The sequence below is a fragment of the Chryseobacterium sp. MIQD13 genome (assembly GCF_050496705.1).
Lineage (GTDB): Bacteria > Bacteroidota > Bacteroidia > Flavobacteriales > Weeksellaceae > Chryseobacterium.
This window is the reverse complement of record NZ_JBNWAF010000002.1, coordinates 1,094,053-1,151,723: the sequence shown is the minus strand read 5'-3', so window position 1 is coordinate 1,151,723 and position 57,671 is coordinate 1,094,053. Positions and strand designations below refer to the sequence as shown.

General features: G+C 37.3%; 49 protein-coding genes (2 of these 49 only partly in view). 22 read left to right on the top strand and 27 right to left on the bottom strand.

Translation table 11 applies throughout. The features are described from left to right. The 17 genes from ACQWU4_RS12220 to ACQWU4_RS12140 all read right to left on the bottom strand — a co-directional run. A protein-coding gene (locus ACQWU4_RS12220) for a hypothetical protein (RefSeq protein WP_429936035.1) crosses the window boundary here: on the bottom strand, positions 1-503 show its 5' portion. 181 nt of this gene lie to the left of the window's left edge; only the first 503 of its 684 coding nucleotides appear in the window; its start codon is at positions 501-503; its stop codon lies off the left edge, out of view. Position 504: 1 nt separating this feature from the next. Then, positions 505-1,380: a dTDP-4-dehydrorhamnose reductase gene (gene rfbD / locus ACQWU4_RS12215; protein ID WP_429936050.1), complete on the bottom strand. Its 876-nt coding sequence runs from the start codon at positions 1,378-1,380 to the stop codon at positions 505-507. 47 nt (positions 1,381-1,427) lie between these two features. Next, positions 1,428-1,913, bottom strand: coding sequence for an acyl-CoA thioesterase (locus ACQWU4_RS12210; protein WP_429936034.1), 486 nt, complete (start codon positions 1,911-1,913; stop codon positions 1,428-1,430). 64 nt (positions 1,914-1,977) lie between these two features. Next, positions 1,978-2,481 (bottom strand): OmpH family outer membrane protein, encoded by a 504-nt coding sequence (locus ACQWU4_RS12205; RefSeq protein WP_429936033.1) that lies wholly within the window; start codon positions 2,479-2,481, stop codon positions 1,978-1,980. Positions 2,482-2,547: 66 nt separating this feature from the next. Continuing rightward, a complete protein-coding gene (locus ACQWU4_RS12200; protein ID WP_429936032.1) occupies positions 2,548-3,108 on the bottom strand; it encodes an OmpH family outer membrane protein in 561 nt (186 codons plus the stop codon). 9 nt (positions 3,109-3,117) lie between these two features. Further along, complete coding sequence (gene bamA, locus ACQWU4_RS12195) at positions 3,118-5,655, bottom strand: outer membrane protein assembly factor BamA (protein WP_429936031.1); 2,538 nt, start codon at positions 5,653-5,655, stop codon at positions 3,118-3,120. Positions 5,656-5,681: 26 nt separating this feature from the next. After that, on the bottom strand, positions 5,682-6,431 hold the full coding sequence (locus ACQWU4_RS12190) for an isoprenyl transferase (RefSeq protein ID WP_429936030.1): 750 nt from the start codon (positions 6,429-6,431) through the stop codon (positions 5,682-5,684). Between the two features lie 5 nt (positions 6,432-6,436). Continuing rightward, positions 6,437-7,327 carry a DUF6089 family protein gene (locus ACQWU4_RS12185; protein ID WP_429936029.1) on the bottom strand — a complete coding sequence of 297 codons (891 nt, stop codon included), beginning with the start codon at positions 7,325-7,327 and terminating at the stop codon, positions 6,437-6,439. Positions 7,328-7,540: 213 nt separating this feature from the next. Continuing rightward, the gene (locus ACQWU4_RS12180; protein WP_429936028.1) at positions 7,541-10,036 is read right to left on the bottom strand and encodes a polysaccharide biosynthesis tyrosine autokinase; all 2,496 of its coding nucleotides are present in this window, start codon (positions 10,034-10,036) and stop codon (positions 7,541-7,543) included. Positions 10,037-10,038: 2 nt separating this feature from the next. Beyond that, positions 10,039-10,887, bottom strand: a complete 849-nt coding sequence (locus ACQWU4_RS12175) for a polysaccharide biosynthesis/export family protein (protein WP_429936027.1) — start codon at positions 10,885-10,887, stop codon at positions 10,039-10,041. Between the two features lie 29 nt (positions 10,888-10,916). Beyond that, positions 10,917-12,044 carry a glycosyltransferase family 4 protein gene (locus ACQWU4_RS12170; protein ID WP_429936026.1) on the bottom strand — a complete coding sequence of 376 codons (1,128 nt, stop codon included), beginning with the start codon at positions 12,042-12,044 and terminating at the stop codon, positions 10,917-10,919. Positions 12,045-12,159: 115 nt separating this feature from the next. After that, on the bottom strand, positions 12,160-13,146 hold the full coding sequence (locus ACQWU4_RS12165) for a glycosyltransferase family 2 protein (protein ID WP_429936025.1): 987 nt from the start codon (positions 13,144-13,146) through the stop codon (positions 12,160-12,162). Further along, entirely contained in the window at positions 13,143-13,919 is a 777-nt protein-coding gene (locus ACQWU4_RS12160) for an SGNH/GDSL hydrolase family protein (RefSeq protein ID WP_429936024.1), read from the bottom strand. Before ACQWU4_RS12160 ends, ACQWU4_RS12165 begins: the two co-directional genes overlap by 4 nt. A gap of 14 nt (positions 13,920-13,933) precedes the next feature. Beyond that, a complete protein-coding gene (locus tag ACQWU4_RS12155) occupies positions 13,934-15,001 on the bottom strand; it encodes a formimidoylglutamase (protein ID WP_429936023.1) in 1,068 nt (355 codons plus the stop codon). Between the two features lie 156 nt (positions 15,002-15,157). Next, positions 15,158-17,716: a type I DNA topoisomerase gene (gene topA / locus ACQWU4_RS12150; protein WP_429936022.1), complete on the bottom strand. Its 2,559-nt coding sequence runs from the start codon at positions 17,714-17,716 to the stop codon at positions 15,158-15,160. Positions 17,717-17,991: 275 nt separating this feature from the next. Next, complete coding sequence (locus ACQWU4_RS12145; protein ID WP_429936021.1) at positions 17,992-21,420, bottom strand: T9SS type A sorting domain-containing protein; 3,429 nt, start codon at positions 21,418-21,420, stop codon at positions 17,992-17,994. A 298-nt stretch (positions 21,421-21,718) separates the two neighbouring features. Next, positions 21,719-22,858 carry an EpsG family protein gene (locus ACQWU4_RS12140; protein WP_429936020.1) on the bottom strand — a complete coding sequence of 380 codons (1,140 nt, stop codon included), beginning with the start codon at positions 22,856-22,858 and terminating at the stop codon, positions 21,719-21,721. 328 nt (positions 22,859-23,186) lie between these two features. Between ACQWU4_RS12140 and ACQWU4_RS12135 the strand changes: the two genes are divergently transcribed. The 5 genes from ACQWU4_RS12135 to ACQWU4_RS12115 are packed head-to-tail and all read left to right on the top strand — an operon-like array spanning position 23,187 to position 29,821. Further along, positions 23,187-26,840 (top strand): MMPL family transporter, encoded by a 3,654-nt coding sequence (locus tag ACQWU4_RS12135; RefSeq protein WP_429936019.1) that lies wholly within the window; start codon positions 23,187-23,189, stop codon positions 26,838-26,840. 43 nt (positions 26,841-26,883) lie between these two features. Continuing rightward, on the top strand, positions 26,884-27,798 hold the full coding sequence (locus ACQWU4_RS12130) for a dialkylrecorsinol condensing enzyme DarA (RefSeq protein ID WP_429936018.1): 915 nt from the start codon (positions 26,884-26,886) through the stop codon (positions 27,796-27,798). Position 27,799: 1 nt separating this feature from the next. Next, positions 27,800-28,939 (top strand): beta-ketoacyl-ACP synthase III, encoded by a 1,140-nt coding sequence (locus tag ACQWU4_RS12125; protein ID WP_429936017.1) that lies wholly within the window; start codon positions 27,800-27,802, stop codon positions 28,937-28,939. After that, positions 28,939-29,370, top strand: a complete 432-nt coding sequence (locus ACQWU4_RS12120) for a hypothetical protein (protein ID WP_429936016.1) — start codon at positions 28,939-28,941, stop codon at positions 29,368-29,370. The genes ACQWU4_RS12125 and ACQWU4_RS12120 overlap by 1 nt, the downstream gene beginning before the upstream one ends. A 7-nt stretch (positions 29,371-29,377) precedes the next feature. Further along, entirely contained in the window at positions 29,378-29,821 is a 444-nt protein-coding gene (locus tag ACQWU4_RS12115) for an ABC transporter permease (protein ID WP_429936015.1), read from the top strand. A gap of 254 nt (positions 29,822-30,075) precedes the next feature. Here the strand turns inward: ACQWU4_RS12115 and ACQWU4_RS12110 are convergent, their stop codons facing one another. Beyond that, positions 30,076-32,988, bottom strand: a complete 2,913-nt coding sequence (locus tag ACQWU4_RS12110) for a M16 family metallopeptidase (protein ID WP_429936014.1) — start codon at positions 32,986-32,988, stop codon at positions 30,076-30,078. 247 nt (positions 32,989-33,235) lie between these two features. On the opposite strand from ACQWU4_RS12110, the gene ACQWU4_RS12105 reads away from it, so the two are divergent. The 17 genes from ACQWU4_RS12105 (at position 33,236) to ACQWU4_RS12025 (ending at position 46,297) form a co-directional block, all read left to right on the top strand. Continuing rightward, a complete protein-coding gene (locus ACQWU4_RS12105) occupies positions 33,236-33,640 on the top strand; it encodes a hypothetical protein (RefSeq protein ID WP_429936013.1) in 405 nt (134 codons plus the stop codon). 63 nt (positions 33,641-33,703) lie between these two features. After that, the gene (locus ACQWU4_RS12100) at positions 33,704-34,699 is read left to right on the top strand and encodes a BtrH N-terminal domain-containing protein (protein WP_429936012.1); all 996 of its coding nucleotides are present in this window, start codon (positions 33,704-33,706) and stop codon (positions 34,697-34,699) included. A gap of 1 nt (position 34,700) precedes the next feature. Further along, positions 34,701-35,459: an ABC transporter ATP-binding protein gene (locus ACQWU4_RS12095; protein WP_429936011.1), complete on the top strand. Its 759-nt coding sequence runs from the start codon at positions 34,701-34,703 to the stop codon at positions 35,457-35,459. Further along, a complete protein-coding gene (locus ACQWU4_RS12090) occupies positions 35,446-36,714 on the top strand; it encodes an ABC transporter permease (RefSeq protein WP_429936010.1) in 1,269 nt (422 codons plus the stop codon). The genes ACQWU4_RS12095 and ACQWU4_RS12090 overlap by 14 nt, the downstream gene beginning before the upstream one ends. Further along, positions 36,704-37,129: an acyl-CoA thioesterase gene (locus ACQWU4_RS12085; RefSeq protein WP_429936009.1), complete on the top strand. Its 426-nt coding sequence runs from the start codon at positions 36,704-36,706 to the stop codon at positions 37,127-37,129. Before ACQWU4_RS12090 ends, ACQWU4_RS12085 begins: the two co-directional genes overlap by 11 nt. After that, positions 37,129-38,262 carry a beta-ketoacyl synthase N-terminal-like domain-containing protein gene (locus tag ACQWU4_RS12080; protein ID WP_429936008.1) on the top strand — a complete coding sequence of 378 codons (1,134 nt, stop codon included), beginning with the start codon at positions 37,129-37,131 and terminating at the stop codon, positions 38,260-38,262. The genes ACQWU4_RS12085 and ACQWU4_RS12080 overlap by 1 nt, the downstream gene beginning before the upstream one ends. Positions 38,263-38,270: 8 nt before the next feature. Further along, positions 38,271-38,813 (top strand): 3-oxoacyl-ACP synthase, encoded by a 543-nt coding sequence (locus tag ACQWU4_RS12075; protein ID WP_429936007.1) that lies wholly within the window; start codon positions 38,271-38,273, stop codon positions 38,811-38,813. Positions 38,814-38,896: 83 nt separating this feature from the next. Further along, positions 38,897-39,154: a phosphopantetheine-binding protein gene (locus tag ACQWU4_RS12070; protein ID WP_429936006.1), complete on the top strand. Its 258-nt coding sequence runs from the start codon at positions 38,897-38,899 to the stop codon at positions 39,152-39,154. Positions 39,155-39,241: 87 nt separating this feature from the next. After that, entirely contained in the window at positions 39,242-40,441 is a 1,200-nt protein-coding gene (locus ACQWU4_RS12065; protein ID WP_429936005.1) for a beta-ketoacyl-[acyl-carrier-protein] synthase family protein, read from the top strand. After that, complete coding sequence (locus tag ACQWU4_RS12060) at positions 40,438-41,499, top strand: beta-ketoacyl synthase N-terminal-like domain-containing protein (protein WP_429936004.1); 1,062 nt, start codon at positions 40,438-40,440, stop codon at positions 41,497-41,499. The genes ACQWU4_RS12065 and ACQWU4_RS12060 overlap by 4 nt, the downstream gene beginning before the upstream one ends. A 177-nt stretch (positions 41,500-41,676) precedes the next feature. Further along, a complete protein-coding gene (locus ACQWU4_RS12055; protein ID WP_429936003.1) occupies positions 41,677-42,429 on the top strand; it encodes a polysaccharide deacetylase family protein in 753 nt (250 codons plus the stop codon). After that, on the top strand, positions 42,426-43,052 hold the full coding sequence (locus ACQWU4_RS12050) for an outer membrane lipoprotein carrier protein LolA (RefSeq protein WP_429936002.1): 627 nt from the start codon (positions 42,426-42,428) through the stop codon (positions 43,050-43,052). Before ACQWU4_RS12055 ends, ACQWU4_RS12050 begins: the two co-directional genes overlap by 4 nt. Next, positions 43,018-43,659 (top strand): hypothetical protein, encoded by a 642-nt coding sequence (locus tag ACQWU4_RS12045; RefSeq protein WP_429936001.1) that lies wholly within the window; start codon positions 43,018-43,020, stop codon positions 43,657-43,659. The genes ACQWU4_RS12050 and ACQWU4_RS12045 overlap by 35 nt, the downstream gene beginning before the upstream one ends. A 1-nt stretch (position 43,660) precedes the next feature. After that, positions 43,661-44,263 (top strand): outer membrane beta-barrel protein, encoded by a 603-nt coding sequence (locus tag ACQWU4_RS12040; protein WP_429936000.1) that lies wholly within the window; start codon positions 43,661-43,663, stop codon positions 44,261-44,263. A gap of 4 nt (positions 44,264-44,267) precedes the next feature. Then, on the top strand, positions 44,268-44,639 hold the full coding sequence (locus ACQWU4_RS12035) for a 3-hydroxyacyl-ACP dehydratase (RefSeq protein WP_081780241.1): 372 nt from the start codon (positions 44,268-44,270) through the stop codon (positions 44,637-44,639). 4 nt (positions 44,640-44,643) lie between these two features. Further along, positions 44,644-45,120, top strand: a complete 477-nt coding sequence (locus ACQWU4_RS12030) for a hypothetical protein (protein WP_429935999.1) — start codon at positions 44,644-44,646, stop codon at positions 45,118-45,120. Positions 45,121-45,124: 4 nt separating this feature from the next. Next, entirely contained in the window at positions 45,125-46,297 is a 1,173-nt protein-coding gene (locus ACQWU4_RS12025) for a DUF2062 domain-containing protein (RefSeq protein ID WP_429935998.1), read from the top strand. A 79-nt stretch (positions 46,298-46,376) separates the two neighbouring features. Here the strand turns inward: ACQWU4_RS12025 and ACQWU4_RS12020 are convergent, their stop codons facing one another. The 9 genes from ACQWU4_RS12020 to ACQWU4_RS11980 form a co-directional block, all read right to left on the bottom strand. Beyond that, the gene (locus ACQWU4_RS12020; RefSeq protein ID WP_429935997.1) at positions 46,377-49,022 is read right to left on the bottom strand and encodes a T9SS-dependent M36 family metallopeptidase; all 2,646 of its coding nucleotides are present in this window, start codon (positions 49,020-49,022) and stop codon (positions 46,377-46,379) included. Between the two features lie 265 nt (positions 49,023-49,287). Further along, positions 49,288-49,653: a hypothetical protein gene (locus ACQWU4_RS12015; RefSeq protein ID WP_429935996.1), complete on the bottom strand. Its 366-nt coding sequence runs from the start codon at positions 49,651-49,653 to the stop codon at positions 49,288-49,290. Then, on the bottom strand, positions 49,650-51,335 hold the full coding sequence (locus ACQWU4_RS12010; RefSeq protein ID WP_429935995.1) for a C45 family autoproteolytic acyltransferase/hydolase: 1,686 nt from the start codon (positions 51,333-51,335) through the stop codon (positions 49,650-49,652). Before ACQWU4_RS12010 ends, ACQWU4_RS12015 begins: the two co-directional genes overlap by 4 nt. Further along, positions 51,322-52,857, bottom strand: coding sequence for a phytoene desaturase family protein (locus tag ACQWU4_RS12005; protein WP_429935994.1), 1,536 nt, complete (start codon positions 52,855-52,857; stop codon positions 51,322-51,324). Before ACQWU4_RS12005 ends, ACQWU4_RS12010 begins: the two co-directional genes overlap by 14 nt. Positions 52,858-52,975: 118 nt before the next feature. Beyond that, positions 52,976-53,860, bottom strand: coding sequence for a lipid A biosynthesis acyltransferase (locus ACQWU4_RS12000; RefSeq protein ID WP_429935993.1), 885 nt, complete (start codon positions 53,858-53,860; stop codon positions 52,976-52,978). Between the two features lie 112 nt (positions 53,861-53,972). Further along, positions 53,973-54,227 carry an acyl carrier protein gene (locus ACQWU4_RS11995; RefSeq protein WP_034727052.1) on the bottom strand — a complete coding sequence of 85 codons (255 nt, stop codon included), beginning with the start codon at positions 54,225-54,227 and terminating at the stop codon, positions 53,973-53,975. Between the two features lie 4 nt (positions 54,228-54,231). Next, positions 54,232-55,452, bottom strand: coding sequence for a beta-ketoacyl-[acyl-carrier-protein] synthase family protein (locus ACQWU4_RS11990; protein WP_429935992.1), 1,221 nt, complete (start codon positions 55,450-55,452; stop codon positions 54,232-54,234). A gap of 95 nt (positions 55,453-55,547) precedes the next feature. Further along, entirely contained in the window at positions 55,548-56,279 is a 732-nt protein-coding gene (gene fabG / locus ACQWU4_RS11985) for a 3-oxoacyl-ACP reductase FabG (protein ID WP_429935991.1), read from the bottom strand. Positions 56,280-56,359: 80 nt separating this feature from the next. Next, a protein-coding gene (locus ACQWU4_RS11980; RefSeq protein ID WP_429935990.1) for an HAL/PAL/TAL family ammonia-lyase crosses the window boundary here: on the bottom strand, positions 56,360-57,671 show its 3' portion. The gene runs 209 nt beyond the window's last position; 1,312 of the gene's 1,521 nt are visible here — the last part of the coding sequence; its start codon lies off the right edge, out of view — the gene reads right to left on this strand; the stop codon is at positions 56,360-56,362.

Below are 57,671 nucleotides of genomic sequence, written 5' to 3'. Positions count from 1 at the left end.
GAGCCTAAGAGCTTCTTTGTTGATATAGTATATACTTCTCCCGGAATAATATCCAGCGTAATATAAGATCTGGGTACCAGTAAGTAGTCTTTCTTATTAACATTTATTTTCTGATCTTTATCCGAGGAAGCAAAGATGTACAGTTTTCCATTCTGATCTGTTAATTTTTCTTTGGGAGTATAATACAAGGCAATCTTGTAGTTAGCCGGATTGATAGGCTGAGGGGTACCATCTATATTTTCAAAAGGTTTAAATGAAAAAGTGTTTGCTCCTATTCCTTTTGCTTTTTTATATATTAAAGAAAAAATGGCTGCATCATCATTTGAGAATCCCTGAACTTCAATTTCTCCTAAATATTCGGCACCGGTTGTATTTTCAGCTTTTTTATACAGGAATTTATCTGTATTGTCGTTTGTTTTCTCGACTTTTGAAAGGTACACATTCTGTGCACTACACAGATGGACGCAGAATATGGAAAAGGCAACCGCCAGATTCTTAATCATATTATTGTTGTATTAGTATTTTGACAGACTCTTCAAGGCTGTTTTCCCAGTGCTTAAGTTCAATTTTATAGATCTCTTCTATTTTATCTAAAGACATGGTACTTCTAGCCGGTCTCTTTGCAGGTGTAGGATACTGATCCGTTGTCAAAGGGTTTAACTGTACTGAAGAATTTGAAAATTCTGCAATTTTTTTGGCGAAATCAAACCAGGTTGTTTCCGGATAGTTTGAAAAATGAAAAATACCAAAGGTTTTATTTGGAGTTTCAATAATACTCATGATTGCTTCTGCAAGATCATTTGCGTTGGTAGGCTGCCCAAACTGATCAGCAACAATTCCAAGCTGGTCTTTTTGAGAAAAGAGGCTGAGCATTGTTTTAACAAAATTTTTATTAAACTCTGAATAAAGCCACGAGGTTCTTAAAATAATAGTCCTTGGGTTGATTTCCAGAGCAAGTTCTTCACCTTTTCTTTTTGACTCACCATATACTCCTGCAGGATTGGTAAAATCATCTTCCGAATATGAAAGATTTGTGTCTCCATCAAACACATAATCGGTGGACACATGGATTAATATGCATTTCTGATCTGCACATGCCTGGGCCAGGTATGCGACTCCATCAGCATTTACAGCAAATGCTTTATCTCTTTCTTTTTCGGCCAAGTCAACTGCCGTATAAGCGGAGGCATTGATACAATAGTCCGGTTTGTTATCATAAAAGAAATCATTAATCTGGTCTTCATTGGTGATATCCAAGGTCTGGGAATCCGTAAATATGAATTCATAAACGTTTTCAAAATCAGGAGCAATTTTCCTGATACAGTTACCTAACTGTCCGTTGCTTCCTATTACTGCTATTTTTTCCATCTTTAATTTTATTATTCTATTATTGGATGTATGACAGGCTATTTACCCCTATCTCCCGATTACGAATTCTTTGCGTTCTGGGATCTTAAAAATTTAACTCTCGATTGAAAATCTTTCTGATCAAGCTCTACATAAAATTTTCCAAAAGTTTCTTTTATGTCTTCAGGGTGAATTTCTGATTTTCTTGTTTTAAGATTAAAATAGATTACAGTAACCCATAGTACGGCATGAACTGTTTTTTCGTCCAGGCTTTTCATAAGTATTTCTACTTTAGCTGTTCTGTCCTGTACTTCTATTGTTTTGCTGCTAATCACTACCTGGGTATTGTATCTTACTTCTCTCAAATAAGCGATCTCATTTTGAATGGCAATCCATGTACATCCAGTTTTTTTTGTATATTCTTCGTATGTGAATCCATAGAATGTTTCTACATGATCTTCTCTGGCATTGAACATATAATCCAGATACTTTACATTATTCAAATGTCCTATCGGATCACAATCGCTGAACCTTACTTTTACGGTTGTTGACACTTCTTTTTCCATAGGGCAAAAATAAAAAAACCGCCTTTAAAAGAGGCGGTTAATTTATAAAACTTTGTTAATTTTATTAGTTGATCCCTAATTCTTTCTTAACAGCAGCTGTAGCATCTGCACCTCCTTTGTATACAAGCGCACCAGCATTTGCATCCAAAATGAAGTCATATCCATTAGCTTTAGCTACTTTTTCAATAGCATCGTTCAGCTTTTTCTCAATAGGTCCAAAAGCAACATCCTGCTTACCTTGAAGGTCTTTCTGAGCCTTTTCTTGCATTTGTTGGATTTCTTCTCCTAATTTTTTCATTTCTGCTTCTCTGGCAGCATTTTCATCAGCAGTTTTTTTAGGTGCTTCAGTTTGATACTGCTGAAACTTAACTTGAGCTGCGTCAGCTTTTTTCTTGATCTCAGCTTGTTTTGCATCCAAGAAAGCTTTTATATCAGTATCTGCTTTTTTCTTTTCAGGCATCGCGTTAAGAACTCCCATTAAATCTACAGAAGCTAGTTTTTGAGCTTTTGCCATACTTACCGATACAACCATTATAACCGCGGCAAATAATACACTTAATTTTTTCATAATTGGTAAAATAAATAATTTAATTTGTTTTTAGATTTTAATTTTAAGTAAAAGTTAATTTAAACGTTATTTTTTACTTTTACTGTCCGTCTTTTCTTTTTTATCAGATGCAGCAGACCCTTTTAATAGGATCGTTAATACTTTCTCTGTGTAATCATATCTTGGTAAAAGGAAAAGAACATTGTTATCGGATTTATCAAGAACCGTGCCCAATCCGTTTTTCTCAGCCATTGTTTTTACAGCGGTCCAAATCTGATCCTGGAAAGGAACAACAAGATTTGTTCTCAGTTTTGTAATTTCTCCGTTGGCTCCAAAACGTAAACTTGTTGTAGTTTTGATATTTTTTTCGAGATCCATTACTTCTTTTTCTCTAAGCTTCAGCTGATCTCCTATCAACAAGACTTTTTCACTTTCAAATGCTGATTTTTTTCTTTCGTACTCAGACTGCAGATTTTGAAGCTCGGTCTGCCATGTATCGATCTGGGAATTTAATCTTGCTTCTGCTTCTTTGTATTGTGGTAACTTATCCAAGATATAGCCTGTATCCACTATTCCAACTTTCTGGCCGTTTGAAAAGCCGAAAAGCAGGAACAATACAAATGTGAAAATGATTTTAAGGTTCTTCATATGTGTGAATTATAATGATTGGTTCATCAGGAAGTGTGTTTTCCATCCAGATGGCTCTGTTCCGGAAACGGTTTTATCAAATCCGTAAGCAAAGTCAAATCCGATCAAACCAAAGGCTCCCATATATACTCTTACACCAACTCCCACAGATCTTTTCAGCTGGAATGGGTTGTATGTACTCCAGGAGTTCCATACGTTACCTCCTTCTGCAAAAGTAAGTGCATAAATTTTAGCAGTCTGGTTCATTGAAATCGGGTATCTTAGTTCCAATGTAAATCTGTTATAGATTGTACCTCCTCCTCTTTGGGTGATATCGTCTATTTCTCCTCCGTATGTTGAAGCATTTTCATATCCTCTCAATGGAATCAATTCACGTCCGTCATATCTACCTCCAAATAAACCTGTACCTCCTACGTAGAATCTTTCGAATGGCGGAGCGCCAAGTTTTTTGTTATATCCATCCATGAATCCCATTTCAGCAGAAGATCTCAATACAAGTTTTCCGGCAACTTCGTTATATACATCTGCCTTAAACTTGATCTTGTAGAATTCCATCCACTTATATTTGTCCACCGGTGACATTGTAGAGTAATCTTTATTGCTGAACAATGAGTATGGTGCAGTAAGTTTCGCAGTAACTTCAATGTTTGAACCCATTGTTGGGAAGATAGGGTCAATACCTGCAGAGTTTCTGCTTAAACCAAGGTTAAGGCTTAAGTTATTAGCATCTCCATAGTATTCTGTAGTATCTCCAAACTGGAACGGATAGTTATTGAATTTATAATTCTGGAACTGGATTCCTGTGTATAATGAGAAGTAGTCATCCGGCCAGTTCAATAGTCTGTTCAGACCTGCTGATGCGGAGAAGATGTTAAGCTTCTGGTCATTTCCACTGCTGTCGCTATATTTTACCCTTGAGGTATTTAAACTTACTGAAAGGGAAGTTTGTCTTGTTCCGAATAACCATGGTTCAGTAAATGAAATCCCATAATTCTGGAAATACTGTCCTGCCTGTGCCTGAATAGACAAGGTCTGACCGTCTCCCTGAGGTACCGGCTTAAAGTCTTTGAATTTAAGGAAGTTCTTTAATGAGAAGTTATTGAACGTAAGTCCTAACGTCCCAATAAAGCTGTTACCTCCGTAACCGGCCTGTAACTGTACCTGAGAAGATCCTTTTTCAACCAGTTTCCAGTTGATATCTACAGTATTGTCCTGCTGATTTGGCTGAATATCCTGTCCTACCTGCTGTGGATCAAAGAAGGACATCCCTGCTAAATCAAAGTAAGTTCTTTTAATTTCTGTCTTTTTGAAAAGCTCTCCCGGTTTTGTTCTTAAGGCTCTAAGGATAACGTGGTCATGGGTAGTTGTATTCCCCTGCCATGTTACTTTATTCCATGTTGCCTGTTCTCCTTCATTAATTCTGATCTCCAGGTTTACAGCGTCTCCTGAAACGGATTTTTCTACAGGAGTTACGTTAGAGAAAAGGTAACCATTATTCATGTACACAGATTTGATATCCGAGTCGTCTTCTTTTCCTCCGTCTTCTCCTACTTTTTTATTGAACCCAACAGCATCGTAAATATCTCCTTTTTTATATCCTAATAATCTTTGTAAATATTCTGTAGGATAAACTGTATTTCCGGTAAATGTAACATCTCCGATATAATACTTTTTACCTTCCTTAAGGTTTACATTGATCTCATAGTTGTTTCTTTTATTTCTCCATACGGAATCTGAAACAATCTTGGCATCTCTATATCCTAAAGAGTTATAATAGCTGATAAGGCTCTGCTTGTCTTCCTGATATTTTTCTTCAATGAATTTTGAAGATTTCAGGATTCCGCCGATACCAAATCTTTTTTGCTTGGTTTCTTTGAAGGCTTTTTTTCTAAGCTTTGCATCAGTAACGCTTTCATTACCTTCAAACTCGATATGGTCAATTTTTACTCTTTTACCTTTCTCTACATTGATGGTCCAGTCTACCATAGACGGATCATTTGCATTTACTTTATCCTGAATGGTAATTTTAGCATCTGCATAACCTTTTTTCACATAATCCTTAGGAACTTTAGTCTTAAGGCTGGAGATCAGGTTTTGAGTAATTTTTGTTCCTGGCTTTAGATTATTATCTTTTGTCAGTTTATCATTTTTAGATTTACCGATCCCTTTACCTGTGAATTTTACTTCTCCAAGTTCTTTAAGATCTTCCAGGTAGAATCTCAAAACTACAGTCTGCCCTTCAATACTCTGAACATAAACTTCAACTTCTGAAAAAGACTGGGTATCCCAAAGCTTTTTAACAGCGTTGCTGATCTTCTGTCCCGGAATATCTACAGCTTCTCCTTTAGTTAAGCCAGTAAATCTTAAGATTTGTGCCGGCGTATATTTTTTTACCCCATCTACAACAATGTCTTTAAGAGTGTAAGTTCCTGCTTCATTTTCTGCATGTACAGCATTATTTACTTTAGTGCTGTCCTGAGGAGTTACTTGTCCATAAAAATGTGCCGAAGCAGCAAACATTATGATGGGTAATAGTCTAAACTTCATTTTATCGAGTCTTTCTTTTCTTTAATTTATTGGGCATTTATCTGATCGCCGGTTAAGCCGTATCTTCTTTCTTTATTCTGGTAATCAACGATACACTGGAAGAAGATATCTTTTGTAAAATCCGGCCACAGAACATCTAAAAACTGTAATTCCGCATAAGCAATCTGCCAAAGAAGGAAGTTGCTTATTCTTATTTCCCCGCTGGTTCTGATCAGGAGGTCTACAGGCGGAAAGTCTTTTGTGTAAAGATAGTTTTCGAATAGTTTTTCATCAATATTCTCAATATCTACTTTGCCTTCTTTCACATCAGAACTGATACTTTTTACTGCATTTAATATTTCATTCTGCGAACCATAGCTTATGGCCAGTACTAAATTGCCTTTTGTGTTTTCTTTTGTAAGCTCTACCACACGTTCAAGCTGTTCTCTTACAAGCAGAGGAAGCTTATCCAGGTTTCCAATAACATGCATTCTGAGTCCTTTGCTAAAGATCTCATCAGCCTCAAGTAATAAGGTTTCCACCAGCAGATTCATCAGTGTACTTACTTCATCTGCAGGACGGCTCCAGTTTTCCGAGGAAAATGTATACAGTGTTAAATAAGGTATATTGATCTCATTACAGGCATTAATGGCATTTCTTACTGCATTAATGGCATTCTTGTGGCCGAAAGTTCTTTCTTCGCCACGTGTTTTTGCCCATCTTCCATTGCCGTCCATAATAATGGCGACGTGTTTCGGTAAATTCTGAGAATTTATTTTATCTTTAATCAACGACATATTAATTAATCACAATAGCACGGAGGTCTTCCGAATGAATAGGTAAGTCCTAAACTAAAAGTATTCATCCAGTCCTTAGACCTTTCGTCACCTATATTTCTTTTACTAAGAAGTTCTTGTTCTCTTTCTTTAGAGACTGCATAATAGTTTCCTGACTGCAGCAGCGAACCGCCTGTAGCAGGATCTAAAATATCTCCATTAAAGCTGGATGTTAGATCTTTTGAAAGCAATCTGCTATGGTCAAGCTGATCGGTCAATGTATATCTAAATGTAGCTTCTGCAAATATAGCCCAATTATGGTTGAACTTATATTTTAAACCAACCCCAAAAGGGATATGCATTGTTACTTTCTTCCCTAATGTATATTCCGGAGTGCTCTTGAAATCCTGTTCATTAAGAGGGGCCTGTGCCACTCCGTCAGGATCTCTTCTAAAATCGTGTACAAGATTGGCTTTAGGGGCATCAAACATTAAAGCACCTATACCTCCAAAGATATAAGGACTCACCATACTTACCTGCTCATTATTTACAGGGAAAAGGTTGTATTCGAACATTAAGCTTGCTTCGTATACGTTATTTTTTCCGTATGAGTTTCTATTCACTCTATATTCTTCTTTCGCAGCTTTATCGCTGAACTGGATCTGGTTGTAACCTAAATCCAATCTAACAGTTTGATGCGGATTAAAATTAAATCTATATAATAAACCTCCATAAAATGGGAAACCCCAATCTGACATTCTGTCTAAATCCAACGGCTTTTGTAAAATATAATTGGTCCGTCCTATGTCCCCAACTAGGTTACTCATCCCTAGACGAACTCCCAATTCGTTTCTTTGTGCTTTAACACTTACCATTCCAAGGAAGGCAAGAAAGCTAAACAATAATTTTTTATTCATAAAAGAATATGGATTTATGGTTATTTTAAAATTTAATTTTTGCAAATATAAAACATTTTTATATTAATGATATTCTTAATGTATAGTTAAAAATAAACAAAAAAACATAATTTGTTATAAAGTAAACGGCAAAGTGCCAAAAATATTCTTTTTTCCTTAGATTACCAATACTTGAAGTATAAAAAAACCCCCATTTGCTGAGGGTTTAAAACGTTATTTTTTATTAAATATTGTTTGGACCTTATTTCGGATTTTAATTAGCAGTGGTTCTTTATAATTTTTATCTTCATCAAAATAGCCATATCCGTATCCGTAACCATATCCGTAACCATATCCATAGCCTTGTTTCTTATTATAATCATTATAAATAAGTCCTAAATGATCAATCTCATCGTTATGATATTTCTCGGTGATCATCTTCAGCATATATTTCTCGGTATATTCATGACGAACTACATAAATATTAGCGTCAGAATGTTTCATCAGTTCATAAGAATCTGCCACTAAGCCTACCGGTGGAGAATCGATGATGATGAAATCATATTTCTCTTTCAGTTCTTCCAAAAATCTGATATTCCTGCTGCTCATTAACAGCTCAGAAGGATTTGGAGGAATAGGTCCCGAAGTAGCTACATCCAGATTAGGGATCTTCGTTTTATTAATGATCTGGTCTATATCCACTTCTCCTGTCAGGTAATTGGAAATACCATATTTATTATCAATTTTAAAATCTCCAAAAATCTTAGGCTTTCTAAGGTCCATTCCGAGAAGGATTGTTTTCTTGTCACTTAATCCTATTACTGAGGCTAAGTTGATTGAAACATATGTTTTTCCCTCACCCCCGATAGAGGAAGTAACCAAAATAATTTTCCCCTGCCCTTCTTTGTTGTCTTCCATCAGGAATCTCATGTTTGCTCTGATTCCTCTGAAAGCCTCCGATACTGATGATTTAGGCTGCTCCAAAACAGTAAGCATATTCTCATTGGTATTGTTGCCGATAACGCCAAGAAGCGGAATCTTCGTTGCACTCAACAATTCTTTAATATTTCGGATCTTGTTATCTAATGCTTCTCCAACTAAGATGAACAATAATGGAATTAGTAATAATCCAAACATAATTCCTGACTTTATTGCTTTTACATTAGGTCCAATTGGGCCTTGTCCCAAATTCTTTGCAGGGTCAATTACGGTAATATCAGACTGGTTGGTAGCTACTTTCAGCTGAGCTTCATTCTGTCTACTCAAAAGGCTGTTATATGTAGCTTCAATCATATTGTAGCCTCTTTCTGCATCCAGATATTTTCTTTCTTTTTCGGGGTATAGATTCAGCTCTGTATTGGCTTCTGTTATCTTGCTGTCTATCTTATTGATCTCATCATAATACTTCGTATAATAATTTCTCAAAGAACCTGATGAACCAGTTCTTGCTTCATTAATAAGCCTGTCAATTTCTCTCATAGGCTCAGAATTCGGCTTATAGATGGTTGCCATTTCTCTTTTCTTAAGATATAAAGCTTTAAGCTCTGTAACAGAAGCAGTAAAGAAACCGTCCTCAAAACCGGCAGCATTGGTACTGATCATTTTATCAAAATCCCTGGACTGCAGTGTATTTTTAATATTATTCAGCGAGCTTATTTTGCTTACAATATCAGCTTTTCTTGCCTCAAGATTTTTTATTTCTTCCAGAGATTTTTCATCCCTGTCTTTAATATTATATAGCTTTTCCGAAGTTTTCAGGTAGTTCAGAACTGCAGCACTTGAATCCAGTTTTTTCCTGATTCCGCTTATATTTTCCTGCAGATAAACATCTGTATTTTTATTAACTATATTTTTGTCTGCCAGTCTTTTTTTCTGAAGTTCAGCTACAGATTTATTCAAGAAATTTACAGTACTGTTAAGATTATAGCCTCTCTTGGTTATAATCATAATGGTTCCGATTTCTTTATCGAAATCTACTCCTATGGTAGAAACAATTCCATTAACAGTCTGGTTTACAGAATTAAGATTGATAATAACGTTATCTACTTTTATTTTAGGAGCTTCCGTATTCTTAAGGAGTCTGAACCTGAGGTTCGGAGAAGTATACCATTCGTTAACTTTTATAATTTTATTTGCAGGTCTGGCATATCCGCTAATAGATTGGAATCCCTCTGATTCATAGCTGTATAAACTGGTAGACTGCCCTTCTTCGGGAAGAACCACTTCGTAGGAATTTTCCCCTTTTGGTATCAGAGTAATCGGGTAATTAATCTGCTGAAGATGGCTTTTATCAATCTGAAGGAATACAGGTGAATCTGTTTTATCAATATATGTTGATTTGATCAACCCTTTGGTGGAATAACCAACAAAAAGGTCGAGTTCTTTTACCAGAAATTCGTTATGAGATCTGGACAATAACATTTTTTTAAGATACACTCCGTCCTGATTCCCGTTCTGCCCCCAAATGAAGTTGATGGACTGATTGGGTGTAAAGTAACTGGAAGTATTATTGGATATGCTCAGAGAAAGGTCGGATGCATAAATGCTCTGTGCATAATATTTACTGTATATCCACGAAATGACATACCCGATGAGCAGCATACATACAAACCAATACCAGTTTTTAAGTATTCTTCTTAGAAAATGCTCAATATCAAATAATGCAAACGATCCGTACTTCTCCTTCTGGGGTTCGCTGCTCCCTATTTTAGTGTCTCTGTCTGGAATCATGGTTAAAGGTTTTTAAGAAGCAGATAAATGGATAATGCTGTAGTAATCACCGATACCCCAGTTGTTAAAGTCTGAATAGGATCTTTTCCAAATCCATTCAAGCTCTTTCCTCTTGTATTGAGATAAATCTCATCACCATTCTGTACATAATAGTACGGAGAGTTCATAATATCTTCGCGGGTAAGGTCTATTTTTGCTATTTTTATTCCTTCCGGCAATTTTCTGTGGATAACAATATTTGTACGGTCAACGGTTCTGTTCATCCCACCGCTAATAGCCAAGGCTTCCGTAATAGTCAGTGTATTTTTGTGAGCAACTTTTTCACCTGTAAGACCTGTAGTTTCTACATCTCCCAGAATATAATAGGTGATTCCGTTTGTATTCAGTCTTACTTCTGATTTTCCTTCCTGAAAATTTTCATTTACTTTTTCCTGAAGTTCCTGAGTAACATCATCTAATGTTCTTCCTTCGGCTTTCACATATCCTATCCCGAAAACGTTGATATCCCCTTTAGAATCTACTTTAAGTCCATTAAAATAAAAATTCACATTTCCTCCACCAGAAGAACCTCCGACTCCTCCTACAGAAGAAGTAGTAGAACCACTTGCTCCTCCGGACGCATTCAAAGTTGAATAAAACTGAGCTGCATCTCCCTTGGGAGTAGTTACAATGTTAAGATTAAGAATATCGTTCTTTGTAATTCTGTAGATAGGAATATTGTAGGGAACAAGTCCTTCTTCATTGATTACAAGGCTTTCGCTGGGCTGCATATACCTTACATCTTTTTTGGTGATGCAGGATGTAATAAAAAAGGGTAATAATAAAAATAAATATTTCAAATTCTTCATCATATTTTGGATGTTGTTTGCAAAAGTAAAAATTAAATTCCTATTTTCTTATTATTTCGTAAACGATATATGATATCCGGAAGATAAGCTCCAAAAAATCCTAACGAAATAATGATCAGTAAAAGGAGATTTATATTGATATGCCTTAAATAATAAGCCACAGTTACAATCATCAGATAATACACAATAATATAAAACGTAGAGCGTCTGTGAGTAAGATCAAGCTTCAGCAGTTTGTGATGGATGTGGTTTTTATCTGCATCAAAAGGCGATTTTTTATTGCACAGCCTTATAATGATAACATTTAAAGTATCCACAATCGGCAGGATAAGAATAGCAACAGCTATTACCGGTGCAGACTGCAGATGGTATCTTGGAACATTGGGAAGTTCTCTGTCTATAAAAATATCAATAAAACAGATAGATGTAAAAGCCAGAAGGAAGCCAAGAAGCATAGAACCCGTATCTCCCATAAATATTTTATTGGCCCTGTAATTGGACAGGTTATAGTATAGAAATGCCAGCACAGTACCTATGATAACTACTGATAAGACCACCAGCGGGAAATTATATTCTCCCAGCCTGTAGTAACTTATTCCGAAAAGACCGCTGCAGATTACGGAGTATCCTCCGGCCAGACCATCTATTCCATCAATAAGGTTAAAAGCATTGATCAGAATGATAAAGGTAATAATACTAAACAGCACGCTTACAAAATAGCCCATTTCATAGATTCCGAATATTCCGAACAAACTTCTGATCCTGATATCTGACCCTATTACAGCCAGCGCAGATACAATAATCTGGGCAACAAGCTTTTTATAGGCTCTCATCACAACAATATCGTCCATTACACCAATGTACAGGAGAATAATTAATGACGCGAATAAAAATTTGTAAAGATCAAAAAGCTCATATGCAAAGATAGATGCACAGATTCCGATTGAATAAAAGATGGCAATTCCGCCAAGATTCGGGATTTTTCTGAGGTGGGAGCTCCTTACGCCCGGTTCATCCATAAGATTCTTTCTTCTGGAGATCTTAATGATAGTTGGGATGGAGAAAAAGGTAATTAAAAAAGAGAATAGAAACCCTAATCCTATTTTCACGTAAAAAATAGAAATTCCTGATTCGCTTAAGAACAATTCAAAATTCTTCATTTTTTTTTATCAAGCACATCATCAATATCTCTAATAAAACATATCAAGAGCTCACCAAGAGTCTATTTGTCAATGTTTTATATAATGACTGAAATAATTGCACTTATCATTTGTGTTATAACAACTTTCTTATCAGCTTCTTCTGCCCTGCAAAAAACAACAGATAAAAAATCTTTTTTTTCATCGGCAAAGATAAAAGATAATTCTTACCAAAACGAGTATAGTTTAATATATCTCGAATTTTTATTTTTCTTTCACCCATAAAAACAGCCAGTTCATCATCCATTTTATAAAATATTTCCTCATCTTTTACAAAAGCGAGATAGGCTAAAAAAGAATATACGCCTTCAAAAATCTGGAAGTTTTTAAGCTCTTTTCTTTTATGGGAATATCCGGATTTTTCAAATACAGCTTCTACATCTTTTACAGCTTTCAGGATATCAAGCCCTTTTTCTGTGTGGGTTTTTGTAATAGAATCTGTACGTTCAAGATACTGATAGTGGAAATTCTGGGTCTGGGCCAAAGCTTTACATTCCAGAAGGAGCTGCGGTATCAGCTGAATATCTTCAAAATGAACTCCTTTTTTAAATCTTTTATCAGCAAAAAGCTCTTTTTTAAACAATTTATTGCAGGCAAAGTAACTCAGATCTGAAAACACAGAAAAATAATCTTCAAGCTCTATTTTTTCAGACATATTGGGAATCTGGGTAAGCTTTTGGGTTACTTTTCCATTCTGATCTACCTTCTGAATATTGCAGATAACCATTTTAGCCTGATGCTTTTCAGCTAATTGCAGCATTTCGTCAAACATGGTTTCAGTAACATAGTCATCGCTGTCTACAAAACCGATATATTCTCCTGAAGCTCTTTCTATGCCAAAATTTCTGGCATCACTTAAACCTCCGTTCTCTTTGGTAAAAGCTTTTATCCTGTCCGGAAATTTTTGTGCATATTCTTCAATAACAAGTCCTGACTGGTCTTTGCTACCATCATCAACGACTAAAATCTCAATATCCTGAAGAGTTTGCCCCACCAGAGAATCCAGGCATTTGGCCAGGTAATTTTCTACATTATATACGGGAACTATAACTGAAACCTTCATTTTGTGCTTTCTAAATTAACAATTCCTCTGGCTAAAAATTCACTGAATTTCTGATAACCCTGCTTATTCAAATGAAGCGGATCTGCATAAAGAATTCTGTCTTTATCATAATCAGGAGTTACTTCATCAAAATTTAAAACAGTTACTTTCCTATCCAGCCCGTCATGCTTTAATTCAGCCAGAAGGACATTTCTGTACTCCGGTATTTTAAACTGGTCGCCGCCGTTCATAACCAGCTCAGCACTTCTGTTGCTCAGACTGCTGATTATATTTTTATTTTTAAAATCTTCTTCAACTCCAAATTCAGGAAGGGAAACAATAACGGGCTTGATGTTATAATGCAGAAGTGTTTTAATGATCATCATCATATGATGGGTATAAAACTCCGGTCCAACATGGGTTGCGGCATCATTTACCCCGGCAATTACGATGCAGTAGTCCGGTTTTTTTTCAATTACTTTTTTGGAAGAAAATTCTTCATTTTCGTCCTTAAAAAGATTTTCATAGATCTTTTTGGTCTTCGCTCCGGGATTTCCGGATGAATAGATTTTTGCCTGTACTCCCTTATCAGAAAGTTTTTTCTGCAAAAGTGAATCCAGATTCTGTCTTACCACCCAACTATCACCAATAATGCCAATCTGTAAACCATTTTCCGGTTTTGTACCGGAAGAAAAATAGCTTTCTTCTCCGGCATAGGAATATTTATTCCAGAAATAGACGAAGCTCAGCACTCCGATTAACAGAACAATACCTAATACTATCTTTTTTTTCATCTTTATGTGTGTACTTAAAAAGTCAGCCTGGGATTAAGCGTTCCTCTTTTTGCTTCTTCAAAGTCCTTTTTAGAACATGGGATACAATTTTCTATATTTTCATCTTCTCCGAAATACCATAGATTGCTGAAAGTATCCCTTTTGAAAGCATACTGGTTATCATCAATCAAAACATAGAACAACTCATAATGCCTTTCTTTCGGATGGGATCTCTGAATATTGATTCCTTCAATCAGATACCAGATCATCTGAGCAAGCAGCTGGTGGTTCAGCTGGCTTTCGGAATAAATATTATAATTGAAAATTCCTACAGATTTCAGATTCTCGCTCAGCCCTATTTCTTTCATGTAAGCACATATTTCGCGTCTGTTGAGACCGTTGACCTGCGGATTCATGGAAAAAGGTTCGCTGAAACTTTCAACAGCATCACAGTTTAGCGTTACCAAATCTGTTTTTCTGAAAAAAGGTTCTGTTTTTTCTGTAGAATTCATCATTTCAGCAAGGCGGATGATGTCAAACTCCACTTCTTTGATAAGTCTTACGGAATCTGCTTCATTAAGATGCTTCTGGTAGCCTAAATGATGATAGTTCTTGATAGAGAAATTCTTGGAACCTAAAATTTTCCCTAAAAAGGTATGTTCGTTAATTATTTCCCCTTGCTGCAGGGAAATAATATTACTGATCTGGGTATAGTTAATATTTTGTTTATGAAAATTCAGCGTGGAAAATAATGAGAAAGCAAAATCATTGGACCCGCCGATAATTACCGGAATAGCTCTTTTGTAATGACATGCCGACAAAACCTCCTGCAGAATGTAATGGGAATCCTGAACAGATTTTCCGGAAACCAGATCTCCAAGATCTACCACAGGAATTTCAAAATCCAGCTGTGAAAGTTTATAAAATTCTTTTCTAACTGCTGTAAAATCCTGTACTTCCGCATCACCGCCCGCTCCCCTGTAATCGGAAACAAAGAGAAGAACAATGCTGTCTTCTTTTATATTCTTCGTGATTCTGCTGCCAATCTGCCAGCTTTCTGTTTTGAAATTTCTTGGTGAAATGATAAAATCTTCAAAATCCATATTTTAATCTGAGAATTTGAGAACGTATTAATTATTAAATGCTTTATTGAACAAACATACAAAAAAACCTCAGCAAGTTCATATGGCGCAGCATTTTTGTTGATAAAAAAAGCCGTCAACACATATTGTCAACGGCTTTGTATATTTATTCTAATATTATTTCTTCTTGGCAACTGTCTTTTTCGCTGCAGTTGTCTTCTTAGCTGCAGGTTTCTTTGCCGCCGGCTTCTTTTTCTCTGCAAAAGCGTTTTTATCCTGATCGGTGATCCATTTTTTCACCTCATCCAGAGACACATCTTTCAGTTCTTCTGCTTCGTATTTTGTGTCATCTTTCTTCTTCGGGATCTTGAACATTGCTTTTCCGAATTTAACGAAAGGCCCCCATCTTCCGTTTTCAATGGAGATTTTTTCTTTTTCCCACTGCTGGATATACCGGTTGGCTTCTTTTTCCAGTTTAGCATCAATCAGTTCATTGATGTCACTTTGGGAAAGATTGTCGAAGTTATATTTTTTAGGAACATTCACAAAAATATCTTTGTATTTGATGAATGGTCCGAATCTTCCTGTTCCTTTTGTTACCGGATCTCCTTTATAAGTCGCAATTGGCGCATCGGCTTTCTTCTTTTCATTGATAATTTCTTCTGCACGCTCCTGCCCCACAGAAAGTGGATCTTCTCCTTTCGGAATGCTGATGAATGTTTCTCCCCATTTCACATAAGGCCCGAATCTTCCGACTCCTACAGAAACAGGCTGTCCTTCAAATTCATTAAGCTCAAATGGCAGTTTGAAAAGCTCAAGTGCCTCTGCTAAAGAAATAGTTGCAATATTCTGTCCCGCCATTAGTGAAGCGAAGATCGGTTTTTCTTCATCTTCGGTTTCACCGATCTGGATCATTGCTCCGAATCTTCCGATTCTTGCGTGAACATTTTTACCTGTTTTAGGATCTACTCCAAGAAGCCTGTCTCCGGTAGCACGGTCTGCATTTTCTTCAACATCTTCAATTCTCGGGTGGAATTTTGAATAGAAATTCGTCATCATCTCCTTCCACTTCTGGTCTCCGTTGGCAATTTCGTCAAAACTTTCTTCTACTCTTGCTGTGAATCCATAATCCAGAATTTCTTTGAAATTATCTGTCAGGAAGTCATTAACAACTTCACCAATATCGGTAGGTACAAATTTATTCTTATCACCCCCGAATTTTTCATCAAGAACTTCTTTTTTGATCTTATCTTTTGCAAGAGTCATTTTGACTACCTCACGGGTTTGAGGATCAATCTCTCTTTTGTCCACATATTCTCTGTTCTGAATAGTCTGAATCGTCGGTGCATATGTAGACGGACGGCCAATTCCCAGTTCTTCCAGTTTTTTCACCAAACCTGCTTCGGTATATCTCGCACTTGGTCTTGTGAACTTTTCTGAGGCAGTGATTTTTTTATAACTTAAAACCTCACCTACACTTACTTTAGGTAACAGTTTTTCATTGTTTTCCTCATCATCATCTTCGGTTTTTACAATACCGTAAGCTTTCAGGAAACCATCAAAAATGATTACTTCTCCCTGCGCTTCAAAATGCTGTGGTAATGATGCATTACCTATTTCAATAACAGTCTTCTCAATTTTAGCATTAGCCATCTGGGAAGCCAGTGTTCTTCTGTATATTAGTTGATATAATCTGTTTAACTGAGCATCACCGATGCTTTTCACCGCAAAATCAGTAGGACGGATGGCTTCGTGAGCTTCCTGTGCAGAGGCAGATTTTGTAGTGTAGTTTCTTGGTGAAGAATATTCTGCTCCGTATTCTGAAGTGATCTGTTTTTTTGCTCCTTCAATCGCTTCCTGTGAAAGATTCACGGAGTCGGTTCTCATATAGGTAATATATCCTTCCTCATAAAGCCTCTGTGCAAGACGCATCGTATTGGTTACGTTATATCCTAATCTTGAAGATGCTTCCTGCTGCAGTGTGGAAGTGGTGAATGGGGCGGAGGCAGAACGTGTTCCTGGTTTTGTTTCAACATTCAGAACTTTAAATTCTGTAGTTTTTGCCTTTTCAAGAAATTTTTCTGCATCCTCTTCTTTTTCGAAGTCTTTTTTTAGTCTCGCAGCAATTTCCTGTTCGGTTTTATTTAAAAATATTCCGTCCAGTTTAAAGCTTGCTTTCGGAGTAAACTCACGGATTTCTTTTTCTCTTTCAACAATCAGTCTTACAGCTACAGACTGTACTCTTCCTGCGGAAAGGCCCGGCTTTACTTTTTTCCAAAGAACGGGAGACATTTCAAAACCTACGATTCTGTCCAGAACTCTTCTTGCCTGCTGGGCATTGACAAGGTTCTGGTCAATATCTCTTGGGTTGTCAATTGCTTTTAGAATGGCATTTTTAGTAATCTCGTGGAAAACAATTCTTTTCCTGTTTTCAGGCTTTAATTTCAATTCATCCGCAAGATGCCATGCAATAGCTTCTCCTTCACGGTCCTCATCGGAAGCCAGCCATACCATTTCAGCTTTTTTTACGGCAGCCTTTAATTCTGTTACCAGTTTCTTTTTGTCCGCCGAAACTTCGTAATCAGGACTGAATGTGGCAAGATCTATTCCCATCCCTTTTTTCGGAAGGTCACGGATATGCCCGAAACTTGATTTCACTTCGAAATCCTTTCCTAAATATTTCTGAATAGTTTTTGCTTTTGCCGGTGACTCTACGATTACTAAATTTTTCGACATTCTAAAAAAAATTTTTTGCAAAAGTAAAGCTTTTTTATTATATACTTTTTGTTAAAACGGTTTAATTTAATATTTGGATGCGTTTAACAGGCGTTCATAAGGGCGTTTTTAATGATATCAAGTCCTTTAGGGAGTAGAGTTTAGCCCAAAATCCAGCTTATATAAAACAGACAATATAGAATTTTTCATCAACAGTGATAGATGCAAAATATATGGATACAAAAAAAAGCAGAACGGAGAACCCATTCTGCTTTGTTAATATTACTTTTAAGTTTCTATTGTTTGATTATTTTCACTATCTCTTCGGAATTATTTATTCTTACTAAATATACTCCCGAACCAAGTGCAGATAAGTCCGTTTTCCCGTTTTCAAATTTACCGGATTTCACCAGCTGTCCGGAGACATTATAGATCTGGTAATAATAGCCTGCTTCACCCGAAGCTTTGATATACAGAATATCTTTTACCGGATTAGGGAATAAAGAGATTTTGTTTTCATTTACTTTTTCTTTCACTTCAGTACTGCTTAAGATTGCAGCTTCTTTCCCTGAAGCCAAAACCGTAACCTGTAATCTTGGAACAGGACCTGCCTCATTTCCCTGAGCATCATATTTCACTCTCACACATCGGCAGCTTGTTCCCAAATAAGGATCGTTATTATCATTAAATGCAATAAACCGGTTGGCCGTAGATGCTGCATCAAACAAAACGTTAACTGATCTTCCGAGATAATTTGAAGCCAAAGATCCCGTCCAGACTCCCGGATATTGGAAATTAACGGTATTGAACGTACCCTGCGGAGACTGATTGGCCAGAACACTTCTGAATCCGCGCGAACCTGAATCCGGAAAACTACCTATTATATAAGATGGGCCAATAAGCATATACCCTATGGTGGAAGTCGTTGAAGGATGTCTAACCCTATATCCTGCATAATCTGCACTTACACTATAGAAAGCAGCTACATTCTTATCTTTTTTATAAAAAGGTGACTGTCCAAAATCCTGGTTAGAAATCAGGGCCACATTGGTAAGATCAGGAATCCTCCATCCTTCCGGACATGGATCGAAAGGCGATTTTGCACCTCCTCTTCCCCATCTGTCAGCAGCAAGATTCGGTTCATTGGAAAGCCAGTCCGAGCCATTGGTATAAGCAGGCATTGCACTGTTGTATGGCGCAAAAGAACTTGGAATCATATATACCAAAGGATTTTTTACGGAATAAGACAGCACTTTTGCTATTTTATCCGCCGGTTTATCTGTACTCTGAATCATTGATGCTACGTATGTATTATAAGGAACAATATAATTTCCGGACATATTATTGTATACAGCAGGAGTCAAAGTAGTATAAGCAACTGCCCCGTTATCCGCCGTTGTCCCCAGAAATATATTATAAGAAGCCTTATTATCCGCATATTGAAATGTAGGAATGGGATCTTTCCTTCCCCACTGATAATGCATTCCGGTGGATGCCCGTATTTTTGCAAGCTCTGCAGCGGTCGGCGTCATCGCATTGACAACTATGGGAAATGCATCTGTCGCTCCAAGATTTCTGTCCATAAATTCTGTCTGCAGCACAACATCGGCTTTATTCACATAATTCACATAGTTTACTGCTTCTGCCATCGGTAGTTCCGTTCTATAATTAAAAGATCCTATGGAAGAATCAGTAATCCAGATATGCCAGCTCCAATAAACCGGAGAAGAAATACTACCGTTATGCAGCGTTATTACTGCATTTCCACTTTGATTTGGATTAATCTCTACTGAAATCTTTGAATCATTCAGGTCCTGAAGCGAAGCAGGGGAAGGATTAATAACTCTTATCTTGTTAATCAGAGCCGTATTAGTAGTCCATAGCACATTGGCTTTTAAACTATTAAAACTGGCAGGATCTAATATCTCCCGATTATTCAAAAGCTGGCTCTGGACCGAAAAAGCTTTACTTACCGGAACTTCTACAGTAAAAATCTGTGTATTTTTAACAGCCTGATAAGTATTCGGATTATTAATCCCCTCTTTATACTCCGTTTGAGGATCAAGATATTCGGAAGGGAAATCATAGTTATCTACTACATAAAGCGGATCTTTGATGCACCTGCAGCCATTGGCTTCAGAGGTATACATTCCTGACTCCGGCATATAAAGATACCGCCCTTTGATATTGGGATAATTAGGATCAGGGATATCAGGCTGTCCTTTATCAGGAATCATATAAAGTCCTCTGGTGATTACTGCCGGGGAAGTATCAAAATGTCTGGCCATTGTAGCCGTCCATAAGGCGACATGGTGCTGGTCGGTATATTGTCCCAGATGGGCAGATCTTATCAGCTGACCTGTACCCGGAAAAATCCCCATATTATTTCCTCCCGCACTGGAAAGATCAAAGCCTAAATTAGGATAGACACGGAATCCTGTCATAAATGCAGGAACTCCGGCATCAGTCGGTTTTATAATGTGATATTTATTAGTTTCGAAAACATTTTTAGCCATATTGGTTCTGACTCCGAAAGGAGAAAAATCCAGCCTGATATCATCCACATAAGACTGGGAGGCCAGGTTGGCTACTAACATTGATGGTATTCTCCATCCGTTCGGGCAGGGATCATAAGGAGATTTATCCCTGTAAGGCTTTGCACTGGTATTGTTGTTATAGCCTGTACTGATAAATCCCTGAGAATTATCAGACCAAAGATTTAGCTCCGAAAGCCTGTTATCGGGTATTGCAGCTGAGCGCCCGAACCAATTAACAGGAAGATTCAGGTTGTTATTGTAGTATGCCTGACCGCTGTTGTCATCTTTGTTCACATAGATCAGACTTAATGGATTCTTCACTGAAAGCTTTATATTACTGGCTACTTCTGCACTTGCAAGCGGAATGAATTTTGTGAGATTATCAATATTCATGGCATCGGTAAAATTTTTTGCTCCTCTATGCCTGACTCTTCCTATGGATCCTGAAACCTCGTAAAAGTCATTTCCTCTTGTCACCAAAGGTGGAATCGGGTCTTTTCTTCCCCACTGGTAAAGCAGCCCACCACTTCTGTTCCAGTCTGAGGAGGTAATGGAACTGCTTAAAGCTCCAAGATTACGGTCCATCCAGCCCCATTCGGAATCCGGAATCTGCTCAATTGTTCCGTCTGCTCTCATTCTTGTAATATTATCGAAACTTTTATAGGTTGATCCGTTACCAGGATCGTCCGTCACCCATATATGCCAGCTCCAATAGATCTCATCGTTTACCCTCAGTGCAATGACTGCATTTCCTTTTTTAGCTTTATTGACGGGAACTCTTATTTTGGCATTTTCATCAGAGTTCATAATTTCCAGCGAATATTTCGGACCGGATTTAATAAGACCGTGGGTATCTTCCCACAGCACGTCCGCTGTTACTCTACCGGAAGGAATCCCGCCGCTTTTAATGTATTTGTCTTCCATCCACATAGCATAGGCTTTTTTAACAGGAACCAATAAGCCTTCACTATTCTGTCTGGGATCAAAAATGTAACTGTTGGGAGCCTTTGTCCAGTCCGGAACCTCTGATATCTTATTGTCAGGTTTCGCCAGCGTATCTCTTGCAAGCACTAATCTTCCCTTAAAATTGTCCGGAAGATATTCTTTTAAATCTCTACTATTCCTGGAATAGGTACAAATCGACACTAGGCAAAAAATTGCCGCAAAATTTTTAACTAAATTTTTCATATCCTTAGATTTGTGTGCTATTATAGAAATACAACTTTTAAACCTTTGTCACCAATAAACAATTAATAATATCAATAATAAAATTATTAATTAATTACAATAACAATAAATCAACATTAAAAGATTATAAATACAAAAACGGCACTTTCTACTTTTCAACGCAAAAGTAAGATGTTTGATTGATATTTTTTATGATCTTCCTCAAATTGAATAAATGTTAATAGTAGTTCAGGAAATAAGAAATAAAAAAAAGACAGCTTTTGAAGCTGTCTTAAGATATGATCTGATAAATTACATTTTATGGAAGAATGTGGTTTTTATAAAGTTCAACTGTGAATCTTCCCACTTTTATATTAAAGAAAGAGGAAAACACCACAAAGTTAAAAACAACAAGGGCTATAATGAAAGTGTAAATCATTTTTTTCATATTACTTGACACCACATACATTGTATTGGGAATCAGCACATAAGAAAATCCGATAAAAGCACCCACAAGCCTGGAAGAAAATACAGGATTGTTTCTGAAAATAAAATAAAAACATATCCCGATTACAGCATAATTCCTATGATATTCATAGTATGGATATTTCTCTTTCATCTTGGTGTCAAATGCAAAAAGGAAGAAGGTCAGAATCATCATCATGGCTTCGGGTATACCAAAACCACCATTCAATCTTTCTGAGGATTCGTCCATATACCCATTCAAACCTTTCACCAAAACACTGTCTGAGGTCATACTGTCTAAAAAGCTTCCAAAAACCCTGTATACTTCAAATGGTGAAAGAAATACGGAGATGATGATCAGCCCAAGCATCATGGTTTTATTTAACGGAACACGGGCCAGCCAGTACATAGGAAGAAACAGGTAACTGACCGTATGTATCCCTGACGCAATAAATATGAAGAACAGGTAATGCCACAGCTTCCGCTGCTTGATATACCGTATGGCAAAATAAACAATGAATGTCCCAAGATTCTGCCTGATCTGCCCGCTTTCCCCAACAAAAAAGTAAGGAATAAACATGAAAAGGGTAAACGTGAAGGGATAAAAGGTATTATCCTCTGTATATTCTATCTTAAAAAAGATGGCACAGATAGCGATAACCAGCGTGAGAACGTAAAAAGGAGCATTAAAAACATTCAGTAATATTTTATTAATGAGGGTATACAGCCACTCCACTTCCAGCTGGTCGGGACCTTCCATGTGGAGCATTTTCATAAATATACTGTAATAGCTCTTCGTGTCGGAATAAATATACAGTCCTTTATAACTTCCATAGTCAGGTCCTACATTATCACGGAAACCGACCAACAGAATGAGATAAATTCCCAAAAACCAAAACCATTTTTTTTCTACTCTTTTTCCGAAAACCTCCTGTACACTAAAAAAAAGCATATAGACAATCGCAACTATAAAATATGGATGTAATAAACTCATGCTAATCTAAAGTTTTTTAATCGGTGCAGTAAGCACAAGGGAGATTCAGACCTATAAGACAAGGCAGAAAGCAGAAATGGGAGTACTATCGTCAATAGAAATCCGTTTATTTTTTCATCATTTTTTTTCAACATATCTAAAACAGATTCTTATTTCTTTAATAATAATATTGATTTAAAATACATTTCTTGAGAGGGAACTTTTGCAAAAGTAGAATATTTTTTCATTCTGCCAGAATATTTTGTTGATTTTCAGACAAAACTTATAGCCGAAATGTTTTGAACTAATACTGAAAAAATTAAATTTGCAGACTTGATTTCATAACGTAATGCATCGTTTTTTTATATTTTTATATTATCTGATTTCTAAAAACAGAATTCTTTCAGCAATTATTGCTTTAGGAATAGCTGCTTTATGCGGATTCTTTGCTTCAAAAATTAATTTTGAGGAAGACATCAACCAGATAATCCCTAAAAATGAAAAATCCGATCTTACGGCAAAAGTTCTCAAGCAGCTGAATTTTTCGGATAAGATCATTGTGATTATTGAGAACAAATCCGGTGAAGACAATTTTCAGCTTTCTGAAACAGCTGATGCTTTTCTGCAAAAAATTGACCCTTTAAAAAAATACATCGGCTCTGTTCAGGGAAAGGTAAATGACAGCGAAATCTCAGAAACTTTTGATTTTGTAAGCCAGAACCTGCCTCTTTTTCTTGATGAAAATGATTATGCGGAAATTGAAAGAAAACTGCAGAAAGACAGCATAGCAAAACAGGTTGAAAACAATTATGTTTCTTTGGTTTCTCCAACGAGTCTTGTGACGAAAGATTTCATTAAAAAAGACCCTCTTGGGATTACTTATTTAGGCATCAAGAAATTAAATGCTTTAAACATCAGCAAAGATTTCAAGCTTGAGGATAATTATATTGTCACGAAAGACGGAAAAAATCTTTTACTCTTCATTGACCCTAAAAACAAAAGCAATGATACCAAAAGTAATGAAGCTTTTGTCAATCAGCTTAATGAGATAAAAGATGGCATTAATAAGCAATTTAAAGGAAAAACAGAGCTCAGTTATTTTGGCTCTCCGGTAATTGCCGTGGCGAATGCCCAACAGATCAAAAAAGATATCCAGAACACGGTTATGATTTCTATGACAGTTCTGCTGGTCCTGCTGATCTATTATTTCAGGAATTTCTTTACCCCGATTATCGTATTTCTTCCAACAGTATTTTCTGTACTGCTCGCACTATTGATTCTTTATTTTATAAAAGATAAGATTTCAGCTATTTCTTTAAGTGTCGGGGCAATCCTTATCGGTATTACAATAGATTATGCCCTCCATATTCTTACGCATTATAAGCACAATAATAATATTGAAGAGCTTTACAAAGAAATCACACAGCCAATTATACTGAGCAGTGCCACGACAGCCGTTTCTTTTTTATGCCTGGTATTTGTACGTTCTGAAGCGTTGAAAGATCTCGGTCTTTTTGCGGCCATTACGGTAATTTTATCTTCCGTTACGGCACTGATCATAGTCCCTCAGCTTTATACACCTAAGGAAAAAGATGATAAGCACAGTACTAATTTCATTGACAGGATAGGCTCTTATCCTTATGAGAAAAACAAGCCTCTTATTATAGGCTGCTCTATCATTATTATTGCCTGCCTCTTCGGTTTCAGGCATGTGGGCTTCAATGAAGATATCGGGGATTTGAATTATATTCCGAAAGAATTAAAGATAAGTGAGGCTAAGCTTCAGAAACTTTCCGATATTACATCAAAATCCATTTATACAATTTCTTACGGGGATTCCGAGGAAAAGGCACTGACAAGAAATTCACAGCTAAGCAATTTTCTTGAGAAGGAAAAACGGGAAGGAAAAATTCTGAGCTATAATTCTCTTGGAAATATTGTTCTTTCTGAAACAGATCAGAAACACAGGATTGAAACCTGGAATAAGTTCTGGGACGGGAATAAAAAGAACCATACCGTATCTCAATTAGTGAACAGTGGAAATCAATTTGGATTCAACAGCAATGCTTTTGACAATTTCAATGAAATTTTAAATAAAAACTATACGACTCTAAGCCTGAGGGATTACGAGAAAGTAAAAGCTCTACAGATCTCTGAATTCCTGAGCAACGAAAACGGGTTCTATACCGTTTCCAACGTTGTAAAAGTAGATGAAAAGAAAAGAGATGCCTTCATAAAAGATGTTGAAAAGAACCACAATGCTCTGGCTATTGACCGTCAGCAAATGAATGAAAACTTTTTGGGGCTTCTGAAAAGAGATTTCGGGACTTTAATTAACTATTCACTTCTGGCTATTATTCTTACAATTATTGTTTTCTTCAGAAATTTTGAGCTTACTGTCCTGACTATGTTTCCTATTGTACTGACAGGTATTGTGACAGCAGGTATTCTGTATTTCTTAGGATTAGAATTAAATATTTTCAGTACGGTAGTCTGCACACTGGTTTTCGGTGTGGGAGACGATTTCAGTATTTTCCTGACGAAAGCCATGCAGAAAGAGCACACAACAGGAAAAAATGAACTTCCAACCTACAGAACTTCTATTATTTTAGCAGTTTTCACTACCATTTTGTCTATCGGATCTCTGATTTTTGCAAAACATCCGGCATTACATTCACTGGCACTAGTAGCACTGATCGGAATGTTCTCAGTAATCATTATTACCTCAACACTCTATCCTTTCTGGTTCAGGTTACTGATTACAAACAGAGCAAAGAAAGGACTTTCCCCTATCACGTTCAGGCTGTTTTTAAGATGCATCATATCGTTCTTTTATTATGGATTGGGAGGGTTTGTCTTTTCCCTGATCGGAAGTGTATTTATCAAAAGATCAAAAGGGAAAACCTTAGACATTATTAAATTAATTTTAGCCAAGTTTTTAACATCTGTACTGCACATCAGTCCTTTTGTAAAGAAAAGAGTGATAAAGAATCCTGCGGAAGACTTCAGCAAACCTGCTGTAATTATTGCCAACCATACTTCTTTTCTGGATACACTGGCCATCGCAATGGCTACCCATAAAATCATATATCTGGTGAATGATTGGGTGTATGATTCTCCTGTTTTTGGAAGACTGGTAAGAGCACTGGGCTTTTATCCGGTTTCTCAAGGGATAGAGAATGGGATGGAGCAGCTGAAAGAAAAAATTGATCAGGGCTATTCGCTGGTTGTTTTTCCGGAAGCAGAACGTTCTTATACAAATGATGTGAAAAGATTCCACAAAGGGGCTTTTTATCTTGCAGAGCAGTTCGGGCTGGATATTCTCCCATTATATATTCATGGAAATTCTGAAGTACTGCCAAAAGGAGATTTTATTATCTATGACGGAAGCATTACCGTAAAAGTGGGTGAAAGGATCAATAAAGATGATGTAAGCTTCGGGAAAAATTATTCTGAAAGAACAAAAAAGATCAATGCCTATTTCAGGGAAAAATTTGCAGAGCTGCGAAATGAGCTGGAAGACGAGAACTACTTTAAGAAAAAACTTTTCCTAAGTTATTTATATAAGGATAATGAAGTTGTAAAAGAAGTCAAGGATGATTTCAATGCAAACAAATCCGTATATTTTGAGCTGAACAAGCATATTGCTAAAGACGCCTCTATTCTGCATATTGCAGATGATTTCGGACAAAAGGATGTATTGCTAACACTTTATCAGGCGGAAAGAAGAATTTTTTCATACATTCAAAACCATGAAAGAAGGGAAACAGCCAAACAAACCTATTTGGTGAAAAGAAGAAAACTGAATTATATTAATGACATCTCAGACATTAATAAAAATATTGATGTGCTTCTGATCTCGGATAAAAACTTTGATATCAGTACACTGAAGAATCTTCCTGAAACCATCATCTTCCTGAATACGCCTCATAAAGCATTAAATGATTCAGATTATTCCGAAGAATATAGCCTGCAGGCAATAAAAATATTCAAAAAACACTAAATAAATATGAAAAGCATATTTTTGTAACCGCTAAAGAATATTAATGAAAAAAAACATACTCATCATTTATTATTCGCAAACCGGCCAGCTGGAGGATATTGTGAAGAATGTAGCCCAACCTTTCGAAGCCAGAAAGGAAGAATATGACGTGACCTATTATAATATCAGGCTGAAGGAAGATTTTCCTTTCCCTTGGCCCGGTGATGTTTTTTTCAACACCTTTCCTGAATCTTATCTTCAGATTCCTAAGGAGATTTTTCCTCCTTCTGATGAAATTCTGAATAAAAAGTATGATCTTGTCTTATTCGGATATCAGGTATGGTATCTTACCCCGTCCATTCCTATCATATCTTTCTTAAAAAGCGGTTTTGCAGAAAAGATAATGAAAGACACGGATGTGGTTACCATTTCCGGAACGAGAAATATGTGGATGCTTTCCCAGGAAAAACTAAAAGTATATTTAAAAAATCTTGGAGCGAAACTGGTGGGGAATATTGCTTTGGTAGACAGACATGACAATTATACAAGCGTTCTGACAATCTTACGCTGGCTGACGACGGGCCAGAAAGAAAAATCAGGCCTGCTTCCTGCCGCAGGGGTTTCAGATGAAGAGATTTCCGGCTCTGTAAAGTATGGTAATATTATTGAAAAGCACTTCAGCAGCGGGAACCTTTCCGGTCTCCAGCCTGATCTGGTTCAGAACGGAGCTGTAGAAATCCGCCCTTTTCTGGTAAGAGTGGAAAAAGTCGGGAACAAGATCTTCACCGTATGGTCCAACCTGATTATTAAGAAAAAAGAGAAACGTCCATTGCTGATAAAATTCTTTAAGGTATATTTGATGGCTGCGATATGGATTATTTCACCTGTCGTCTTAGTTTTACACCTACTGACGACTCCCATATTCTGGTTTAAAAGACAAAAACAAAAAACATATTTACAAGGAATTAATTTAAAATAGAATGTACGACGTATTTATAACAAAAGCATCAACATATTTACCTAATAGCCCGGTATCAAATGATGAAATGGAGACTTATCTTGGTCTGATAAACGGCGCTCCTTCTAAAGCAAAATCACTGATTTTAAGAAATAACAAGATCACTACAAGATATTATGCTTTGGACACAGAAGGAAATCCTACCCATACCAATGCACAGCTGACAGCAAAAGCTGTAGAAGGATTATTCGATGAGAATTTCAAAAAGGAAGATATGAAGCTATTATCCGTTGGAACCACTTCTCCGGACCAGATGCAGCCTTCACACGCTTCTATGGTTCATGGTGAGCTGAATATCGGAAAATCTATTGAAATTAATACCGCTACCGGACTGTGTAACTCGGGAATGAATGCCCTGAATTACGGATTCCTTTCTGTAAAGGCCGGTGTACAGGAAAGTGCCGTTTGCGCAGGTTCGGAAAGGATGTCTGCATGGATGACTGCAGATAAGTTCAACCATGAAGCCGAAAACTTAAAATTGCTGGAAGAAAGACCTATTATTGCCTTCAAGAGAGAATTCCTGAGATGGATGCTTTCTGATGGTGCGGGTGCATTCCTTTTACAAAATAAGCCAAGAGAAAATCAAATTTCCTTAAAAATAGAATTCATTGATTTTTATTCTTACGCTCACGAAATCGAAGCATGTATGTATGCAGGTTCCGATAAGCTGGAAGACGGAAGCCTTAAGTCATGGGCAGATTATCCGTCCGATGAATGGCTGAAACAGTCTATTTTTGCCATAAAACAGGATACCAAGATCCTTGACAAATATATCCTTGTAAAAGGCGCGGAAAGCTTAAGATCTTCTTTTGACAAGCATAATCTGGACCCTGAAAAGATAGATCACGTTTTGGCTCATATTTCTTCGGGTTATTTTAAAGACGGCCTGAAAGAGGAGTTTGCTAAAAAAGGAATGGATTTCCCAACGGAAAAATGGTTCTATAACCTTTCTGAGGTTGGAAATATCGGTGCCGGTTCTATTTTCATTGCACTGGAAGAACTAATGAATTCCGGAACGTTGAAAAAAGGAGAAAAAGTATTGCTGTGTGTTCCTGAAAGCGGAAGATTTGCATACTCCTGTGCATTATTAACAGTTTGCTAATGAAACACCAACTGCCGACATCCGATCAGAATTTTGTAGGAAGCCTTATTCCGCAGCGTTTTCCGTTTGTAATGGTTCACGAGCTTTCAGAATATTCTGAAGATCATCTTGTATCCGGATTTGAAATAAAGGATGACAATATTTTTATTCAGGACGGAGTTTTTCAGGCTTCAGGGCTTATTGAGCATCAGGCACAAAGTGTTGCTTTACATACAGGATATAAATATTTTCTTTTAGGAAAGGATGCTCCTACAGGCTACATCGGAGCTATTAAATCTTTTGAAGCGGAAACCCTGCCAAAAACAGGAGACCGTTTGGTATCGGAAGTAACGATCCTAAATGAAGTGATGGGAGTAACGCTTGTGGATATCGTCACCAAACTGAATGGTGCGGTCATTGCAAAATCCCAAATGAAAACTGCTGTAAAATAAATTGTAAATGGAAATCAAGGAAGATCATATCATCAATATACACAACTTTCTGCCGCACCGTGAACCGATGCTGATGGCGGATTATATTCTGGAACTGACCAAAGAAAAAGTTGTGACTTCCTTTGAGATAAAAGAAGATAATATTTTTGTCCATAATGGTGAATTTGTGGAAGCCGGCCTGATTGAAAATCTTGCACAGACCTGCTCATCAATCTTCGGACAGAGCTTCTTTGAAAACCCTGAAGCAGACACTAAAGTGATTGGTTTTATCACCAATATCAAAAAAATTGAAGTATTTGCCCTTCCGAAAATTGGCAACAAGATCATTTCAAAAGCATCGCTGATCTCTCAGTATGAAAATATCTGCAATATTTTCTGTGAAACATTTAATGATGATGAAATGCTGATCAGAGCAGAGATTAATCTGTTTATTCAGGAGGTGAAATCTTAGGAATAATTATTTTTTAATTCAATCATATAAGACCGTACAGTTTGTGCGGTTTTTTATTTTTCAATTTTCCCACTGATGACGCGGAGTTCACAGATAATTGAGTATAAAATGGATATTTTGGTTAAAACCCTTTTCTATTGAACAAATTTGTGTTCATTAGTGAAAAACATTTGTGGAATTTGTGTTTAATTTCATATTTAAAACAAAAGCGGAGCATTTCTGCCCCGCTTTAAAAATTAGTATCATAATAAAGGTTAGTACCCAAAGATCTCTTCAAGAGACACCTCCTGGAACGTTCCCATTTTATTGATGGATTCCATATTCAGGTTTTCTTTTTTACCGATGATAGCTGTATTATATTTTACAGGTTTAACTTCAGTATCATAGAAATTGGTAAGCTGTGGTAATGTAAGTCCCTGAATTTCAGAATAAATATCCTTTCTGATATCATAATCTACACCCAGCTTTTTCAATGCCATCTGGTTAAAGAAAATATTCGTTCTGTTAATTCTGTTAGATGCAATCTGCTTAAGCGCGGAACCTCTTGAGTTTTCAAACTGTGCAGGAATCTGCGGCAGGGATACCATAAGATCATTCATTGCATTTACAGCCAGAGGAAGTTTATTTGCCTGGGTTCCGATATAGTTTGTGATATAGTTTGCATGTCCTTTTTCTGCCGCATTAGCATAAGAAACATAAGCAGTATACGCCAGCGACTTGCTTTCTCTGATTTCCTGGAAGACGATAGACGAAAGACCTCTACCGAAATATTCGTTGAAAACATTAGCCTTTCCGAAGTTGCTTAAATTCACATCATTCCCTTTAGCTACTTTAGACATTTCCATCTGAACCATATCGTAGTTTGTGAAATATACTTTCCCTTCTGCGGCAGGCTCCGGATATTCTTTAGCTTTTGCCGGCTGAATGCTGGTTTCTGCAATATATGGCTTAACCGCTTTTTCCAACCCTGACTGATCCTGTCCGTAAAGCAGTACTTCATACGGTGACTGATTCAGCACCTTGATCTTCTTCATCAGTTCTGCCGCATCAATGCTCTCAAGACGTTCTTTGGAAACAATATCCGTCATTCTGGAATTTTTGCCGTATTTCGCATAGTTCGTAAGAGCAGCCATAATTCTGGTTTTATCTTTTTTACCCGCAGCTCTTGCTTCCAAAATTGTTTTTACTGTCTTTCCGTAAATTTCCTTATCAGCCTTTACATTCGTCAGCCAGTGGTTCATAAGCTCAGCGCCCTTTTTCATATTGGCTTCAAGACCACTCAGTGTAATGATTACCTGATCGTTGGACGTTCTGAAACTGTAAGAGATTCCTAATTTATAGAATTCCCCTTTCAGCTGCTCAGGAGTATATTTATCTGTCCCGAGATATTCGAAAAGAGTTACTGCAATCGGAAGTTCCTTATCATGATCCGTTCCGAAAGGGAAAATGTAGCTGATCTGTGCCACATCATTATATTTATTCTTTACAAAGCTTATCTTTTTGTCTTTGATCTGAGAAGTCTGGATCGCTGCCTTATAATCAATAAACTCAGGCTTGATCTCATCTACTTTAGAGCTTAAAATACTTTTAAGGAAAGGAGACTGAGCCTCTCTGTTAAGCTTGATCGGAGTAATTCCCGGATTCTGTACACGAACCAGCTTATCATTCACTCCTTTTTCCTTGTAGATAACAACATAATTGTCTTTGAAAAACTCATTCGCAAACTTTACAACATCTGCTTTTGTAATTTTTTCATACTGGTTGATGTCATCTAATTCTTCCTGCCATGTTTTTTCATTAATATAAGTATCATACAATGTAGTTGCCAGTCCGTCTGCTGTTTCCCAGGATTTCATACGCTGAACTTTCTTGTCATTTACAATTGCTTTCAGCATCCAGTCAGGAAACTGACCTTTCTTTACCAAATCCAGCTGATCCAGTAACAGTTTTTTAGCCTCATCAAAGCTTTGCCCGTCTTTTGGAGTTACAGACATGGTAAAAGCACCATAGGTTTTAAAAGCAGACTCGTAAGATCCTGCACTTAATACCTTCTGTGTCTGGTTCATATTAAGGTCAATAAGTCCTGCATCCCCTCTGTTGCTCAAAATCTCTGAAACCACATCAGCCAATCTTGCTTCTCTGGTACCATAAGAATCTGTTCTCCATGCCATAGTCATTCTAGGCGTAGTAGGGCTTTTTACCGTTCTTGTAACGATCTTCGTCATAGGCTGCTCGCTCACCATTTTTTTCATCGGAAGTTCTTTGTATTTGAAAGAACCAAAGTATTGGTCAACAAGTTTTATTGTTTTATCAAAATCCAGATCTCCTACCAGCACTACTGCCATATTATTAGGAACATAATATGTATCAAAATATTTATGGATGGCAACCATTGAAGGACTTTTCAAATGCTCCGAAGTTCCGATAGTTGTCTGCTGTCCGTTTGGATGTTTCGGGAAAAGAGCTTCCAGCATTGCATAATTTACAAGACGCCCGTCATTATCCTGTGCCCTGTTGTATTCCTCATAAACCGCTTCCAGTTCCGTATGGAAAAGACGAAGCACCAGCTCGGAAAAACGTTCCTTTTCTACAGTAAGCCATTTTTCAAGCTCATTGGCAGGGATATTATTCTTATAAACCGTTTCATCAAGGGAAGTATGCGCATTCGTTCCTGTTGCTCCCAAAGATGAAATCGCTTTGTCATATTCATTGGCAATGGCATATTTAGATGCTTCCTGAGAAACCTCATCGATCTTTTTATAAAGCAGTTTCTTTTTTTCAGGATCTTTTTCTGCTTTATGCTGCTCATAAAGATCAGAGATCTGCTGAAGAAGTACTTTTTCCTTTGCCCAGTCCTGCGTTCCCAGATGTGAAGTTCCTTTAAAAACCATATGCTCCAGATAGTGAGCCAAACCGGTATTGTCACTTGGATCATTATTAGACCCTGTTCTTACCGGAATATACGTCTGAATCCTCGGCGCATCATCATTCTTTGCCAGATAAACCTTCAGTCCGTTTTTTAAAGTATATACCCTTACACCGGACTGGTCATTCTTAACTGTTTCATAAGTATATCCCTGATTATCCGTTATTTTTTGAGTATCAAATTTCTGTGCCATCGCGTGCAGCATACAGAAAAGTGAAACGGAAATAAAAAATTTCTTCATAAGTTATTATTTAATTCAAATTTCTAGAATTCAATAAGTCTGCATTTATCCCGTACTTGTTACAGCAAACTGTGGATTATGATTTTTTATATTTAATTTGAATTTTTCCTTATATAAAACCCGTTTCTGGCATTATAATTTAATATGATTTACATATAATGTATTTTCACTATTTTAGCCAACTGATTAAAAACAATTAAAAGGATGTACTATTTTCATCTTTAATTAAAAGAATAATACGGTTTACATGAAAAAACAAGACCTGCCTCAGGATGAAAGCAATCTGAAGTCAGCAAACATGACCGAAGTCTTGTATGTGACGGACGAAAATGATAATTATACAACGGCAAACAGCATTGGATGGGAAGCTAAAAAAGCAGCCCTTGAAGAATCCATGGAGCTTATTCATGAAAGAATTGAAGAAGCCAGACAGAATGTTGCCAATAATGTAGTAAGTCCTGTTATTTACTTCATGGAACTGAATAAGATGGATTTAGGCGTTCTTGCTTCCTATGTCGGAATGTGGCAGTGGAGAGTGAAAAGACACGCAAAACCTAAAATATTTAAAACACTAAACGAATCCGTACTGAAAAAATATGCCGATGCGTTTGGGATTTCAGTGGAAGAATTAAAGAACTTTGACGGAAAATAATATGAAATGAAGCATATAATATGCAGAATTTCATTTCGCCAATGAAAAAGATAAAAGCAACAAATGAAACTTAACTTCGAACACCATCAGACCGCACATTGCGAAAACGGTGTTGCCTCCAATCTGTTACTCAATAAAGGCTTAAAACTGAGCGAACCTATGATCTTCGGAATCGGTTCCGGACTGTTTTTTGTTTATCTGCCATTTCTGAAAGTAAATTTTGCTCCGGGCTTCAGCTACAGACCAATGCCTGGCGCTATTTTCAGTAAAGCAGCCAAAAGATTGGGAATTAAAATCAAAAGAGAAAAGTTTTCGAACCCTAAAGACGCTCAATTAGCTTTAGAAAGAAACTTAAACCAAAACATTCCTACGGGACTTCAGGTAGGTGTATTTAACCTTACCTATTTTCCCGAAGAATATAAATTCCATTTCAATGCTCACAACCTTGTAGTATATGGAAAAGAGGACGGAAAATTCCTGATCAGCGATCCGGTGATGGATTATACTACTACCCTTTCGGAAGCTGAGCTGGAAAAAGTAAGATATGCCAAAGGCGCACTGCCTCCAAAAGGACATATGTACTATCCTACCTATATTCCGGAACATGTAAATATTGAAGAAGCCATAAAAAAAGGGATCAAGGATACCTGCAAAAATATGCTTGCTCCGGTTCCTCTTATCGGTATAAAAGCGATGAGATGGGTTGCCAAAAGTATCCCGAAATGGGCCGAAAAGAAAGGAACCAAAGTCACCAACCACTATCTGGGCCAGCTGATCAGAATGCAAGAAGAAATCGGTACCGGCGGTGGCGGTTTCAGATTCATTTATGGAGCATTTCTTCAGGAAGCGGCAGTCATTCTTAAAAATGATGAACTGAAGGAAATTTCAAAAGAAATTACAGCCATTGGAGACTTATGGAGAGATTTTGCCGTGGATATCGCCCGTGTTTACAAAAACAGGAATTCAAAAAGTGATATCTACAACAACCTTTCTAAATCCATGCTTCATATTGCTGACCTGGAAGAGGCTTTTTACAAAAAACTGAGAAAAGCGATCTGATATGGCGGAGAATATGATTGAGATTAAAAATCTTTATAAAAAATATAAAAATTCAGAAGATTTTTCTGTCAATGACATTTCATTGAATATAGAGAAAAATGAGATCTACGGAATTCTTGGCCCAAACGGAGCCGGAAAAACCACTTTGATCTCTATGCTTTCGGGATTAATTAAACCTACTTCAGGAAACTTTAAAATCGATGGATTATCACCTCAGAAAGATGGTTTCAAATTAAGACAGATCATTGGAATTGTCCCACAGGAATATGCATTATATCCGACTTTAACAGCCAGAGAAAACCTGATGTTCTTCGGAAGTCTGTACGGTTTAAGCCATAAAAAATTAAGAAATTCCATTGATGAATCCTTAGAGATTATGGGGCTTTCAAAGTTCGCAGACAAGCAGGTAGAACAGTTTTCCGGAGGGATGAAACGCCGCTGCAACCTTATCGCTGGAACGCTACACAATCCGAAAGTCTTATTTCTGGATGAGCCGACTGTCGGGGTTGATGTTCAGTCTAAAAAAGTTATCATCGATTTCTTACAGGAACTGAATAAAAACGGAACGTGCATTATCTATACTTCCCATCACCTTTCCGAAGCAGAAGAATTCTGTACGAAGATCGCCATTATCGACCGCGGAAAAATCCATGCCGTAGGAACCCCTGAAGAACTGGTGAACAGAGTGGCAAGTGCCGAAAATTTAGAAGATGTTTTCATATCATTAACAGGAAAAGAATTAAGAGATGTTGTTGTATAAACTTTGGAGAAGCTTTGTAAAAGAAATTCTTCTTCTGAAGAGGGATATCGGGGGAATTGTCATTATTTTCGTCATGCCGTTGCTGCTAATTGTAACCATTACTTTAATCCAGGATTCTACCTTTAAAAATCTTGAAGGTTCAAAAATCCCGATCATTTTTATTGATAATGACAAGTCTGAAGTCTCAAAAAACATAAAACAGGAACTGGAAAGCAGCAAAACATTCCAGCTTCTCACCAATTATAACGAAAAGTCAGCGCAGGATGCCGTATTTTCCGGAGATTACCAAATGGCTATCGTTATTCCTGAAAATTTAACGAAAGATCTCAATTCAAATATTGATTCCAAAGTTCAGACAATCGTAAGTTCCTTTGGATTGGATGGTGATTCTGCAAAAGTTAAAAAAGAAGCCCCAAAAGCAAAAGAGATTCATCTGTATTTTGACCCGGCAACCAACGCAGGATTTAAAAATTCAGTAATGAATTCCGTCAATAAGATGGTATTTGAGATCGAAAATAAAAAGATTTACAAGGCATTCCAGGATCAGCTGGGAACTGAAGAAAACCTTGAAGAGAATAAAAACCTCATCAGTTTCAAAGAAATCACCCCTAAAAAAGGCGCCATGGACGTGATGCCGAATTCCGTTCAGCATAACGTTCCCGCATGGACACTTTTTGCCATATTTTTTATCGTGGTTCCTTTATCTATCAATTTAGTTAAAGAAAAAAGCCAGGGAACCAGTGTACGAGCGAGGATCAGCCCGACCCCATATTTTGTTCATATTCTGGGGAAAACATTTACTTATCTTATTATCTGTATCATTCAGTTTTTACTGATGGTAGCTGTGGGAATCTACTTATTCCCTTATATGGATCTGCCTGCTTTTGATGTATCAGGAAAAATGTTCCAGCTTATTGTGGTGACATTATTCTCAGGATTGGCAGCCATCGGGTTCGGTGTTTTACTAGGGACTATTGCAGATACCCAGGAACAGTCTGCCCCTTTTGGAGCAACTTCAGTGGTGGTTCTGGCAGCAATTGGAGGAATATGGGTTCCTGTATTCCTAATGCCCGAATTCATGCAGACCGTAGCTAAATTCTCTCCTATGAACTGGGGACTGAACGCCTACTATGATATTATTTTAAGAAACAGCGGAATTGCAGGAATTGCCAAAGAACTGGCATTACTTTTCGCATTCTATATTGCCATGGTATCTATTTCTATTTTTTACGAAAGAAAACAAAATGCAGTCTAACGAAAACATATTAACCTGTACCGAAGAAGTAAGGGTAAGATTCAATGAAACGGATCCGCTGGGAATTGTCTGGCACGGACATTATATTGTCTATTTCGAAGACGGAAGAGAAGCTTTCGGGAGACAGCATGGCCTGACTTATCTGGATATTCAGAATGCAGGATATGTAACGCCTATCGTAAAAAGTACCTGCGAACATTTTCTTCCCCTGAAATATGGAGAAACATTTAGAATTGTTACCACATTTGTGAATTCAGTATCTGCAAAACTGATTTATACCTACGAACTTTTCAATCAGGATAATCAGCTGGTGTGCCGCGGGGAAACCATTCAGGTATTCTTAGACAGTAACGGAAGTTTATGCCTTTATAATCCTGATTTTTTTCAGGCATGGAAAGATAAAATGGGACTATAATGAAGAAGGAAATTTACATTACAGATTACAACTGTGTCACTCCTTTAGGATTTGATGTTTCTTCTAACTGGAATAATCTGGCAGAAGGAAGCTCAGGTGTGGCATTACACAAAGTCATTGAAAACCATGAAGCGTTTTATGCTTCAATCATTGACACTGAAAAACTTAACGAGAAATTTAAAAATAATTTTGACAATCAGGATTTTACCCGATTAGAAAAAATGTTTCTTCTAAGCTTAAAACCTTTGGTTGAAAAACATAAGGTTACGGAACAAACAGCTTTTATCCTATCAACGACCAAAGGAAATATAGGTCTGTTAAAAAACCAGGCTGAATTACCGGAAGGTGTTTATCTCTCAAATTTAGCTCAAAAAATTGCAGATTATTTTGGGTTTAAAACAAAACCTATTGTCGTTTCCAATGCCTGCGTTTCCGGAGTAATGGCCATTGCTGTTGCCAAAAACATGATCCTTGCCGGAAAATATAAAGATGCCTTTGTGATTGCCGGTGATGAAGTTTCCGAGTTTGTTATCTCAGGATTTAATTCTTTTCAGGCTATTGGAGCCGGGCCATGCAAACCCTATGATAAAAATAGAAACGGGATCAATATCGGTGAAGCTACAGCAGCTGTATATATTACTTCATCCTTGAATGAAGACGAAAAATTCAGATTTAAAATACTGGGAGATTCTGCGGTTAATGACGCCAATCATATTTCCGGACCTTCCAGAACAGGAGACGGACTTTATGCAAGTATTAAAAATGCGATGACAGAAGCCGATATCATACCGGAACAGATCGATTTTATTTCCGCCCACGGAACCGCTACATTATACAATGACGAAATGGAAGCCATTGCTTTCAACAGAATGGAGCTTCAGAACATTCCACTAAACAGTATGAAAGGATATTATGGTCATTGCTTAGGCGCTTCCGGGCTTCTGGAAAGCATTATATCCATGGAAAGCTCACGTTATGATCTTCTTATTTCTTCCAAGAACTTTGAAGAAATGGGAGTTTCCCAGCCATTAAATATCATTAAAGAAAATCAGCCTGCAAAGGTTCGGTATATTTTAAAAACAGCTTCAGGCTTTGGTGGATGCAATGCAGCAGTTGTTTTGGAGAAATGTTAAAAATGAAAATGATGAGGAAAACAGACAACTGCACTATAGAACATTCAAAAATAACTATCAACGGAAGACTTATTTTTGAAACCCAGAGCGAAACATTTCATGACTTTGCCAAAGAAGCGTATAAAAGCCTAGAACTAAGCTATCCCAAATTTCACAAGATGGATAATCTGAGTAAACTGGCTTTTCTGGCTGCAGAAATGATCTTAAAAGATGAAGATCACAGCAGAACAGCATTGGTTTTTGCCAACAGGTCATCAAGCCTTGATACAGATTTCAAATACCAGGAAAGCATCAATTCTCAGGAAAATTATTTCCCGAGTCCTGCCGTATTTGTCTATACCCTGCCTAATATATGCGTAGGAGAAATCAGCATCAGACACAAAATGCAGACGGAAAACGCCTTTTTTGTTCTGGATGAATTTGATGAAACATTTTTAAACGATTATGCAGAGCAGATCCTGCTGTCCGGGAAGGCAGAAAAAGTTCTCTGCGGCTGGACAGAACTTTATCAGGATAATTATAAAGCTTTTGTATATTTGCTAACCTTATAAAAAATGTAACAATATAACAATGTACCTGTTTACCAATTATAAAGCCGTGTAATTATTGTTATATTATTAAAGAATTAATATTTATGGAAAACTTAAAAACAGAATTGAAGCACAAAATTATTGAAGTACTTAACCTTGAAGATGTTTCTGTAGAAGAGATCAAAGATACAGATCCGTTATTCGGAGGAGGCCTTGGTCTTGATTCTATTGATGCTCTGGAGCTTATTGTTCTACTTGACAAAGACTATGGAATAAAATTAGCTGACCCGAAAAAAGGAAAAGAAATTTTCCAGTCTATCGATACAATGGCTGCGTTCATTGAACAAAACAGAACGAAATAATTTATTCAATTTAAGAATGTATCAATCTACCGGTAAAACAATATTGGTAAACTGTTAGATTGATACATTGTTACATTATAAAAAACCATGAATCGAAAAATTGCCATAACAGGAATGGGCATCATTTCTTCCATCGGAAACAATGTGGAGGAAAATTTTATTTCGCTGAAATCCGGAAAACATGGAATTTCGGACATTGAAATGTTTGAGACCCGTCATGCCGGATCTATAAAAACAGGTGAGATAAAATGGTCTAATGAAGAGTTTGTCCAGCAACTTCAGCTGCCTGAAGACAACAATGTAACAAGAACATCTCTATTAGGCATGGTCGCCGCAAAAGAAGCTGTAGAATCTGCAGGAATTACAGATATTAATGCCTATAAAACCGGACTGATCTCCTCTACCAGCGTAGGTGGAATGGATATTACGGAAAAATATTTCTACTCTTACGAAGACTTTCCTGAAAAGCAAAAATACATCGATTCTCATGATGCCGGTAATTCCTCTTTGGCTATTGCCGATTATCTGGATCTAAAAGGTATGGTTTCCACGATCAGCACAGCCTGCTCTTCGGCAGCCAATGCTATTATGATGGGAGCAAAACTTATCAAAAACGGAGTTTTGGACCGTGTCATTGTTGGCGGAACAGATTCTCTTTCAAAATTTACTTTGAATGGGTTCAATACCCTGATGATCCTTACAGATTCCTATAATACCCCTTTTGACAATGACCGGAAGGGACTGAATCTGGGAGAAGCCGCCGCCTTTATCATTCTTGAATCTGACGAGGTGGTAAAAAAAGAAAATAAAAAAGTATTTGCCTATCTTTCCGGTTATGGCAATGCAAACGATGCCCATCATCAGACCGCATCATCAGAAAACGGGCAAGGCGCTTTTCTGGCTATGCAGCAGGCATTAAAAATATCCGGATTGGCAAAAGAAGATATCGATTATATCAATGTTCACGGAACAGCTACTCCTAATAATGATTTATCAGAAGGAATTGCTATGATCAGAATATTTGGTGAAAACCAGGTTCCTGAATTCAGTTCTACCAAAGCTTTTACAGGTCATACTCTGGCGGCGGCGGCAGGAATTGAAGCTGTATTTTCCATACTGGCAATGCAGCATGGTCTTATTTTTCCCAATCTGAATTTCAAAACAAAAATGCAGGAGTTTGACTTAACTCCTATTACCGAACTTAAAGAGAAAAACATAAACCATGTTCTTTCCAATTCTTTTGGCTTCGGAGGTAACTGTTCTACTTTAATTTTCTCAAAATCATGAGTGCAGTATACATCAACAGTGCATCCTGCATCTCTGTACAGGACACTTTAAAAGATAATTTTTTCCAGGATTTAACTGCTGACCAATCGGCCCAAATCTTAAAAGCAATAGAACCTAACTACAAAGAGTTCATTCCGCCGGCTATGAGCAGAAGAATGTCCAAAACGGTAAAAATGAGTTCTGTAGCTTCACATTACGCATTAAAAGAAGCTGGAATTCAACAGCCTGATGCCATTATCGTTGGAACAGGGATGGGATGTTCACAGGATTCTGAAAAGTTCCTGAAAAATGTGATCGATAACAACGAAGAATTTCTCACGCCTACATTTTTTATTCAGTCTACTCACAACACAGTTGCCGGGCAAATTGCTTTAGGGCTTCAATGCCATGCATACAACTTCACATACGTCAATACCTCATCATCACTGGAATTTTCGTTTCTGGATGCAAAGCTTCAGATCAATGACGGAGAAGCTGAAAATATTCTCGTAGGTGCCGCCGATGAGCAGACCAGCAGAACAATGGAACTCTACTGTCTTAACAATATCATTAAAAAAGAAGAGCATCTTCCTGCAGATTACTTATATTCTGAAACAAATGGAGTAATCTGGGGTGAGGCAGCGGCATTTTTTGTTTTAGGAAAAGATAAAACTGAAAGTTCTTATGCTAAAATTACTGATATTCAAATTATTAACAGATTAGACTTAGAAGAACTACAACCTTTTATGACAGATTTTCTAGCTAAAAATAACCTGAAGAGTGAAAATATAGATGCTGTAATCTTAGGTTTCAGCGGAGACGCAAAGTCTGATGTTTATTACAAAAAAGCAATGGATCTGCTTCAGAACTCTCCTTTACTATATTACAAGCACCTGAGCGGTGAGTTTAATACAGCGAGCGGTTTTTCAACTTTTATGGCTTGCCATATTCTGAAAGAACAGCAGATTCCGGAAATTATGATGATTAATTCAGAGAAAAAAGCAGAAATTAAAAATATTCTTCTTTATAATCATCTGGCGGGAAGTGATCATAGTTTTGTACTGTTGGAAAAGGCTTAATTGAAGAATTTTATTTAACGGGAAAAATTTCTTAATATTCTTAATTTCTAAATAATTCTTAATGTTTTAAATTTAACCATTAAGATAGAAGTTAAGCTGTTAAGATTATTAAGTTTAAATTCCTGCGAAATAGCAGTTGAGAAAATATTATTAAGCAGAGTTCAAAATTGTAAAGAAATGAAACATTATCCGTTTATTATATTTTATCTTTTCTGCAATGCGTTCATTTATGCATTTCATGGAGGATTTTGGGTTTACGCAGCTTGTTTTCTGGCCTTTTCAGCAGTTGTAGTCTGGGGTTCCTTTGATATAGAGCTCGGATATTTTGTCAACAGCATTACTCATAAAAGAACGAAGATCAACGAAGTTGCACTTACTTTTGATGACGGACCGACCGAATTTACTCCTAAGTTTTTAGATCTCCTTAAAGAAAATCAGATAAAGGCTACCTTTTTCTGCATCGGAAAACAGATCGAAAAATATCCTGAAACCTTTCAGAGAATTATTGCGGAAGGTCATACCATAGGAAATCATACTCTTTCCCATTCAAACAATACCGGGTTTTTGTCTGCTTCAAAAATGACAGTAGAAATTGAGAAATGTGATGAAGTGATGACCAAAACAGGTAACATACAGACAGATCTGTACCGTCCTCCTTTCGGTGTTACCAATCCAAGTATTGCCAAAGCCATTAAAAGAACTCACAAAACAAGTATCGGCTGGAATGTCCGTTCGCTGGATACAGTTACGGATGACGAAAGTAAGATTTTTAAAAGGGTAACCAAAAACCTGAAAAAAGGCAGCATTATTCTTCTTCACGATACCTCTGAAAAGACTTATAACGTATTGGTAGATTTATTGCTATTTTTGAAGGAGAAAAAATATTCGACATTTACGGTCGATTCAATTACAAAATCAAAGAAAAAATGATTAAAAATATTGCTTTTGGAGCATTTTTATTAGTTTCGGGCTTCTTTTCTGCACAAATGACAGCCATGTCGGGAGCGGAAGCAAAAGTATTTGTCTCCAAAGTTTCTTCTGAAACCAAAGAGATTAAAACGCTGCAAAGTGACTTCACCCAAACCAAAAAGATGGATTTTCTGGATAAAAATATTGTTACTTACGGCAAAATGTCATTAAAAACTCCGAATATGCTAAGTTGGAAGTACACAAAACCTTACCAGTACAGCATCGTTTTTAAAGACAATAAAATTTTCATTAACGATCAGGGAAAAAAGTCTTCCGTAGATGCCAAAAGCAAAACTTTTGAGAAGATCAATAAGCTGATTGTGGGAAGTTCAAACGGAAAAATGTTCAGCGATCCTGAATTTTCTGTTTCCTATTACAAAAACGGGAACTTCAATGTGGCAAAATTCATCCCGAAATCCGCCCAACTATTAAAATACATCAAACAGATTGAACTTCATTTTCCTAAGAATCAGTCTACGGTTTCACAGGTCAATATGACGGAAGCTTCAGGAGATACTACTAATATTGTATTCAAAAACACCAAGATCAATGCCGCGATTGCCGCTTCAGAGTTTAGTTTGTAGCCTGCTCATTTTGCTTTTTGTTTCCTGCAAAAGCTATAAACCTGCAGACGTAAAACCTGTACAGAATTCTGAAAAAACAGCTGAAAATTTATATTTTTCTTCCGGTGAAGATTATGTCTATAAATGCCAGATGGATATTTATAAAAATCACGTAAGCGGAATCCTGATCATTAAAAAGCTTAATGAGACCACCCACCGCGTAGCCATGACTTCTGATTTTGGAAATAAATTAATTGATTTCGAGATCTCTGAGAATGATTTCAAATTGAATTATGTTCTTCCGGATCTGGATAAAAAAATCGTAATTAATTTTCTAAAAAATGACTTCCGCGAACTATTGAGAAAACAATATTCTGTAAGTGAATCCTTTGAAAATGATCATTCTAAAATCTTTCTGTCAAAAATTGACAATAAGGCCTATTACCTGTTTTTCAACAAAGAAAGTGGTCTGCTGAAAGAGATCATTTATACCAGAAACAATAAGGAAAAAATCGATTTTACTTTTGAAGCAAAAAAACATATCTTCGCGGATAGCTTAAACCTCCGGCATAAGGATTTTAAGATCAATATAAAACTATTTCAAATAACCGAAACCGAACAGAATTAACATGAAAAAACTTCTATTTTTAGTAACCGCCCTGGTCTCAGGTTTGACCTTTGCACAGGTAACTTTTTCCCCGGGAATAAGAGCCGGAGCCAATTTCTCCCATTTTTCGAATAGTGAAGAATTTAACTATTACTATTACGAAGATTTTCCCAATGCTGAACAGCCTTATCTGGATTATAAAACCAAAACAGATTTTTATATCGGCTTCCTTGGAAATATCCGTTTTGCAAAATTTTATGCCTTACAGCCTGAAATCAATTATTCCAGACAGGGAGCAAAAATAAATACGAACGTCAACAACTGGGACGGAAAAACGCTTTCTGTATCTTATCTGGGGCTGCAGCTTATCAATAAATTCTATTTTAACCAGCTTAACGTACATGTTGGACCTACTTTGGAATTTGTGGTTGACAAAAAGAATTTTGATCCTGAGAATGAGATTGATCTTGGGATTACTGCCGGTTTAGGCTACGACATTACTAAAAACTTTGGCATAGAAGCCAGAGTGAAAAAGGGCTTTGTTCCTGTAGACAGCTATAACAGAAATCATTCTAATGTGGTTTTCCAGACGGGCCTTTATTATACATTTAACATGAAAAAATAGTGATATGCAAACCATTCTTACAGACTTTTATACTTTGGAATCATATGAAAAGGCAGAAAACGGAAGTTTCACTGCCCATATTCATCTGAATAAGGATCATGATATTTTTAAAGGTCATTTTCCGGGAAATCCGGTAACTCCGGGTGTCTGTATGATGCAGATTGTGAAAGAACTTACAGAGGAATTCACCGGCTCAAAATTATTTCTGAAAACAGCCTCAAATGTAAAGTTTATGGCTATTATCAATCCTTTTGAAACACCGGACCTTAAGCTTCAGCTGGATATTACTGAAAATGAAGAAGATGTTAAAGTAAAAAATACAACATCTTTTGGCGAGACTATTGCATTAAAGATGTCTGTAAGTTATAAAAAATAAATTCATGAAACTTTTCCTATCCCTCATTACAGCTTTTATTTTTTTCTTTCAGAGTGATCTGGAAGCTTTAAGAAACAGCTATGCAAAAGCCAATTTGTCTACTGCCAATACCGAAGCATTCATCAATCTTGCAGAAAAGCAATCCGGTTCGGATGCTGTAACAAACGGTTATAAAGCTGCGGCTAAGATCATGGAGGCTAAGATTACCAAAAATAACAGGAAAGCACTTGTAAAAAATGGTGCTACCAGCCTTGAAAGTATTATTAAAAGCAACCCGAATAATATAGAACTGAGAGTAATAAGACTGAGTGTTCAGGAAAACATTCCTAAAATAGTAGGTTACAGAGGCAGTATGAAAGACGATAAGGCATTTCTGATCAATAATTACAGTAAACAGAACGCAGCCCTGAAAAGTTATGTGAAAAAGTTTGCTATGCAGTCCAAATCCTTTACAGATACTGAAAGAGCTACTATAAAATAAAACAATGACCCTTCCTGAAGTACAAAATGCAATTTCTGAAAAGAAGATCTGCATTTTAATACCTACCTACAACAATGAAAAAACTCTGAAAAGGGTGATAGACGGTGTTCTGAACTACACTGAGAACATTATTGTAGTAAATGACGGCTCTACAGATTCCACCCCGCAAATATTACTATCATATTCCCGGATAACGGTTATCTCGCTACCTGAGAACAAAGGAAAGGGAAACGGGCTTAAAATCGGCTTCAGAAAGGCAAAAGAACTGGGGTATCATTATGCTGTTACTATCGATTCCGACGGGCAGCATTATCCGGACGATATCCCTGTATTTGTGGAAGCCCTGCTCAAAGAAAAGGAAGATGTACTCCTGATCGGAAACCGGAACATGTCACAGGACGGGATTCCGAAAAAAAGCAGCTTTGGGAACCGGTTTTCAAATTTCTGGTTCTGGTTTGAGACCGGAATAAAGCTTGAAGACACCCAATCCGGCTACAGATTGTACCCTTTGCTAAGGATTCCGAAAAAATATTTTACCCCAAAATTTGAATTCGAGATCGAGATCATTGTAAGGACAGCCTGGAGACATGTTCCTGTAAAAAATGTCCCTATAAAGGTTTTATATGATCCGGCAGAAAGGGTTTCGCATTTCAGGCCTTTCAAAGATTTTACACGGATCAGCATTCTGAATACAATTCTGGTAACCATAACACTGCTTTATATTATTCCGAGAAATTTCGTGAATAATTTCAAAAAAAAAAGCTTTAAAAGATTCATAAAAGAAGATGTTCTGGAAAGTGACGGCAGCAACCGAACCAAAGCATTTTCGATTGCTCTGGGTGTTTTTATAGGACTTTCTCCTTTCTGGGGATTTCACACATTGCTTGTCATATCGTTGTCTGTCCTTTTTAAGCTGAACAAGGTTCTGGCCTTTATTGCATCCAATGTAAGCCTTCCACCTTTTATTCCTTTTGTAATTGCAGCTTCCCTGTTTTTGGGATCACCTTTTGTACATGGTGAAAGTAATATTTTAAGCAGCGAACTCAATTTTGAACTGATCAAAAACAATCTTCTTCAATATGTGATCGGGAGCGCTATTTTAGCGACTACAATGTCTGCAGTCTGCGGGATTACAACTTTTCTTTTCCTTAATAAACTAAATCCGGAGAATAATTAATTCTTTTTCTAAAAAGGAGAAAGCCTTGAAGCAGAACTCCAAGACTTTCATAGGAAATTGTAATTATTCTAATTCTATTCTACTTTGATACAATAATTTTCTGACTGTAATCAATAGCATTACCCGTAATTTTCACCATATAAACTCCGTTCAGCAATGTATTTACATTTACTGTGGTCTGCTTGTTCAGGTTGATTTTTTCTGAAGAAACAAGTTTGCCTGTAAAATCATAAATTGAAACAGTTGTAATTCCGGAAAGGTCAGTTCCTGAAGGTGTTTTTATCGTAAATTCAGTTTTCACGGGATTCGGATAGATGGATATCCCTTTGGAATTGGAAGCAACTTCATTGGTTGCCAGTACGCCACATTCAGCAGGGATTGTAAAGTCCTGAACCTGATCGTTTAGATCCGGTGCAGGCTGATTTGCCCCAATATATAATCCATTAAGTCCGCCAGGAGCTGCATTAACCCCAAGTCCTCTTTTAGCAAAGGCTTTCCAAATCATACATTTATCCACTCCACCTGTCTTAGCCAATTCTGCAGCCAGAATAGCATCTCTTCCCTGTATAAAGCTTGGGTTACAAGGCTGCAATTTAAGAGCATCCATTACCAGTTGTAATACTCTGGCGCTTCCACTGTTAGGATCTGCCAGTACATTACTGTTATAACCATATTTTTCTACATATTTCCAGTTAAGATCCCAAAGCATGGTTGCCCAAACGAAACCTATACTGTGAACATCCGGCACAGTAATAGCAATTCCCAGTATGCTGCCATTAACTTTCATACCATTTGTTCTTCCATAAGTATAATTATTTACTCCAAAATCAGGAGAATATCTTGCCGGTCTGATACCTGCTCCATTCACAGCTTCTCCGGCGGTAAATGTTCCTATTGCTCTAGGGACTGATGCATTGTCTCCAGGTCTGTTGGTGACCATCAGTGCAAAGAAGTCAGACCAGCCTTCACCCATCTGTTCGTTGGATGTGCTGTAAGATAAGCACCCGCTTCCGGTGCCTGTAAGACGGTTAGAAATTCCATGCCCGTATTCGTGAGCGATAATACCATTATCTAAGCTTGCATCCTTGTACACTGCATCAGATTTCAGTGTGGCATTGCTTACAACACCAGTAGTCAGTTCATTTACTAAGAATTCACCTTCTGATTTTCCTACCATAACTGTAGGAATGGTAATGGTATTGTCCGTTCCTCCCATACCTACAGGCTGATCGCTTGCCGGGTGATATTGTATTACGCCGATTGCTCCGGCATTCTGAAGATTTTTTGTTTTAACCGCAAAACCACAGGTCGCTGCTGTTACAACTGCTATTTTACCGGTCAGACTTCCTGCTGCAACAGCTGTACAGGCATCTGCCGGTGTTGAAAGCGCCAGATTTCCGGTTACAGGAGGATTACCTATAAGCTGAGGCCCAAAATTGGCTGTAGTGGCTACAGGAGTTCTGGCAACATAGCTTGTAGGTGAATTATAATAAAGATATCTTACCCCATTAGGTACAAAAAGAAACATTTGCATTCTTCCGCTGGTTCCGTCAGCACCCGGATTAAAGTTGGCGTTATTAAGACCGCTCCCATCTCTGGATTCTGCCAATACGGGATCATTTCCGGTACCACCGTTTCCAAAGTTGTTCGTCTGATAATTTCTCGCGGACTCCGTAAATCCAAATTTATAGAATACATCATGCATCTTGTTCGATACATAAAATAAATTGGTAACCGCTGCCGAAGTATAATTTTGCTGAGGCAGCGTTATATCCAATGGAAAATCAAACGTTCTTGCAGCTCCTCCGTCAGGAGAAAACTGTGGTGCATTTGTATTAGCCTCATCGGTATATGCAAAGGCATTATTTCCTCTCGTAATGGTATAGTGGTTGGTTCCGTCAGAATGCCACCCTTCCTGGGAAGCAGTTAAATCCCACGGATTGGTAATGAGTGTTCTGCTTCCGAATGTAGGAGCTTCAACAGGAAATGCAAAAACATTGTAAGAAGCATTATCCGGTGCCAGAACAAAGTTTTTATTTAAACTATTATCACTTGGTTCTACATAAGCCGGAAATGCCACTGGCTGGATATTTTGCCCTGAAGGCAGCTCTGTAGGCAGATGTTCGAAAGCATCATCGTGGAAATTACATGAAAGTGTTGTATTTTCCTGATACAAAACGGAACCGTCATCCGAGCTGATGATCAGGCTCCAGACATTGCTTGTTCCTTTTTCTTCTACATTGAACTGATATCCCAGAATCAATTCACCTCCTTTTGCAAAATAAACAAGATTGGTTTTTAAAGGTTCTTCTCTCCCCTCACTGTTTTTAAAAGTAGGTGAACCGTTAAATTTCTTTACAGCTTCTGCTACCAATGAATTTTTCATGGCATTTTGCTTTCCTTTTACATTGGATGGATAAGCTTTAATAAAGGTATCCGCAAAGCTCAGTACTTTACCATCTCTGATCAGGACATTGGCTGAGCTTCCAAAGACAGGAATACCATTAATCGTTTGCTGTATTCCTACAACATCACCATTTAAACTCGCTGAATGGTCAACGTTTACAATGGTGAACGCTTTAAGTTCCGGATTTATTCTTTGAAATGTTTTTTCAGCATTAACATAATCCTTAATAACCTGTTCATGTTTTTGGGCAGAAAGTATGCTAAAACTGAAGAAGGAACAAAGTAATAAGACCTTAACACTAACTAGAATTTTTTTCATATATATTACTTTTAACTGATGTTGGGTTGATTTACTTCATCAGTTAGTAGTAAAAGCAATAAAATGTTACATTATTTATAAAAAATTCCGAATAATTATTAAATAATAGTGAATAAAGAAAACTTTTAGCCTATGAAATCACAAAATAAGTCAAATTATTTCAAATTTTAATTCTATCAAAAAACAAAGTGTACAAAGACTTTTAAAAAGTTTTGTCTACATTTCTTAAAGTTGATCGGGATCACTGGAAAATTTTCTATAAAAATTATTTGAAAACAACATCCGAAAAGGATAACGGGCCCATGATCATCGTTACAAATATTGCGAGAATGACTAAAACCAGCTGATACTGATAATAAGTTTTGGACGGGTCTTCTTCTTTCACTTCAAAAGTAAACTTGATTTTTTCCGGTTTTTTAATGATCTGCCAAATGAAAACTAAAATAACGAGATTTAATAAGATGGGTACAAAAAGAAATAATTTACTTCCGGATCCGTCATTCTTTCCGCCATATCCGTGAATCGGTATAGTATCCGGGATGGAACTGTATCTTCCAAACAGATAAGCTGTATAAGCAAGAATGATTATAAAAGGTATGCAGAAAAGAAGTTTTATGTGTCTGGGGATCATTTTAACTTTTTTAAAGTTTTCTTCAGATATTTTTGAACATTTTCTCTGTCCGGAACAGTGGTAATTTCTTTTGTCAGAGCTTTTTCAAACTCAATTTTGGCTCTTGAAAATTCATTTATGCCGAAATAATACCTTCCTGCCTGATAGTAGACAAACCAAAATTCCGGGTTCATGGACTGATAATAAGGAATAAAATCTTCCGTTAATGCGATATCCTTTTTATTATCTATGGCATTACCCACTTCCTCACCTAACATTTTGGACATTTCATAATTGTTGAACTCTTCTGAATCCGCAAAAGAATCTCGGGCGATATTCAAGGCTGTTTTTGCCTTCAGGCTTTTATCAGGCATTTCATCCGAGAAAATTTTATTCAGATCGTAGCATACGAATTCGCCCAGCTGATAAGGGTTTGAAGAAACCCAGACCAGTCTTTTCTCTGGTGAAAAAATAACAGCATGATGAGCCAGCAGCTGATTGATTGCTTTTTCATTGCCATAGCCTATTTTTTTTCCTTTTAAGCCGGATCTGTCCCGTAAAATAGCGGCCATTTTTTCAGGATTGAGCTTTTCCTTTTCCTGAAGAAGTTCCTGAAGCTTTTCGTAGCGGTACTCTGAATGGCTTTCAAGGATATGCTTCTGATTCCTTTTATCGTCTTTATATGCTTCGGACTGAAAATGATTGGTACAAAATACTCTGCTGGTATTTTCAACTTTATATACTCCGAAGTTTTTAGGTGAGACCTCAATAATCACTGCATTTTTATCATGTGCGCTTCCAACCAGAATAGATTCGGAAACGAAAACCTTTCTCTTTTTTGCAATAGAAATGGCTTCATCAATATTTTTCGCGTACTGCAGAATCTCTCTTGTTACAAGGGAGATCGGGGTTTTGGCGGTTAAAGGAATTTTGGATTTTCCGGCATTGATTGTTACTGTTATTCCCTCTTTATTCATCCCGGAAACCACGCCTATCATTCCCGGCCAGCTTACGGACATATAAGGAATTCCGGTGTCCGGTTCTACAAATTCTATCAGTTTATTTTTGGCAAAATCATCTCCTACATAAAAGTCAAAATTCCTTCCGATCAGCAATTGACCATCTTCCGTATTTTCGTTCCATACGGCCAGTGAAGTACAGCCTACCATAGCGAGATCCTGCATGGCATGACCAATGTCGTGGGCTCCGTGGAGATAAAGATTCCGGAGATATTTTGGGGCAATAAAATCATATTTATCCGAGGAATATTGCGACAATCCATATAATTCTGCCTGATAATCTTCCCTTACATTCAGGTACATTTTCCTGTTGTACCATTTCAGGAATCCGCGAAGCAGTTTCTGCTTAAATTTTGACGGAACAAAGCCCTCCACTTTTGAAAAGAAGATCTCTTCCTGTTTCTGCATCAGGTTTTGGGTTAAAGCTCCATTATTATATCCAAGCTGCAAAGGATTTCCTTTGATGTAAAGTTCCCAGAGCTGCTGCTTATTTTTGGTTAAATAGTTCCGGTGAAAGCTGAACGTAGAATCATTAATCTTATTAACTTTCGGTGTTTCCAGAGTATACGAACGGAGATCCGGAATATGATGGACCGATTTTGAAATCCCACACGAAATAAGGGACAGGACAAGGAGCAGCTGAATTCCCCGGAATACTGAAATGAGCCTGTTATTTGCTTTCATTGGTGCTAATCATTTGTTTCAGGCGTTCATCCACTGTCTCTTTTCCTAGAATTTCCGCACAGGTATTGAATGCTCCGATTGTTACTCCAAGAATTCCATGCATATTCACAGACTGGCCGGTCAGGAACAGGTTATCGATCTTTGTACGGGGCGAAACCATTGTTTTAAGAGGATTATCCGAATTTTTCATGTAACCGTACATATTTCCCTCAAAGCTGCCGATATAATCCCGATAAGACAATGGCGATGATGTATAGATACTTTTTATACAATGTCTCAGGTTTGGAATCTTCTTTTCCAAGGCACTGACCATCTTTTCTGCTTTTTCCATTTTGAACTGATCGTACTTCAGTCCTCTTTCATGTTCTTCCGCTACAGTATTTACCGTTTTTTCCCAGGTTTTAACCTCATCAAAATCCATATAAGAAATTGCTGTAAGGCTTTCTGCGTAATCCAGGTGATATTTTGAGGGTGTAGAGGAAAGCATATAGGTTTCCGGCCAGTTTTCTTTGTTGTAACGGAATGCATTCCAGACCATTTCGTCTGATGAATAGTGGTATATGTTATAATTAAAGTTCGGAAATGACTGCGGTTTCAGAACCAGATAAACACTGAAACATGATGAAACGGGTTCCCAGCTCAAAACCCTGTTCAGAAACGACTTTCTCAGTCTTTCTTCTCCAATCAGCTTAATGAAGGAACGGATCTCTATGTTTGAAATGAATTTCTTCGCTGCATATTCTTTTCCTGACTTTGTTTTTACGGAAGATAAAACTCCGGTTTCGTTAAAAATAAATTCGGAAACCTCGGAATACTTATGCACTTCTGCTCCGTACTGACGAAGTTTTTTAATCAGCAGTTTGGTAATCTGGCTTCCTCCTTTTACACATTTGTAAGCACTTTGGATATAAGAATTTACCGTCAATGCATGAACATAAAACGGTGTATTTTCTGAATCGCCGCCGTATAAGAAATTGGAACCCAGCAATACTGCCTGAAGCTTTTTATCCTGAGTAACGGATTCTATGAATCTTTTGGTATTGAGGTGAAGTATTTCCTCATTATAACTGTCTTTTCCAATCACCTGATATCTCGGAAACTGTGCACATACATACTGGATTTCTTCGCAATAGTTTTCCAAGTTCTGCTTTTCATTGGGAAAATGAGTAGTAAGCTGTTCTATAAAATTTTCATAGCCCTGTGCGTGAGGATATTCAATATCTTCATCGCCAAAAGAAATCCTGTCGTAACCGTCTTCATTCATTGGGTGAAGCTCCAGATCTTCCATAATTTCAAGATAGGAAAAGAACTGATGAAGATTCTGACCTTTTGAAAGGCCTCCCAGATAGTGCACTCCGGTATCAAAGATGAGTTTCTCTCTTGAAAAGGTCTGCAGATTTCCTCCGTATTGGTTGTTTTTCTCCAGGACACAGACTTTCAGACCTTCTTTGGCCAAAATAAGAGCCGAAACAAGGCCTCCCAATCCGCTGCCGATCACAAGTATGTCGTATTCTTTTTTCAAAAGGAGAAAAGCTGTGTGTTTTTAATTCAAAAAATTAAGAAATTCAAAATAACCAATTTCTGAATTTATTTAATGATTTGAGTTTATCTATTAGTTTTCAGGGATAAAATTAGAAAAATTAATCAATATCATCCCAAAAATCGAAATAATTGAACCACTGAAGGGGATATTTTCTGATCATAGTCTCCAGATTCTGCACATAGGAATTGAGAAGCCCCTGAGAATCACGGTTTTTAATATTTTTTGCAACTCTTGCGTATAAGTGGTAATGAAGATTTTTTTCTTTCATTACATACACGTAGACTACGGGAACACCAAGACGGGAAGCAATAAGGAACGGGCCGGCCGGAAATTTTGCACTTTTTCCAAGAAGATCAGCTTCTAGATATTTTGAACCTTCAAAATAACGGTCTCCGGTGAAGCAGATGAGCTCATTATTTGACAAAGCCTGATTGATCTCAAAAATATGCGACATATCGTCTTTGACATAGATAAATTTGATATTGCTCTGCTTTACGGCAACGCTTTCAAGATATTCTTTTATAACCGTCACTTCCTGATCCGTGGTTACAAGATTGATCTGGCAGTCAAAGTCTATATCTGCAAAGAAATGTTCTGCAATTTCAAAATTCCCGATATGGGCACTGATGAGAACACCTCCTTTTTTTTCGGCCAAAAGACTGGTAAGGTTTTCAACACCATCGAATTCGTAGGTATATTTTTCTCTTAAACCTGCAGAAATTGCAGTTTTATCAATCAGAACCTTTCCAAAAGTAAAATAGCTTTTGAATATGGAAGCTTTTGATTTCCAATATCCATAGCCCAGTCTTTTCTGAAAATAGCAGAAGATGTAGTGATTGCTCTTTTTGAGAAATAAAAAGTAATAGGAAGCTACAAAATAGAGCACAGCATATGAACTCCGGATCCCGATATTTCCAATACACCAAACGAATATTTTATATCCTAAAATGGTTCCTTTAGATTTACCTTTCCATTTGTTCATGAGTATAGTTTACCTATTTATCAATATACCAGTGTAACAACATTTGAAAGCTATTGTTACACTGGTACATTTTTCTATTGTTACTTATTAAAGAATAAAGTTCAATCGATAGTTATGCGTTTTTTTCAGCGATCTTTTGTTCGATGGTAGTATAAAAATCATCAAACGTAACCATTTTTTTAAAATCTGCCTCTCCTAATTTCACTCCGAAATTAGATTCTATTACCACGACCATGTCGATATAGTCCAGACTGTCCAGCCCGAGCGTTTTTTTCAGGTTGGCATCATTGCTGATCTCATCACCATCCACTTCAAATTCGTTTACTAAGAAATCATTAACGATGTCAACAATTTTTTCCCTTTCCATGTTTTTAATCAAATTTTTTAACTATTAATGCGGAGTTGGTTCCCCCAAATCCGAAAGAATTCGACAAAAATACGTCAATTTTTTGATTTTTCGTTTTTGAGACTAAATTTATCTTTTTCGCCTCATCGTCAGGGTTTTCCAGATTGATATTCGGTGCAACGAAATCATTCTGCATCATCAGAATTGAGTAAACTACTTCACTTGCGCCTGCCATCCAGCATTCATGCCCGGTCATGGACTTGGTAGAACTTACAGGAACTTCGCTTCCGAAGATCTCATGAATGGCTTTTGCTTCATTGGCATCCCCGATCGGTGTAGAGGTTGCATGAGCATTGATATAGTCGATATCTTCTGCTTTTAATCCGGATTGCTTTAAAGCTCTGTCCATCGCTAGGGCCGGACCGTCTACATTCGGAGTTGAGATATGTCCTCCGTTTGAAGAGAAACCATACCCTACAATCTCTGCAAGAATGGTTGCCCCTCTTTTCTGCGCAGATTCCAGGCTTTCCACGATAAGACTGGCAGCTCCTCCACTTGGGATAAGGCCGTCTCTTCCTGCATCAAAAGGTCGTGAGGCTTTAGTTGGCTCATCTTCCCTTACAGAGAAAACGCCTAATCCGTCAAAACTAGCCATTGAATATTTGTTCGTTTCCTGAGCCCCTCCACAGATGATCATATCCTGAAAACCGTTTTTGATCATCATGTATGCAAGTCCCAAAGAGTGGGAACCGCTTGCACAGGCTGCACTGATGGTAAGATTTATTCCTTTCAGCTTAAAAATTGTTGAAAGGTTCATTGTTACTGTAGAATTCATTGATTTGAAAATCGCACCCGACCCCATCAATGTTGTATCTTTCTTTTCTCTGGCAATATCGATAGATTCTACTACTGCCTGAGAAACACTGTCGTTTCCGTAAAGAATTCCCACTTCATGGGCATCCAGAAAATCCTGGTCTATACCTGCCTGATTTAACGCGTCTGTTGTAGCAAGATAAGCATATTCGCTTTCCTCGCCCATGCTTACACGCTGACGTCTGTTAAGAAGGTTTTTAAGATCCGGCTTCGGTACGACTCCTGTAAGGCCTGATCTGAACCCGAACTCTTTTCTTTCCTGTACTAAAGCGATACCGGATTTTCCTTGATATAGGGATTCCCTGACTTCTTCCAAAGAGGTCCCGATGCAAGAATAAATTCCCATTCCGGTAATTACAACCCTATTTTCCATTCTTTATATTAATTTAACAATGTATCAGTCTAGCAGGGTAACAATAATATTGAGATTTCAGCAACATTATTACATTGTTATATTGTTCATTATTTTTATGAGTAAATTCCTCCGTTAATGTTCACTACTTCACCTGTTATATAAGAAGCTTTCCTGGAAGCTAAAAATACAACCAGATCCGCCACTTCTTCTGCTTCTCCAAACCTATTGGCCGGGATCATTGCTTTCAGTTCGTCTTCATTAAAGCCTTCTGTCATATCTGTTCTGATAAATCCGGGAGCTACCGCGTTGACGGTAATATTTCTTTTGGCAACTTCCTGGGCTAGTGCTTTTGTTGCGCCTACCAAGGCTCCTTTTGCTGCAGAATAATTGGTTTGTCCTGCAGTTCCTTTTACCCCGGAAACAGAAACCATATTGATGATTCTTCCGTATTTATTGCGTAAAAGTTTCTGAATAAAGAAATTGGTAACGTTAAAGAAACCGTTCAGGCTTGTATTGATCACACTGTTCCAGTCTTCGCTCTGCATCCACATGAATAATCCGTCTCTTGTAATGCCGGCGTTGTTTACAATTACCTCAACTATAGCATCAGGATTTCTGTCCTGCCATTCGGTTAAAACGGCCTGGCTTTCCTCTGCATTTGCTACATCAAATTTAAGAATTTCTCCTGTAGCTCCCAATTCTTCTACTTTAGCTAAAGTTTCCTTTGCTGCCACTTCATTGGAAGTGTAGTTGATGAGTATATGGTAATTTTTTTCTTCTGCCAGTTTTATACAGACTGCTCTTCCGATTCCCCTTGAGCCGCCTGTTACAATTGCACATTTCATGTGTTAGTGTTTATTTTAGTTTTAGTTTTTTTTATTCTATTTTTATCCTTATCTGTATGACAGTTTATTATCACTGATAATTACATTGTCTTTAAATATTTCTTAACTTCCTCAAGGTATGGATACATTACCATATCATCAGAGAACGCCGGAATGATCTTTCTTATTTCGTCATACAGTTCTTTGGTAGAAGATGACACTTTATCCTGAAAACCAAGATATTCAACAGCCTGAATGATTGTAATGGCTTCAATAGCCAATACTTCAAATGCATTCTCGATCACTTTTCTGCAAATCACCGCAGCATTGGTTCCCATGCTTACAATATCCTGATTATCATTATTATTAGGTATACTGTGAACGTACATTGAGTTGGACAACATCTGGCTTTCTGCCGTAGTAGAAGTTGCCGTAAACTGAACGCCCTGCATTCCGAAATTGAAGCCTAATTTACCTAAATTTACGAAAGGCGGCAAAATTTCGTTGATCTTTGCATTTAAAAGGTAGTTCAACTGCCTTTCTGCCAACATCGTCAGCTTGGTAACAACGATTTTCAGCTTATCCATTTCCAATGAAATATAGTCTCCGTGGAAATTTCCGCCATGATATACATGTTTATCCTCCACATTAATAATCGGGTTGTCATTGGCTGAATTGATCTCATTTTCAAGAACTTTCTCAGTATATTCCAATGTATCCAAAACCGGACCTAAGATCTGGGGAACACATCTTAAGGAATAATATTCCTGAACTTTTTCCTTAAATACTTTTTCCTGCTCTTCAAAATGGGTATAAAGGTGGTCTTCTCTTTTTCTGATCAGTTTACTGTCTGATAAATGAGCACGCATTCTTTCAGCAACTTTCTGCTGACCATAATGTTTTTTTGTACCATTCAAAGCTTCTGACAGATGATCGTCATAAGCCTGAACAATCTCATTGATAGCACAGGAAAGCCTGATTGAAATATCGGTTAACTGATTTGCTTTGTAAGCGTTAACGATTCCTATTCCGGACATAACAGAAGTCCCGTTCATCAAAGCCAGACCTTCTCGGATCTCTACTTTAATCGGCTGCAATCCTTCGGTTTCAAAAACTTCTTTTGTGGCTTTTCTTTCACCTTTATAGAAAACTTCACCTTCTCCGATCAGAACCAAAGCAAGGTGGGCAAGCTGTACTAAATCGCCACTTGCGCCAACTCCTCCGTGCTCGAAAATCAATGGTGTAATATCTCTGTTGATCAATTCTTTAAGCAAATGAATAACAGACTGGTGAACTCCCGAATTTCCAAGCGAAAGTGTATTGAGTCTTGCCAGCATACAGGCTTTTACTTCCTGGGCAGGCAATGGGTTTCCGATTCCTGAAGAGTGGCTTCTGATCAGGTTATACTGGAGC

Excerpts from the sequence above, each read along its gene's own strand:
- ACQWU4_RS12040 (WP_429936000.1), top strand. The coding sequence starts at position 43,661 with ATGAAAAAACTTCTATTTTTAGTAACCGCCCTGGTCTCAGGTTTGACC.
- ACQWU4_RS12205 (WP_429936033.1), bottom strand. The coding sequence starts at position 2,481 with ATGAAAAAATTAAGTGTATTATTTGCCGCGGTTATAATGGTTGTATCG.
- ACQWU4_RS12120 (WP_429936016.1), top strand. The coding sequence starts at position 28,939 with ATGAAACACCAACTGCCGACATCCGATCAGAATTTTGTAGGAAGCCTT.
- bamA (WP_429936031.1), bottom strand. The coding sequence starts at position 5,655 with ATGAAGTTTAGACTATTACCCATCATAATGTTTGCTGCTTCGGCACAT.
- ACQWU4_RS12140 (WP_429936020.1), bottom strand. The coding sequence starts at position 22,858 with ATGAGTTTATTACATCCATATTTTATAGTTGCGATTGTCTATATGCTT.
- ACQWU4_RS12110 (WP_429936014.1), bottom strand. The coding sequence starts at position 32,988 with ATGAAGAAATTTTTTATTTCCGTTTCACTTTTCTGTATGCTGCACGCG.
- ACQWU4_RS12165 (WP_429936025.1), bottom strand. The coding sequence starts at position 13,146 with ATGAAGGTTTCAGTTATAGTTCCCGTATATAATGTAGAAAATTACCTG.
- ACQWU4_RS12050 (WP_429936002.1), top strand. The coding sequence starts at position 42,426 with ATGATTAAAAATATTGCTTTTGGAGCATTTTTATTAGTTTCGGGCTTC.
- ACQWU4_RS12085 (WP_429936009.1), top strand. The coding sequence starts at position 36,704 with ATGCAGTCTAACGAAAACATATTAACCTGTACCGAAGAAGTAAGGGTA.
- ACQWU4_RS12055 (WP_429936003.1), top strand. The coding sequence starts at position 41,677 with ATGAAACATTATCCGTTTATTATATTTTATCTTTTCTGCAATGCGTTC.
- ACQWU4_RS12065 (WP_429936005.1), top strand. The coding sequence starts at position 39,242 with ATGAATCGAAAAATTGCCATAACAGGAATGGGCATCATTTCTTCCATC.
- ACQWU4_RS12100 (WP_429936012.1), top strand. The coding sequence starts at position 33,704 with ATGAAACTTAACTTCGAACACCATCAGACCGCACATTGCGAAAACGGT.
- ACQWU4_RS12015 (WP_429935996.1), bottom strand. The coding sequence starts at position 49,653 with ATGATCCCCAGACACATAAAACTTCTTTTCTGCATACCTTTTATAATC.
- ACQWU4_RS12170 (WP_429936026.1), bottom strand. The coding sequence starts at position 12,044 with ATGAAGAATTTTGAATTGTTCTTAAGCGAATCAGGAATTTCTATTTTT.
- ACQWU4_RS12030 (WP_429935999.1), top strand. The coding sequence starts at position 44,644 with ATGAAACTTTTCCTATCCCTCATTACAGCTTTTATTTTTTTCTTTCAG.
- ACQWU4_RS12090 (WP_429936010.1), top strand. The coding sequence starts at position 35,446 with ATGTTGTTGTATAAACTTTGGAGAAGCTTTGTAAAAGAAATTCTTCTT.
- ACQWU4_RS12035 (WP_081780241.1), top strand. The coding sequence starts at position 44,268 with ATGCAAACCATTCTTACAGACTTTTATACTTTGGAATCATATGAAAAG.
- fabG (WP_429935991.1), bottom strand. The coding sequence starts at position 56,279 with ATGAAATGTGCAATTGTAACAGGCGGCTCAAGGGGAATCGGAAGAGCA.
- ACQWU4_RS12130 (WP_429936018.1), top strand. The coding sequence starts at position 26,884 with ATGAAAAAAAACATACTCATCATTTATTATTCGCAAACCGGCCAGCTG.
- ACQWU4_RS12145 (WP_429936021.1), bottom strand. The coding sequence starts at position 21,420 with ATGAAAAATTTAGTTAAAAATTTTGCGGCAATTTTTTGCCTAGTGTCG.
- ACQWU4_RS12095 (WP_429936011.1), top strand. The coding sequence starts at position 34,701 with ATGGCGGAGAATATGATTGAGATTAAAAATCTTTATAAAAAATATAAA.
- ACQWU4_RS12105 (WP_429936013.1), top strand. The coding sequence starts at position 33,236 with ATGAAAAAACAAGACCTGCCTCAGGATGAAAGCAATCTGAAGTCAGCA.
- ACQWU4_RS12010 (WP_429935995.1), bottom strand. The coding sequence starts at position 51,335 with ATGAAAGCAAATAACAGGCTCATTTCAGTATTCCGGGGAATTCAGCTG.
- ACQWU4_RS12155 (WP_429936023.1), bottom strand. The coding sequence starts at position 15,001 with ATGGATTTTGAAGATTTTATCATTTCACCAAGAAATTTCAAAACAGAA.
- ACQWU4_RS12125 (WP_429936017.1), top strand. The coding sequence starts at position 27,800 with ATGTACGACGTATTTATAACAAAAGCATCAACATATTTACCTAATAGC.
- ACQWU4_RS12025 (WP_429935998.1), top strand. The coding sequence starts at position 45,125 with ATGACCCTTCCTGAAGTACAAAATGCAATTTCTGAAAAGAAGATCTGC.
- ACQWU4_RS12190 (WP_429936030.1), bottom strand. The coding sequence starts at position 6,431 with ATGTCGTTGATTAAAGATAAAATAAATTCTCAGAATTTACCGAAACAC.
- ACQWU4_RS12070 (WP_429936006.1), top strand. The coding sequence starts at position 38,897 with ATGGAAAACTTAAAAACAGAATTGAAGCACAAAATTATTGAAGTACTT.
- ACQWU4_RS12115 (WP_429936015.1), top strand. The coding sequence starts at position 29,378 with ATGGAAATCAAGGAAGATCATATCATCAATATACACAACTTTCTGCCG.
- ACQWU4_RS12200 (WP_429936032.1), bottom strand. The coding sequence starts at position 3,108 with ATGAAGAACCTTAAAATCATTTTCACATTTGTATTGTTCCTGCTTTTC.
- topA (WP_429936022.1), bottom strand. The coding sequence starts at position 17,716 with ATGTCGAAAAATTTAGTAATCGTAGAGTCACCGGCAAAAGCAAAAACT.
- ACQWU4_RS11995 (WP_034727052.1), bottom strand. The coding sequence starts at position 54,227 with ATGGAAAGGGAAAAAATTGTTGACATCGTTAATGATTTCTTAGTAAAC.
- ACQWU4_RS12135 (WP_429936019.1), top strand. The coding sequence starts at position 23,187 with ATGCATCGTTTTTTTATATTTTTATATTATCTGATTTCTAAAAACAGA.
- ACQWU4_RS11990 (WP_429935992.1), bottom strand. The coding sequence starts at position 55,452 with ATGGAAAATAGGGTTGTAATTACCGGAATGGGAATTTATTCTTGCATC.
- ACQWU4_RS12185 (WP_429936029.1), bottom strand. The coding sequence starts at position 7,327 with ATGAATAAAAAATTATTGTTTAGCTTTCTTGCCTTCCTTGGAATGGTA.
- ACQWU4_RS12175 (WP_429936027.1), bottom strand. The coding sequence starts at position 10,887 with ATGATGAAGAATTTGAAATATTTATTTTTATTATTACCCTTTTTTATT.
- ACQWU4_RS12080 (WP_429936008.1), top strand. The coding sequence starts at position 37,129 with ATGAAGAAGGAAATTTACATTACAGATTACAACTGTGTCACTCCTTTA.
- ACQWU4_RS12020 (WP_429935997.1), bottom strand. The coding sequence starts at position 49,022 with ATGAAAAAAATTCTAGTTAGTGTTAAGGTCTTATTACTTTGTTCCTTC.
- ACQWU4_RS12075 (WP_429936007.1), top strand. The coding sequence starts at position 38,271 with ATGATGAGGAAAACAGACAACTGCACTATAGAACATTCAAAAATAACT.
- ACQWU4_RS12060 (WP_429936004.1), top strand. The coding sequence starts at position 40,438 with ATGAGTGCAGTATACATCAACAGTGCATCCTGCATCTCTGTACAGGAC.
- ACQWU4_RS12000 (WP_429935993.1), bottom strand. The coding sequence starts at position 53,860 with ATGAACAAATGGAAAGGTAAATCTAAAGGAACCATTTTAGGATATAAA.
- ACQWU4_RS12180 (WP_429936028.1), bottom strand. The coding sequence starts at position 10,036 with ATGATTCCAGACAGAGACACTAAAATAGGGAGCAGCGAACCCCAGAAG.
- ACQWU4_RS12045 (WP_429936001.1), top strand. The coding sequence starts at position 43,018 with ATGCCGCGATTGCCGCTTCAGAGTTTAGTTTGTAGCCTGCTCATTTTG.
- ACQWU4_RS12160 (WP_429936024.1), bottom strand. The coding sequence starts at position 13,919 with ATGAAAAAAAAGATAGTATTAGGTATTGTTCTGTTAATCGGAGTGCTG.
- ACQWU4_RS12210 (WP_429936034.1), bottom strand. The coding sequence starts at position 1,913 with ATGGAAAAAGAAGTGTCAACAACCGTAAAAGTAAGGTTCAGCGATTGT.